The 55,857-nt window shown below is 71.0% G+C and carries 51 protein-coding genes and 5 pseudogenes (2 of these 56 running past the window's edge); 33 read left to right on the top strand and 23 right to left on the bottom strand.

From position 1 onward, the window contains the following. From ACZ7OH_RS15825 to ACZ7OH_RS15795, 7 genes are all read right to left on the bottom strand, one after another. Positions 1-877, bottom strand: partial view of a dipeptide ABC transporter ATP-binding protein gene (locus ACZ7OH_RS15825; protein ID WP_470281428.1) — the 5' portion only. It extends 671 nt beyond the left edge of the window; only the first 877 of its 1,548 coding nucleotides appear in the window; it begins with the start codon at positions 875-877; its stop codon lies off the left edge, out of view. After that, positions 874-1,689: an ABC transporter permease gene (locus ACZ7OH_RS15820; protein WP_470281427.1), complete on the bottom strand. Its 816-nt coding sequence runs from the start codon at positions 1,687-1,689 to the stop codon at positions 874-876. Before ACZ7OH_RS15820 ends, ACZ7OH_RS15825 begins: the two co-directional genes overlap by 4 nt. Beyond that, positions 1,682-2,635, bottom strand: a complete 954-nt coding sequence (locus tag ACZ7OH_RS15815) for an ABC transporter permease (protein WP_470281462.1) — start codon at positions 2,633-2,635, stop codon at positions 1,682-1,684. Before ACZ7OH_RS15815 ends, ACZ7OH_RS15820 begins: the two co-directional genes overlap by 8 nt. Then, positions 2,632-4,239 (bottom strand): ABC transporter substrate-binding protein, encoded by a 1,608-nt coding sequence (locus ACZ7OH_RS15810; RefSeq protein ID WP_470281426.1) that lies wholly within the window; start codon positions 4,237-4,239, stop codon positions 2,632-2,634. The genes ACZ7OH_RS15815 and ACZ7OH_RS15810 overlap by 4 nt, the downstream gene beginning before the upstream one ends. Positions 4,240-4,366: 127 nt before the next feature. Further along, positions 4,367-5,005 carry an HNH endonuclease family protein gene (locus tag ACZ7OH_RS15805; RefSeq protein ID WP_470281425.1) on the bottom strand — a complete coding sequence of 213 codons (639 nt, stop codon included), beginning with the start codon at positions 5,003-5,005 and terminating at the stop codon, positions 4,367-4,369. A 289-nt stretch (positions 5,006-5,294) separates the two neighbouring features. Then, positions 5,295-5,777, bottom strand: coding sequence for a hypothetical protein (locus tag ACZ7OH_RS15800; protein ID WP_470281424.1), 483 nt, complete (start codon positions 5,775-5,777; stop codon positions 5,295-5,297). 274 nt (positions 5,778-6,051) lie between these two features. Further along, complete coding sequence (locus tag ACZ7OH_RS15795; protein WP_470281423.1) at positions 6,052-6,735, bottom strand: hypothetical protein; 684 nt, start codon at positions 6,733-6,735, stop codon at positions 6,052-6,054. A gap of 76 nt (positions 6,736-6,811) precedes the next feature. Between ACZ7OH_RS15795 and ACZ7OH_RS15790 the strand changes: the two genes are divergently transcribed. Continuing rightward, positions 6,812-8,098, top strand: a complete 1,287-nt coding sequence (locus tag ACZ7OH_RS15790; protein ID WP_470281422.1) for an adenylosuccinate synthase — start codon at positions 6,812-6,814, stop codon at positions 8,096-8,098. Between the two features lie 11 nt (positions 8,099-8,109). Here ACZ7OH_RS15790 and ACZ7OH_RS15785 read toward each other — a convergent pair whose 3' ends face one another. Continuing rightward, positions 8,110-8,607 (bottom strand): OsmC family protein, encoded by a 498-nt coding sequence (locus tag ACZ7OH_RS15785; RefSeq protein WP_470281421.1) that lies wholly within the window; start codon positions 8,605-8,607, stop codon positions 8,110-8,112. A gap of 121 nt (positions 8,608-8,728) precedes the next feature. Here ACZ7OH_RS15785 and ACZ7OH_RS15780 point away from each other — a divergent pair, with 121 nt between their 5' ends. Further along, entirely contained in the window at positions 8,729-9,634 is a 906-nt protein-coding gene (locus tag ACZ7OH_RS15780; protein ID WP_470281420.1) for a TIGR03564 family F420-dependent LLM class oxidoreductase, read from the top strand. On the opposite strand, the gene ACZ7OH_RS15775 is transcribed toward ACZ7OH_RS15780, so the two are convergent. Then, a complete protein-coding gene (locus ACZ7OH_RS15775) occupies positions 9,615-11,249 on the bottom strand; it encodes a Na+/H+ antiporter (RefSeq protein ID WP_400896876.1) in 1,635 nt (544 codons plus the stop codon). The genes ACZ7OH_RS15780 and ACZ7OH_RS15775 overlap by 20 nt on opposite strands. A 148-nt stretch (positions 11,250-11,397) precedes the next feature. Between ACZ7OH_RS15775 and ACZ7OH_RS15770 the strand changes: the two are divergent. After that, positions 11,398-12,531, top strand: a pseudogene (locus tag ACZ7OH_RS15770) (MFS transporter); the annotation flags it as partial. Positions 12,532-12,564: 33 nt separating this feature from the next. On the opposite strand, the gene ACZ7OH_RS15765 reads toward ACZ7OH_RS15770, so the two are convergent. From ACZ7OH_RS15765 to ACZ7OH_RS15755, 3 genes are all read right to left on the bottom strand, one after another. Further along, on the bottom strand, positions 12,565-14,109 hold the full coding sequence (locus ACZ7OH_RS15765; protein WP_470281419.1) for an amino acid permease: 1,545 nt from the start codon (positions 14,107-14,109) through the stop codon (positions 12,565-12,567). 70 nt (positions 14,110-14,179) lie between these two features. Beyond that, a complete protein-coding gene (locus tag ACZ7OH_RS15760) occupies positions 14,180-15,118 on the bottom strand; it encodes a serine hydrolase domain-containing protein (RefSeq protein ID WP_470281418.1) in 939 nt (312 codons plus the stop codon). A gap of 42 nt (positions 15,119-15,160) precedes the next feature. Next, positions 15,161-16,297: a glycerophosphodiester phosphodiesterase gene (locus ACZ7OH_RS15755; protein ID WP_470281417.1), complete on the bottom strand. Its 1,137-nt coding sequence runs from the start codon at positions 16,295-16,297 to the stop codon at positions 15,161-15,163. Positions 16,298-16,477: 180 nt separating this feature from the next. Here ACZ7OH_RS15755 and purD point away from each other — a divergent pair, with 180 nt between their 5' ends. From purD to ACZ7OH_RS15730, 5 genes are all read left to right on the top strand, one after another. Further along, positions 16,478-17,752, top strand: a complete 1,275-nt coding sequence (purD, locus tag ACZ7OH_RS15750) for a phosphoribosylamine--glycine ligase (protein WP_400896866.1) — start codon at positions 16,478-16,480, stop codon at positions 17,750-17,752. Positions 17,753-17,876: 124 nt separating this feature from the next. Next, a complete protein-coding gene (locus tag ACZ7OH_RS15745; protein WP_470281416.1) occupies positions 17,877-18,257 on the top strand; it encodes a hypothetical protein in 381 nt (126 codons plus the stop codon). Positions 18,258-18,282: 25 nt separating this feature from the next. Beyond that, on the top strand, positions 18,283-18,849 hold the full coding sequence (locus ACZ7OH_RS15740; protein ID WP_470281461.1) for a DUF3558 domain-containing protein: 567 nt from the start codon (positions 18,283-18,285) through the stop codon (positions 18,847-18,849). A 9-nt stretch (positions 18,850-18,858) separates the two neighbouring features. Then, positions 18,859-20,430, top strand: a complete 1,572-nt coding sequence (locus tag ACZ7OH_RS15735; RefSeq protein ID WP_470281415.1) for a hypothetical protein — start codon at positions 18,859-18,861, stop codon at positions 20,428-20,430. A 2-nt stretch (positions 20,431-20,432) separates the two neighbouring features. Next, positions 20,433-21,191, top strand: a complete 759-nt coding sequence (locus ACZ7OH_RS15730) for an ESX secretion-associated protein EspG (RefSeq protein ID WP_470281414.1) — start codon at positions 20,433-20,435, stop codon at positions 21,189-21,191. An 856-nt stretch (positions 21,192-22,047) separates the two neighbouring features. Here ACZ7OH_RS15730 and ACZ7OH_RS15725 read toward each other — a convergent pair. Continuing rightward, positions 22,048-23,092: pseudogene (locus ACZ7OH_RS15725) on the bottom strand (serine/threonine-protein kinase); the annotation flags it as partial. Positions 23,093-23,270: 178 nt separating this feature from the next. On the opposite strand from ACZ7OH_RS15725, the gene ACZ7OH_RS15720 reads away from it, so the two are divergent. The 5 genes and pseudogenes from ACZ7OH_RS15720 (at position 23,271) to ACZ7OH_RS15700 (ending at position 27,373) form a co-directional block, all read left to right on the top strand. Further along, positions 23,271-23,588 carry a hypothetical protein gene (locus ACZ7OH_RS15720; RefSeq protein ID WP_400896854.1) on the top strand — a complete coding sequence of 106 codons (318 nt, stop codon included), beginning with the start codon at positions 23,271-23,273 and terminating at the stop codon, positions 23,586-23,588. 46 nt (positions 23,589-23,634) lie between these two features. After that, positions 23,635-25,155: pseudogene (locus tag ACZ7OH_RS15715) on the top strand (WXG100 family type VII secretion target); the annotation flags it as partial. A gap of 510 nt (positions 25,156-25,665) precedes the next feature. After that, positions 25,666-25,881: pseudogene (locus tag ACZ7OH_RS15710) on the top strand (transglycosylase SLT domain-containing protein); the annotation flags it as partial. Positions 25,882-25,907: 26 nt separating this feature from the next. Continuing rightward, a complete protein-coding gene (locus tag ACZ7OH_RS15705; protein ID WP_470281413.1) occupies positions 25,908-27,080 on the top strand; it encodes a pyridoxal phosphate-dependent aminotransferase in 1,173 nt (390 codons plus the stop codon). Between the two features lie 101 nt (positions 27,081-27,181). After that, complete coding sequence (locus tag ACZ7OH_RS15700; RefSeq protein WP_329053868.1) at positions 27,182-27,373, top strand: hypothetical protein; 192 nt, start codon at positions 27,182-27,184, stop codon at positions 27,371-27,373. A gap of 3 nt (positions 27,374-27,376) precedes the next feature. On the opposite strand, the gene ACZ7OH_RS15695 is transcribed toward ACZ7OH_RS15700, so the two are convergent. The 3 genes from ACZ7OH_RS15695 to ACZ7OH_RS15685 form a co-directional block, all read right to left on the bottom strand. Further along, the gene (locus ACZ7OH_RS15695) at positions 27,377-28,195 is read right to left on the bottom strand and encodes an SAM-dependent methyltransferase (RefSeq protein WP_470281412.1); all 819 of its coding nucleotides are present in this window, start codon (positions 28,193-28,195) and stop codon (positions 27,377-27,379) included. An 86-nt stretch (positions 28,196-28,281) separates the two neighbouring features. Continuing rightward, positions 28,282-28,860: an HAD family hydrolase gene (locus tag ACZ7OH_RS15690; protein WP_470281411.1), complete on the bottom strand. Its 579-nt coding sequence runs from the start codon at positions 28,858-28,860 to the stop codon at positions 28,282-28,284. Positions 28,861-28,876: 16 nt separating this feature from the next. Next, positions 28,877-29,899 carry a threonine aldolase family protein gene (locus tag ACZ7OH_RS15685; RefSeq protein WP_470281410.1) on the bottom strand — a complete coding sequence of 341 codons (1,023 nt, stop codon included), beginning with the start codon at positions 29,897-29,899 and terminating at the stop codon, positions 28,877-28,879. 225 nt (positions 29,900-30,124) lie between these two features. Here ACZ7OH_RS15685 and ACZ7OH_RS15680 point away from each other — a divergent pair, with 225 nt between their 5' ends. Genes ACZ7OH_RS15680 through ACZ7OH_RS15665 form a run of 4 tightly spaced genes read left to right on the top strand, consistent with a single transcriptional unit; the run spans position 30,125 to position 32,883 of the window. Continuing rightward, positions 30,125-30,634 carry a SigE family RNA polymerase sigma factor gene (locus ACZ7OH_RS15680; RefSeq protein ID WP_086675976.1) on the top strand — a complete coding sequence of 170 codons (510 nt, stop codon included), beginning with the start codon at positions 30,125-30,127 and terminating at the stop codon, positions 30,632-30,634. Further along, positions 30,627-31,343, top strand: coding sequence for a hypothetical protein (locus ACZ7OH_RS15675; RefSeq protein ID WP_470281409.1), 717 nt, complete (start codon positions 30,627-30,629; stop codon positions 31,341-31,343). Before ACZ7OH_RS15680 ends, ACZ7OH_RS15675 begins: the two co-directional genes overlap by 8 nt. A gap of 34 nt (positions 31,344-31,377) precedes the next feature. After that, complete coding sequence (locus ACZ7OH_RS15670; RefSeq protein ID WP_400896840.1) at positions 31,378-31,974, top strand: TetR/AcrR family transcriptional regulator; 597 nt, start codon at positions 31,378-31,380, stop codon at positions 31,972-31,974. An 18-nt stretch (positions 31,975-31,992) separates the two neighbouring features. Beyond that, entirely contained in the window at positions 31,993-32,883 is an 891-nt protein-coding gene (locus tag ACZ7OH_RS15665; protein ID WP_470281408.1) for a LysR family transcriptional regulator, read from the top strand. Between the two features lie 5 nt (positions 32,884-32,888). Here the strand turns inward: ACZ7OH_RS15665 and ACZ7OH_RS15660 are convergent, their stop codons facing one another. Genes ACZ7OH_RS15660 through ACZ7OH_RS15650 form a run of 3 tightly spaced genes read right to left on the bottom strand, consistent with a single transcriptional unit; the run spans position 32,889 to position 35,030 of the window. Next, entirely contained in the window at positions 32,889-33,497 is a 609-nt protein-coding gene (locus ACZ7OH_RS15660; protein ID WP_470281407.1) for an NAD(P)-dependent oxidoreductase, read from the bottom strand. Next, the gene (locus ACZ7OH_RS15655; RefSeq protein WP_470281406.1) at positions 33,494-34,261 is read right to left on the bottom strand and encodes an inositol monophosphatase family protein; all 768 of its coding nucleotides are present in this window, start codon (positions 34,259-34,261) and stop codon (positions 33,494-33,496) included. Before ACZ7OH_RS15655 ends, ACZ7OH_RS15660 begins: the two co-directional genes overlap by 4 nt. 58 nt (positions 34,262-34,319) lie before the next feature. Next, a complete protein-coding gene (locus ACZ7OH_RS15650; protein WP_400896832.1) occupies positions 34,320-35,030 on the bottom strand; it encodes a FadR/GntR family transcriptional regulator in 711 nt (236 codons plus the stop codon). Between the two features lie 157 nt (positions 35,031-35,187). Between ACZ7OH_RS15650 and ACZ7OH_RS15645 the strand changes: the two genes are divergently transcribed. From ACZ7OH_RS15645 to ACZ7OH_RS15630, 4 genes are read left to right on the top strand one after another with little or no spacing between them, the layout of a single operon-like run. Further along, positions 35,188-36,486 carry an ABC transporter substrate-binding protein gene (locus ACZ7OH_RS15645; RefSeq protein ID WP_470281405.1) on the top strand — a complete coding sequence of 433 codons (1,299 nt, stop codon included), beginning with the start codon at positions 35,188-35,190 and terminating at the stop codon, positions 36,484-36,486. 1 nt (position 36,487) lies between these two features. Then, the gene (locus ACZ7OH_RS15640; RefSeq protein WP_470281404.1) at positions 36,488-37,405 is read left to right on the top strand and encodes a carbohydrate ABC transporter permease; all 918 of its coding nucleotides are present in this window, start codon (positions 36,488-36,490) and stop codon (positions 37,403-37,405) included. After that, positions 37,402-38,223, top strand: coding sequence for a carbohydrate ABC transporter permease (locus ACZ7OH_RS15635; RefSeq protein WP_400896826.1), 822 nt, complete (start codon positions 37,402-37,404; stop codon positions 38,221-38,223). Before ACZ7OH_RS15640 ends, ACZ7OH_RS15635 begins: the two co-directional genes overlap by 4 nt. Continuing rightward, a complete protein-coding gene (locus ACZ7OH_RS15630) occupies positions 38,220-40,232 on the top strand; it encodes an alpha-galactosidase (protein WP_470281403.1) in 2,013 nt (670 codons plus the stop codon). The genes ACZ7OH_RS15635 and ACZ7OH_RS15630 overlap by 4 nt, the downstream gene beginning before the upstream one ends. Here ACZ7OH_RS15630 and ACZ7OH_RS15625 read toward each other — a convergent pair. Then, positions 40,215-41,361 (bottom strand): annotated as a pseudogene (locus tag ACZ7OH_RS15625) (glycosyltransferase). The gene ACZ7OH_RS15630 and the pseudogene ACZ7OH_RS15625 overlap by 18 nt on opposite strands. A gap of 105 nt (positions 41,362-41,466) precedes the next feature. Here ACZ7OH_RS15625 and ACZ7OH_RS15620 point away from each other — a divergent pair. Further along, positions 41,467-42,090 (top strand): hypothetical protein, encoded by a 624-nt coding sequence (locus ACZ7OH_RS15620; RefSeq protein ID WP_470281402.1) that lies wholly within the window; start codon positions 41,467-41,469, stop codon positions 42,088-42,090. Here ACZ7OH_RS15620 and ACZ7OH_RS15615 read toward each other — a convergent pair. Next, positions 42,079-43,083, bottom strand: a complete 1,005-nt coding sequence (locus ACZ7OH_RS15615; RefSeq protein ID WP_470281401.1) for a lactonase family protein — start codon at positions 43,081-43,083, stop codon at positions 42,079-42,081. The genes ACZ7OH_RS15620 and ACZ7OH_RS15615 overlap by 12 nt on opposite strands. After that, complete coding sequence (locus ACZ7OH_RS15610; protein WP_470281400.1) at positions 43,076-43,693, bottom strand: bifunctional 4-hydroxy-2-oxoglutarate aldolase/2-dehydro-3-deoxy-phosphogluconate aldolase; 618 nt, start codon at positions 43,691-43,693, stop codon at positions 43,076-43,078. The genes ACZ7OH_RS15615 and ACZ7OH_RS15610 overlap by 8 nt, the downstream gene beginning before the upstream one ends. Positions 43,694-43,806: 113 nt before the next feature. Here ACZ7OH_RS15610 and ACZ7OH_RS15605 point away from each other — a divergent pair, with 113 nt between their 5' ends. The 10 genes from ACZ7OH_RS15605 to ACZ7OH_RS15560 all read left to right on the top strand — a co-directional run bounded on the left by ACZ7OH_RS15605 (position 43,807) and on the right by ACZ7OH_RS15560 (position 54,683). Beyond that, a complete protein-coding gene (locus ACZ7OH_RS15605) occupies positions 43,807-45,846 on the top strand; it encodes a DUF8189 domain-containing protein (protein WP_470281399.1) in 2,040 nt (679 codons plus the stop codon). Between the two features lie 14 nt (positions 45,847-45,860). Then, positions 45,861-46,544 carry an SDR family NAD(P)-dependent oxidoreductase gene (locus ACZ7OH_RS15600; RefSeq protein WP_470281398.1) on the top strand — a complete coding sequence of 228 codons (684 nt, stop codon included), beginning with the start codon at positions 45,861-45,863 and terminating at the stop codon, positions 46,542-46,544. A gap of 13 nt (positions 46,545-46,557) precedes the next feature. Further along, positions 46,558-47,703, top strand: coding sequence for a galactonate dehydratase (gene dgoD, locus ACZ7OH_RS15595; RefSeq protein WP_470281397.1), 1,146 nt, complete (start codon positions 46,558-46,560; stop codon positions 47,701-47,703). After that, on the top strand, positions 47,697-48,548 hold the full coding sequence (locus ACZ7OH_RS15590) for a DUF4380 domain-containing protein (RefSeq protein ID WP_470281396.1): 852 nt from the start codon (positions 47,697-47,699) through the stop codon (positions 48,546-48,548). The genes dgoD and ACZ7OH_RS15590 overlap by 7 nt, the downstream gene beginning before the upstream one ends. Further along, entirely contained in the window at positions 48,545-49,876 is a 1,332-nt protein-coding gene (locus ACZ7OH_RS15585; RefSeq protein ID WP_470281395.1) for an N-acetylmuramoyl-L-alanine amidase, read from the top strand. The genes ACZ7OH_RS15590 and ACZ7OH_RS15585 overlap by 4 nt, the downstream gene beginning before the upstream one ends. A gap of 22 nt (positions 49,877-49,898) precedes the next feature. Beyond that, on the top strand, positions 49,899-51,326 hold the full coding sequence (gene purB, locus ACZ7OH_RS15580; RefSeq protein ID WP_470281394.1) for an adenylosuccinate lyase: 1,428 nt from the start codon (positions 49,899-49,901) through the stop codon (positions 51,324-51,326). 120 nt (positions 51,327-51,446) lie between these two features. Beyond that, the gene (locus ACZ7OH_RS15575) at positions 51,447-52,268 is read left to right on the top strand and encodes a substrate-binding periplasmic protein (protein ID WP_470281393.1); all 822 of its coding nucleotides are present in this window, start codon (positions 51,447-51,449) and stop codon (positions 52,266-52,268) included. Next, positions 52,269-53,021, top strand: coding sequence for an amino acid ABC transporter permease (locus tag ACZ7OH_RS15570; RefSeq protein WP_470281392.1), 753 nt, complete (start codon positions 52,269-52,271; stop codon positions 53,019-53,021). After that, entirely contained in the window at positions 53,018-53,758 is a 741-nt protein-coding gene (locus tag ACZ7OH_RS15565) for an amino acid ABC transporter ATP-binding protein (RefSeq protein WP_470281391.1), read from the top strand. Before ACZ7OH_RS15570 ends, ACZ7OH_RS15565 begins: the two co-directional genes overlap by 4 nt. Before the next feature lie 43 nt (positions 53,759-53,801). Continuing rightward, the gene (locus tag ACZ7OH_RS15560) at positions 53,802-54,683 is read left to right on the top strand and encodes an MOSC domain-containing protein (RefSeq protein ID WP_470281390.1); all 882 of its coding nucleotides are present in this window, start codon (positions 53,802-53,804) and stop codon (positions 54,681-54,683) included. Here the strand turns inward: ACZ7OH_RS15560 and ACZ7OH_RS15555 are convergent. Next, the gene (locus tag ACZ7OH_RS15555) at positions 54,566-55,372 is read right to left on the bottom strand and encodes an SAM hydrolase/SAM-dependent halogenase family protein (protein WP_470281460.1); all 807 of its coding nucleotides are present in this window, start codon (positions 55,370-55,372) and stop codon (positions 54,566-54,568) included. The genes ACZ7OH_RS15560 and ACZ7OH_RS15555 overlap by 118 nt on opposite strands. A gap of 47 nt (positions 55,373-55,419) precedes the next feature. On the opposite strand from ACZ7OH_RS15555, the gene ACZ7OH_RS15550 reads away from it, so the two are divergent. After that, positions 55,420-55,857, top strand: partial view of a phosphoribosylaminoimidazolesuccinocarboxamide synthase gene (locus tag ACZ7OH_RS15550; RefSeq protein ID WP_470281389.1) — the 5' end (the start) only. 567 nt of this gene lie beyond the right edge of the window; 438 of the gene's 1,005 nt are visible here — the first part of the coding sequence; its start codon is at positions 55,420-55,422; its stop codon lies off the right edge, out of view.

The following is a 55,857-nucleotide window of genomic DNA, read 5'->3' as shown; positions in this document are numbered from 1 at the left end:
GCGGGATGTCGAACGAAACGCCGTCCACGGCGCGGATACCGTCGAACGACTTCGCGAGGTCCCGCACCGAGACCAGCGGCTCAGCCAAAGGTGCGGGCGGACGCAGCGCGCTCGACAGGCTCGGCGCCGCCGCGATCAGCTGCCGCGTGTACGGGTGCGTCGGCGCGCTGACCACCGATGGACCCTCCTCGACGACCGATCCCTGCGACAGCACCACGATCCGCGACGCGCGATCAGCCGCGACACCGAGGTCGTGCGTGATCAGCAGGATCGCGGTGCCCGTTTCAAGAGCCAGTGAAGTCAGGTGGTCGAGGATGCGCCGCTGGACCGTGACGTCCAGCGCCGACGTCGGCTCGTCCGCGATGATCAGCTTCGGCCGCCCGGCCAGCGCCGATGCGATCAGCACCCGCTGCCGCAGGCCGCCCGACAACTGGTGCGGGTACTGCCGGGCGCGCAAAGACGGCTGGGGCACGCCCGCGCGCTCCAGCAACGAGATCGCCTCCAGCGACGCCGAGCGGCGGTCCGCGAGGCCGTGGATCTTCAGCACCTCCGCGACCTGGTCGCCGATCCGGTGCACCGGGTTCAGCGACACCGCCGGGTCCTGCGGCACCAGCGCGATCTCGCGCCCGCGTACCGAACGCCACTGCCGGGACGACAGCGAAAGCAGGTCGCGGCCGTCGAAGGTGATCGAGCCGCCGTCGACCCGGCCGCCGCGCGGGAGCAGGCCGATCGCCGCGTGCGCCGTCGTCGACTTGCCCGAACCCGATTCGCCGACGACGGCGACCACTTCTCCCGCGCCGACGTCGAACCCGACGTCACGCACGGCCGGCACCCCCTGGTACGACACGGCCAGGTCCGAAATCCGCAGCAGGGTCATCGGTCTCCTCCGTCCAGCGCGCGGGACAGCCGGTTCGCGGCGAGGACCACCGCCGCGACCGTCAGCCCCGGGAACGTCGTCATCCACCACGCCGTGGCCAGGAAGCTGCGGCCGCCCGCGACGAGCGAGCCCCACTCCGGCGTCGGCGGCGTCGCGCCGAAGCCCAGGAAGCTCAGTGCCGACACCTCGAGCACGGCCGTGCCGAGCGTGAGCGTCGCCAGCGCGAGCACCGGACCCGCCGCGTTCGGCAGGACGTGCCGCAGCAGCACGCCCGACCAGCGCACTCCGCTGGCGCGCGCCGCTTCGACGAACACGCCGTTGCGCACGCGAAGCACCTCCGCGCGCATGACTCGCGCGAACGACGCCAGGTTCGCGATGCCGACGGCGATCGCGACGTTCGTCGTGCCGAAGCCCAGCGCCGTGACCAGGGCCAGCGACAGCAGGATCGGCGGGATGGCCAGGAAGACGTCGACGACCCGCATGATCGCCGTGTCCACCCAGCCGCCGCGGAACCCGGCGAGCAGGCCGAGCGCCGAGCCCGCGACGAGCGCCACCAGCACGGCGATCGCGGTCGCCCGCAGCGAGAGCGACGCGCCGTGGATCACGCGCGCGTAGACGTCCCGGCCCGTTTCGTCGGTACCGAACAGGTGCCGTAGCGACGGCCCCTGCAGCCGTTCGACCGGGACGCCGGTGATCGGGTCGTACCCGGTCAGCAGCCCCGGCACGAACGCCGCGAGCAGCACGAACGCCAGCACGGCGATCGCGACCACGAGGCCCGGGCGGCGGACGACGGGGGTGGCGAGGTCAACCACGGGCCACCTCCGGTGTCCGGGCGATACGCGGGTCGAGCAGCGGGTAAAGCAGGTCGACGACCAGGTTGAGCACCACGAACACCAGCGCGGCCAGCACGATCACCGCCTGCACCACCGGGACGTCCTGCGCGGTGACGGCGGCCGCGGTGATCCGGCCGACGCCGTCGCGCGAGAACACCGTCTCGGTGATCACCGACCCGGCGACCAGGTTGCCCGCGACGACGCCGGCGATGGTCAGCGTCGGCACGGCGGCGTTGCACAGCAAGTGTCCGAAGTGGACACGCCAGCGGCTCGCGCCCTTGGCCGACGCGATCTCCGCGTACGGCTGCTCCTGCTGGGTGGCGAGGCTCTTCGCCAGCACCTGCCCGATGATCGCGCCGGTGGGCAGCGCCAGCGTGATCGCGGGCAGGATGACCGCGGCGAAGCCCTGCGTGCCCAGCGCCGGCAGCAGCCGCAGGCGGAACGAGAAGAACTGGATCAGCAGCAGCCCGACCCAGAACGGCGGCAGCGAGATCGCCAACGACGGCAGGGACAACAGCGCCTGCCGCAGCCAGCGGAACCGCGTGAATGTGCCGAGGAGCGCCGACCCGCCGCCGAACAGCACCGCGAACACCAGCGCCAGGCTCGTCACGGCGAGCGTCGGCGGCAGCGCCGTGACGACCATGTGCGTCGCGTCGTCGCCGGTCGCAACGCTGCGCCCGAAGTCGCCGTGCAACGCCGAGACCAGCCGTTTCAGGTACTGCACCGGCAGCGGTGAGTCGAGGCCGTACTCCGCGCGGGCGGCGGCGAGCTGCTCGGGCGTCGCCGCCGAACCCGCCTCCCCGCTGGCGAGCTTCGCCGAAACGGCGTCCCCCGGCAGCAGGTAGAGGATCAGGAACGACAGCGTGAACGCCGCCCACAGCACGAACACCGCCTGCCCGGCGCGGCGGAGGAGGTAGCGCCTCACGACAGCCACGCGTCGAACAGCTGCAGTCGTGACGACGCCTCGAAGTCGACGGCGTGCGCCTGGGAGCCGAGCGCGACGACCTGGGTCAGCTCGAACACCGGGACCGCGTACGCGTGGTCGATGATGAGCTTCTGGACCTCGTCGGCGGACGGCTTGCGCTTGGCGGTGTCCACAGTGGACGACTGGGCGTCCAGCGCGACGTCCAGCGGGTTGCCCGGCGTGAGCTTGCTGCGGTTGCCGGCCTTGGTGGAGAACTGGCTGCGCAGGATGTCCGGGTCGGCGCGGGTGACGTTGTACCAGAGGAAGTCGTAGCCGCCGGACAGCTGGATCTGCGTGGTCTCGGCCGTCGTGTGCTGCTCGATCCGCAGGTCGAAGCCGATCTTGCGGAGCTGCTGCTGGATGAGTTCCAGCACGCTGCGGTTCTGGTTGAACACCGGGGAGAACACGACGGACGCGCTCAGCCGCTGCCCGTTCTTGACGCGGATCCCGTCGGGACCGGGCACCCAGCCGGCGCCGTCCAGCAGCGCCGCCGCGCCCTTCTGGTCGTACGCGAGCTGCTGCGAAAGGTCGCTGACCAGCGGCGTCGCCGAGCCGAGGATGCTCGTGGCGGCCTTGTAGCTCGGCGTCAGCACGGTGTTCACGACCTCGGCGCGGTCGATGCCCTTGAGCACGGCCTGGCGCACCTTTTCGTCGGTGAGCACGCCGCGGGTGGTGTTGGCGTGCAGGTTGAACACGACGCCGGGGTTGGGCCGGATGTTCTCGCTGAAGCCGTTGCCCTTGAACTGCGGCTCGTCGACCGGCTGGATGTCGGTGGCCGCGTCGAGCTGGCCGGAGGCGAGGCTGCCGGTGCGGACGCCGGGCTCGGGCACGATCTTGTAGTCGATCTTGTCGAGGTAGGCCTCACCCTGGTGCTTGAACAGCGACGAGCCCCAGGTGTAGCCCTTGCGCTTGGCGAGGACGATTTCCTGGTTCTGCTTCAGGCTTTCGAAGACGAACGGCCCGGAGCCGATCAGGCTGTTGCCCTGGCAGCGCTGCTCAGGCGTCTTCTGGAACGCCGCGGGCGCGAGGAGGCCGAGCGACATCGTCGAGCTGGCCTGCAGGAACTGCGCGCTGGGCGCGGAGAAGTCGAGGCGGACGGTCCGCGGGTCGACGACCGTCGACGCCTTGTACGCGGCCAGGTAGCCGTAGCCGAGCTGGGCTTTCGTGCCGAGGGCCTTGATGGCGTCGAAGCTGGTCTTCACGGCGGCGGCGTCGACCGGGCTGCCGTCGGAGAAGGTCGCGCCGGCGCGCAGGTGGAAGGTGAACGCCGTCGAATCGGCGTTGATCTCCCACTTTTCGGCCAGCCACGGCTTGATCTCGCCGGTCTTCGGGTCCTGGTCGGTGAGCGAGTCGACGAGCTGGCGCCCGACGTTGATGGACGCGTTCGTGGCGGCCTGCTGCGGGTCGATGCAGTCCGGCGCGGACGAGATGCCCAGGCGCAGCGTGCCACCGGGTTTCGGCGGACCGGACGCGGCTTGTTCGGTGCCCGCGGCGGCGCAGGCGGTGAGCAGAACGGGCAGGACGAGCAGGGCCGCGGCGTTGCGGGCACGGGGAAGCAGGGACACCGGACGGCCTCCAGCGGGGAGCGGTTGCGTCTTCAACCAGCGACGCTAACCACGCGCTGAAGGCCGTCTCAGCAGGCGAACCGCGATCTCAATCCCTGACACCGCAAAGATTCGTCCTTGACAGCTCTCAGCAGCGGCCGAGCATGTCCGTCAGAGCCGACTTCTCCGCGGTGTTGATCGTCAGCTTGAACTTGTACTTCACCGCGACCCACATCTTCGCGTAGGTGCACCAGTAGCTCGTGAGCGGCGGCTTCCACTGGTCGGGCGACTTGTCGCCCTTGTCCTGGTTGACGTTGTCCGTCACGGCGATCAGCTGCGGGTCGGTGAGGTCGTTCGCGTACGCCTGGCGCTGCGCGGTCGTCCACGACGACGCGCCGGTGCGCCACGCGTCGGCCAGCGGCACGACGTGGTCGATGTCCACATCGGACGCGGCGGTCCAGGTCGCGCCGTCGTACGGGCTCTTCCAGCTGCCGGCGGTCGCCGCGCAGCTGGAGTCGGTGACCACGTTCGTGCCGTCGCGCTTGAGCACCACTTCACGGGTGTTGCAGCTGTTGCCCTGGTCGATCCAGTGCGGGAACTTGTCCCGGCTGTAGCCGGTCTGCGAACCGTCGGCCTTGACGGTCAGGAACGCGAGCTCGCTCTTCGCCGTGGTCGCCGACGGGACGCCCGGCGGGGTGGCCTCGGCGACGCTGACCAGCGTCCCGGAGAGCACGGCGGTGGCCACGAGAATGGTGAGCGAACGACGAACAGCACGCCTGGTTGGCATTTTGCTGCCTCCGGTTCAGGTGTGGGGACAGCTAACCCTGATACACCGGAGTGGCGTGTGCAACACGTATAGGTGACATGATGCCGCGACTGGGTTAACTCCTAGTGACTTCGTTGTCGCGACTGGTCGCAGGAATACCCAAGTTTTCGGGCGTGAGCTGGGAATTCGGAGCTGAACCCCGCCCGTTTCGCGGCGACGACCACTGAAGGTCTTTCACGTTGAAGTAGGTGTTTCCCTCGAACCGCGGGCCGGGCGGGTCGCTCACCCGCCCGGCCCGCGTCTGCCCAGGTCAGCCGATCCCCAGCACCGACTTGGCCGTCGTCCAGTCGGTGAGCATGGCGTGCTGCGCGGCCGCCAGGGTGGCCCGGTTCGTGCACACGGCCTTCTTCACCGCGTTTTCCACGCTGTCCTTCGAATAGGAGTTCTCGCTCCCCGAGTGTGGTTCCGGCCAAAGGTTCTTCGGGTCCTTCGGCGCGCCCCCCAGTTCGAGCGGAAGGAAATGGTCTTCTTCGTAGTCGGAAAGGCTCGTGTCCGAATACCCGTAGTCCGCGATTCCTTGGGTCTTCAATTTGTTGGTGTAGGAGGTCGACGGCCGGATGGTCGCGGTCCAGCCCGACACGCAAATGGTCGAGCCGATCGTCGACTGCGTGACGTCCGGGTTCAGCGCGCCGGGCGTGCAGGCCGGGTCCGGCAGCGGCAAGTCGGCCTGTGAGCAGGTCGCTTCCGTCGTCGCGGGGCTCGCGTCGGCAACGCCGGCGAGGCCGCCGGACAAGACCGCGACAAGGGTAAAAGAACAATAAAGAGCACGAATTGTGGGCATTCGACCGCCTCCGTGTCATTGATGGGGACCGAATAACCATCAAGCACGGAAGTGGCACTAAGCAACACTTGTGGGTGACGCTCGGTTAACGCCGAGTGACACCCGCGCGGCAACGCGCTGCTACCATTGCGAAAAACAGCATGAAAAAGGGCAATTCGCCGTCGAATTGCCCTGCGGTGCGGTGTATGGGGCTTATCGGCCGGACCTCAGCTCGGCCGGCGAACTTTCATCCGAAAGTTCCGCGGACCAGGCGGAGGTCCTCGGTGTGCCGGTACCAAGTCCACTTGTTGACGGCGCGCTCGTGGACGACGTCGTCGCTGACGGGCCGCGTCGGGATGCAGCCGATCTGGAACGCGCGTGCGTAGAACGTCGTCGGCCGCTTGAAGAGGGTCCCCTTGACCACGCGGATCGACAGGCCGGGGCCGCCCGGGTCCGGCGTCACCTCGACCGAGGAGGCGGGGCCGCGCAGCGCCACCTGCTCGTCGGCGTAGGCCACCCCGCGGACCAGCCGCAGCTCGCCGCGTCCGACGAGCACGCCGCCGACGTCGTCGCGGATCAGCGGCACCGGGTCGACCTCGCCGCGCAGCGCGAGCGCGACGGCCTGCAGCGGCGTCTTCGGCAGCCCCCAGAGCGCGGCGACCGATGAGTCCGGCGACGACGGCACGTACCCGACCGACACGCCGGAGAGCGCGTCCTTCCGCAGCAGGCGGACTACGACCGCGGCGAGGTCCGCGTCCGTGCCCGACACGACCAGGTGATCGTGTTCGCCCAGCAAGGGGTCGATTTCCGCCTTGCCGGGACGGCTGGGCACGCGGATGGATTCGACGTCGTCGACTTCTTCGAAGCCGGCCGCGCCGTCGCCACAGGCCACCACGATTCCGCGCACCCGCAGGTCCTCCGTTACAGTCATGCACCGGCATTTCGTCAGCGCCACCGGTGTCCGTCCGGGACACTAAACCTCAGTCGTCGAACACCTGGAGTGTCACATGCCGGCCATCGTGCTCATCGGTGCCCAATGGGGAGACGAAGGCAAGGGCAAGGCCACCGACCTGATGGGTGACCGCGTCCAGTGGGTCGTCCGCTACCAGGGCGGCAACAACGCCGGTCACACGGTCGTCCTGCCGAACGGCGAGAACTTCGCCCTGCACCTCATCCCTTCGGGCATCCTCACGCCGGGCGTGACGAACGTCATCGGCAACGGCGTGGTGGTCGATCCGGGCGTGCTGCTGGAAGAGCTGTCCGGACTGGAAGCGCGGGACGTCGACACGTCCAAGCTGCTGATCTCCGCCGACGCTCACTTGATCATGCCGTACCACGTGGCCATCGACAAAGTCACCGAGCGGTACCTCGGCAGCCGCAAGATCGGCACCACCGGCCGCGGCATCGGGCCGTGCTACCAGGACAAGATCGCCCGCGTCGGCGTCCGCGTGCAGGACCTGCTCGACGAGAAGATCTTCCGCCAGAAGGTCGAAGCCGCGCTGGAGTTCAAGAACCAGGTGCTGGTGAAGGTCTACAACCGCAAGGCGCTCGACGCGAACGAGGTCGCCGACGAGGTGCTGGCCGCGGGCGAGAAGTTCGCGCACCGCATCGCCGACACGCGCCTGCAGCTCAACCAGGCCCTCGAGCGCGGCGAAACCGTGCTGCTGGAGGGATCGCAGGGCACGCTGCTCGACGTCGACCACGGCACGTACCCGTTCGTGACGTCGTCGAACCCGACGTCCGGCGGCGCGAGCGCGGGCTCGGGCATCGGCCCGGGCCGGATCGGCACGGTCCTCGGCATCCTCAAGGCGTACACGACCCGCGTCGGCTCGGGCCCGTTCCCGACCGAGCTGCACGACGAGTCCGGCGAGTACCTGCGCAAGCAGGGCGGCGAGTTCGGCGTCACGACGGGCCGTTCGCGGCGCACGGGCTGGTTCGACGCGGTGATCGCGCGCTACGCGGTGCGCGTCAACGGCATCACCGACTACTTCCTCACCAAGCTGGACGTGCTGTCCGGGCTGGAGAAGGTGCCGGTGTGCGTCGGCTACGAGGTCGACGGCTTCCGCACGCCGGACATGCCGATGACCCAGACCGACGTGCACCACGCGATCCCGATCTACGAAGAGCACCCGGGCTGGTTCGAGGACATCTCGGCGTGCCGCACGTTCGAGGAGCTCCCGGCGAACGCGCGCGCGTACGTCGAGCGCCTGGAAGAGCTGTCGGGCGCCCGCATTTCGGCGATCGGCGTGGGCCCGGGCCGCGACCAGACGATCGTCCGGCACACGTTTGTATGAGGCGCAGTCGTCTAGGTCAGCTTGGTGCTGACCGGCGTCTCGTTGCGGAAGAGGTCGAGCACCGGGCAGTGCTCGTCGACCTCGCGCTTGAGGTCTTCGTAGCGCTCCCGGCTGGCCGGCCCTTCGAGCTCGACGGACACGCGCACGTCCCCGAAGCCGGGGCGCGTGTTGAAGGAGAAGCCGAAGAAGCCGTGCAGGTCGAGATCGCCGTCGACGGTGACCTTGACGGAGTCGAGCGGAATGCCGCGCTTCGCCGCCCAGAACTGGTAGGTGATGACCTGGCAGGAGCCGAGGGCGGCGAGCGCGAGCTCGACGGGGTTGGCGGCCTGGTCGGTCCCACCGAGCGCGGGCGGCTCGTCGACGGTGAAGCTGTGGTCCCGGACCTTCACGTGCACCTCGGTCTTGGTCCCGGGCTTGAGGGCGTTGGCGACGGAGAAGGAAACGGCGGCGTTGTGCGGGTCGGCGTCGACGGCCTTGCGGGTGCCTTCGATGACGTCGGTCAGCGACATGGGCTCTCCTGAAGATCGTGAGCGGGATGCAGGACAGGGTGGGCGAATCCGGCGAGTCGTGCTCGGGTTCTCAACTCCTGGGAAGCCGGAAACCGGTGGCGGGCCTCGCTAGCGTGGAGTCATGACCATCGGAGTCACGCTCCCCTCCGGCGACACCGACGCGGCCCCCAACCTCGTCGATGAGCTGCTCGCCCAAACCCGGCAAGCCGCCGAGGCCGGGCTCGAGTCCGTCTGGTTCTCGCAGCTGCCCCTCAGCCAGGACGCCATCACCGTCGCCGCGCTGGCCGGGCGGGAGAACCCCGGACTCGAAGTCGGCACCTCCGTCGTGCCGATCTATCCGCGGCACCCCCTGCTCGTCGCCAGTGCCGCGCAGACCGCGCAAGCCGCCGCGCACGGGAACTTCACCCTCGGCATCGGCCTCGGCTCGAAGGGCTTCCTCGGTTCCGTCTACGGCGTCGAGTACCCGCCGCCCATCCGGCACCTGCGCGAATACCTCACCGTCCTCAAGCGGGTCTTCGCCGGGGAAGCCGTCGACTTCGAGGGCGAGACCGTCCAGGCGAAACCACTCGGACCGTCCACTGTGGCCGGCGGCACGGACATCCCGATCATCGTCGCCGCGATGGGGCCGCAAGCGCTCAAAGTCACCGCCGAGCTCGCCGACGGCACCCTGCCCTTCCTCGCCGGTCCGAGAGCGCTTTCCGAACAGATCGTGCCGGCCATGGCCGGCAAGCGGGTCATCGCCGCCGTCCCCGCCATCGTCACCGACGAACCGGACGAAGTCCGCGCGAAAGCCGTCGAACAGATGGGTTTCTACGGCCAGATCCCCTCCTACCGGCGGATCCTCGACGTCGAAGGCGTCGACCACGCGGCGGACCTCGCCATCATCGGCGACGAGAAGACCGTTGTCGAAGGCCTGCGGCGCTACTACGACGCCGGCGCCACCGATGTCGTCGTCTCCCAGACCGGGATGCGGTCGAGCGCGGAACGCCGGCGGACCTGGGAGGTCATCAGCTCATTCGGTTCGTGAGGGTCGCCGTCACCGACATCTCCTCGAGGTCCAGTTCGCGCAGCACCTTCTGCAGGACGTCGTCGTCGAGGCGGCCCGCCCGGTTCTCGTCGATCATCGCCTTGCGCTGGGTGATCAGCAGCTCTTTGCGCGCCTTCGCGAACTGGGCCTGCGGGGTGCCGGGGCGGTCCTCGCCGGACAGCTTGATCGTGGCTTCGGCGAACCGGTAGCGCGTGTCGACGAGCCGTTTCAACCGCTCCTTCAGCTGTTCGACCTTCTCGGGCGGCAGGTCCAGCGACGCCAGCCGCTCGCGGCTGATCTCGCGCAGCCGTTCGTGCGCCGCCTTCTTGGCGACCTCCCGCGCGGCCAGCTCCTCGGCCTCGTCGCGCGACGCCTCCGACGGGTCCTGCACCTTCAAGACCCGGATCAGCGGCGGCAGCGTCAGACCCTGGATCAGCACCGTCCCGATCGCCACGGTGAACGCGAACAGCTGGATCTCCTCACGCCCCGGCGTGCCGGCCGGGACACCGGCCGCCGCGGCCAGCGTCACGACGCCGCGCATGCCCGTCCACGACAGCACCGCCAGCGACCGCCACGACGGGGCCGCGCGCCCGCGGCCGAACAGCCGCATCGCCCGCGGCAGGTACGCGAAGACGAACACCGCCGGGATCCGCACGGCCATCGTCACCAGCAGCACGACCACCGCCACCAGCACGAGCGTCCCGTTGTCGCGGGCCGCGTGCTGGGCGCCGTCGAGCACGAACGGCAGCTGCAGCCCCATCAGCGCGAACACCAGCGCCTCCAGCAGGAGGTCGATCGACGCCCACACCGATCTGTCCTGCATGCGCGTCGCGGGGGACGCGTACAGCGAGCGCGCCCCCAGGTAGAGGCCGGCCGCGACGACCGCCAGGACGCCGGAGCCGCTGAACTCCGGGCCGAACGGGTGCAGGTGCTCCGCGGTGACGTACGCGCCGAAGGGCACGATGATCCCGAACGCCGACTCCACCAGTGGGTCGTCGAGCTGCCGCCGGATCAGCGCGACGGCGGCCCCGATCGCCAGCCCGACGGCGATGCCGAGCACGGTCGCCACGCCGAACACCGCGAACCCGTGCCCGGCCGAGCCGGCCGTGCCCGCGACCGCGGCGAGCGCGACCTTGTACAGCGTCAGCGCGGCGGCGTCGTTGACCAGGCTTTCCCCGGTCAGCACGGTCATCAGCCGCCGCGGCAGGCCGAGCTTGCGCCCGATCGCCACCGCCGTCACCGCGTCCGGCGGCGCCACCACCGCGCCGAGCACCAGCGCCGACGCGAACGGCACGTCCGGCAGCAGCAGGTGCACGACGAAGGCGACGACCACCGCGGTCACCGCGACCAGCACCACGCCGAGCGCGACGATCGGCCGCAGGCTGTTCTTGAAGTGCGTCAGCGAGCTTTCCAGCGACGTCGAATAGAGCAGCGGCGGCAGCACGACGGTGAGCACCAGCTCGGGTTCGAGCTCGAACCGCGGGACGCCGGGGATCAGCGCGACCCCGAGCGCGACGACCACCACGAGCAGCGGCGCCGACAGGTTGTACCGCCGGGCGAGCGCGGTCAGGGCCAGCGAGCCCGCGAGCACGCCCATCAGCGTCAGGATCTCCACGCGCGTGATCTTCCCGCAGGTAGAGACCCTGCGCTCGGCTTCCGCTCAGTGGAAGTGACCTGGTTTGTGTCGTACCCCCTGTGCATACTCGTGCGCAATCCGCACACCTGTGCGGATCACGTGCACCGACGCACATCCGGAGGTTCTCATGTCCCCTGGCACTCGCTCCTGGGTCGTGCCCCTGGCCTGGACCGCCGTCCTGCTCGACGGGTTCGACCTGGTCGTGCTCGGCACCGTGCTGCCCGTGCTGCTGCGCGACCACGTCTGGGGCCTGACGCCCGGCACGGCGTCGGTCGTCTCGACGGTCGGGCTGGCCGGGATGATGCTGGGCGGGCTGGCGATCGGCACGATCACCGACGTCATCGGCCGCCGGAAGTCGCTGATCACCTCCGTGGCGCTGTTCTCGCTGTGCACGCTGCTGTGCGCGTTCGCGCCCTCGACGTTCGTCTTCGCGCTGCTGCGGTTCGTCGCCGGCCTGGGCCTCGGCGGCTGCCTGCCGACGGCGATCACGCTCGTCACCGAGTACGCGCGCCAAGGCAAGTCCGGCAGCGCGACGACCACGGTGATGACCGGCTACCACGTCGGCGCGGTGCTGACGGCGTTGCTGGGCATCGTCCTGATCTCGCCGCTGGGCTGGCGCGCGATGTTCGTCGCCGGGGCGATTCCGGCCGTCGCGCTGATCCCGCTGATGCTGAAGTTCCTGCCGGAGTCCGAGTCGTTCCAGCGGGTCCGCGAGACCGAGCGCTCGGCCGGGCACGCCGTCGCCGGGCTGTTCCGCGGCGGCCTGCTGCGCGCGACGATCGCGTTCTGGGTGACGTCGTTCATGGGGCTGCTGCTGGTGTACGGGCTGAACACCTGGCTGCCGGAGATCATGCGCCAGGCCGGCTACCCGCTCGGCGCGGCGCTGAGCCTGCTGCTGACGCTGAACGTCGGCGGCATCGCCGGGCTGCTCGTCGCCGGGCGCGTGGCCGACCGCGTCGGCATCCGCCCGTCGGCGGTGGTGTGGTTCTGCGCGGGCGCGGTGTTCCTGGCCCTGCTGAGCGTGAAGCTGCCCGCCGTCGGGCTGTACGCCGCGGTGTTCCTGACCGGCTGCTTCGTGTTCAGTGCGCAGGTTCTGGTGTACGCGTACATCGGCCGCATCTACCCGGACGCGATCCGCGCGACCGGCCTCGGCTGGTCCGCCGGCATCGGCCGCATCGGCGCGATCTCCGGCCCGCTCCTCGGCGGCGCGCTGCTGACGGCCGGGATCGCGTACCCGTGGGGCTTCTACGCGTTCGCCGGCGCCGCTCCCCGGTGGCGGAAAGCGCGCCGGACGTCAGCCGAGTTCCTTGAGCTCCTGTTCCACCGCGGCGAGCTCGGCGGCCGAGCCCTGGACCTTCGGGCCCGTGAACCACTTGCGTGCCGAAAGGACCCACCACAGGGCCGCGCCGCCGAGCACGACCAGGAACGCGATCGGCGTGTAGTTGAACGAGTCCACCGTCACCGGCGACACCTGCGGCAGCATGAACAGGAAGAAGATCAGCACCACCCAGATCGTCGCGATGATGCCGACCGGCTTGCCCCACTTGCCGAGCGTCCACGGTCCCGGCTCGAACGCGTCGCCGCGGCGGACGCGCAGGAACACCGGGATCACGTACGCCACGTACAGCCCCACGACCGCGATCGACGTCACCGCCGCGTAGGCCGTAGCGCTCCACAGGTACGGCAGCGCCAGGATCAGCGCACCGCCGGCCGCGAGCCACACGGCGTTGGTCGGCGTCTGCGTGCGCTTGTTGATCTTGTGCCAGAACTTCGACCCCGGGATCGCGCCGTCGCGGGCAAACGCGTAGATCATCCGCGAGTTCGCCGTCACCGACGCCATGCCGCAGAACAGCTGCGCGCCGATGCAGATCAGCAGCAGGAACTTGCCGGTGACCGCGCCGGTCGCGTCGATGAAGATCTGCGCGGGCGGGACGCCGGTCGCCGAGTTGACCGCGCCGTCGTAGTCCTGGATCGCGAACGTCAGGCCGATCAGCAGGATCCAGCCGGCGACCAGCGAGACGACGATCGACATGACGATGCCGCGCGGCCCGGCCGTCGCCGCGCTCTTGGTCTCCTCGGTCATGTGCGCCGAAGCGTCGTAGCCGGTCAACGTGTACTGCGCGACCAGCAAGCCGAGCGCGAAGACGTAGAACGTCGAGCCCCAGCCCGTCTGGTTGACGAAGCTGCCGAAGACGAACGACGCGTCCTGGTGCTTGGCCGGCACGAAGATCAGCACGCCGACGATCACCAGCACGCCGATGAGGTGCCACCACACGCTGACGTTGTTGAGGATCGCGACGATCCGGACGCCGAAGGTGTTCAGCAGGCCGTGCACCACGAGGATGATCGCGAGCAGCAGGATCGTGTGCCCCGGCGTCGCGGTGAAGCCCCACTGCAGGTCGAGGAACGCGTTGAGGAACAGCGCCGCACCGAAGTCGATGCCCGCCGTGACCGCGATCTGCCCGATGAGGTTGAACCAGCCGGTGAACCACGACCACACCGGCCCGGACTTGTTGGGCGCCAGCTTCGCCGCCCAGTAGTAGAGGCCGCCCGCGGTCGGGTAGCTGGAGCAGACCTCGGCCATGCCCAGGCCGACCAGGATCACGAACACCCCGACCAGTGGCCAGCCCCAGATCATCGCGGCCGGCCCGCCGGTCTTCATGCCGAAGCCGTAGAGCGTCAGGCAGCCGGAGAGGATCGAGATGATCGTGAACGAGACGGCGAAGTTGGAGAACGCGGACATCGTCCGTTTGAGCTCTTGCGCGTACCCCAGCTGGTGCAGGCGCGCGCTGTCTTCGTCGGCGTGGTCGGGGGTGGTCTGCTGGTCGGAAACGTCCATCGGGCACCTCTTGAAAGGTATGCGGCCAGACCATTGAATTCGCCGAAGGTAGCCCCGGTCCCGGAGGGTGTCAAGCCTTCGTCAAATACTCGTCCAGCTGCTTGAGCAGGGGCCCGCCACCTCGGTGGTTGTTCGAGATCAAGGTGGCCGTGAGCCCGGCCGCCGGCTCGTGCGAACTCCAGAACGTGACGCCGTGGTCGCCGCCGTCCAGGTGCGCCACACCCGGGCGCGGCAGCCAGAAGCCGAGCCCGTAGCCGTCCGCGTGCGGGGCGAGCATCCGGTCGACCCACGCGCGCGGCACGATCCGGCCGTCGAACAGGGCGGGCCAGAACTTCCGGAAGTCCGGCGCGGTCGAGTAGATCCCGCCGTCGCCGAAGCCCACCACCGGCAGGCTGAACACGTTGGTGCGGCCGTCTTCCAGGTAGCCGGTGGCCGTCCGGTCGGGCAGCGCGTCCGAACGGAGGAACGCCGTGTCGGCCATCCCGGCGGCCGCGGTGACGCGCGTACGGACGAGGTCGGCGAAAGGTATGCCCGCGATCCGTTCGGCGACCAAGGCGAGGACGGCGAAGGCGCCGTTGTTGTAGTGGAACCGTTCGCCGGGCGGGAATCGCTGCGGGTATCCCCCGAGCGCGGCGAGGTAGTCGGCCGACGTGGCGAGCAGCGGCGTGGGCGGCGGGTCTTCGTCTTCGTCGCAGTAGTCGCCGATGCCGGAGGTGTGCGTCAGCAGGTGCTCGACGGTCACGCGGTCGTCGATCAGCGGCAGGTCGTCGCCGAGGACGTCACGCGCTCTCGTCGCCAGTTCGAGGCGCCCCTCGGCGATGAGCCCGACGACGACCAGCGCCGTGAACCCCTTGGTGCCGCTGGCGATCGCGAACCGCGTGTCGACGGTGTTCTCGACGCCGTAGCCGATGTGCGCGTGCCCGTGGGCCTGCGCGACGAGGGTCTCTTCGCCGCGGGTCACCAGGATCACGCCGGAAAAGCCGTCGAACGCCGTGAAGGGCACCCTCATGGACACAGCGTCCAGGAGGGTGCCCTTCACGGCAAAGCGGTTTTACCGGCCCAGGAACGCGTGCAGCGACTCGAGGGCGGTGTCCGGCTGGTCGGCGAAGAAGCCGTCGACGCCGGCCTTGAGGAACGTGGCCTCCTCGGTGAAGACGTCCCCGTAGGCGTCCGGCTGGGCCGACGAGCGCAGGTTCGCCGGCAGGAACGGGTTTTCGTTCCGGAACGTGTACGGCTGGACCTCGAGGCCCGCCTTGTGCGCGTCGGCGACGAGCGGGGTCGGCGTGCCCAGGTTGTCGTTCTTGTCCCGGGGGATGACTTGCGCCTTGTCCGGCCCGAGGTACTTCGCGTACTTCGCGACTTCGCGCAGCCCCTGCGGTGTGACGAGGTCCGCGTACGTCCGCTTGTCGCCCTTCGCGACGAAGTCCGCCGGGGCGCCGGTCGCCGACGTCAGCTGCAGCAGCGGCGTCCGGACCTGCTTGTGCAGGTCGATCAGGTTCGTGACCTCGAACGACTGGATGATCGCCGGCGCGTCCGCCCGGTCGAGGCCGTTGCGCTTGAGGAGCGCGACCAGCTTCGGTTCGGTCGGGTTGCCGATCGAGGAGAAGAACGTCGAGTGCTTGACCTCGGGGTAGGTGCCGAGCGTCCGGTGCAGCTCCCTGCCGAGCCGCTTGGTCAGGTCGAGCACCTCCTGGAAGGTGGCGATCTGGTAGCGGCCGTTGTACAGCGTGTTGTGCGGGCGGTTCGCCGGGATCCGCTCGACCGCGCGCAGGGTCTTCAGCTCGGCGAGCGTGAAGTCCTGGGTGAACCAGCCGGTGGTCGAGACGCCGTCGATGACGAGCGTCTTCTTGCGGTTCGCGAACTCGGGGTGCTTCGCGACGTCGGTGGTGCCGCCGATCTCCGGCTCGTGCCGGGCGACCAGCTGGCCGTCCTTGGTGGGCACGAGGTCGACGTCCACGTAGCCGACGCCCATCCGGAAGGCGAGCTCGTAGGAAGCGAGGGTGTGCTCCGGCCGGTAGCCGGGGGCACCGCGGTGTCCGACGATCACGGGGTCATCGTGGCCCCGCCCGTGCGCGGCCGCATCGGCGGACCCGCCTTCGGACGCACTGGCCGACCCGACGGCCAGTCCCGTGACGCTCAGCAACGCCAGTCCGGCGAGTGCCAGTACGCCGACACGCTTGCGCTTCATCTGGTGACCTCTTTTCACACAGGGTTGACCCTGATTACCCGCTTCACCCTCGATGTCGCAAGCGTCCGAAATGCGTATCCGGGCAAACGCGGCGGTGAACGGCGCGTGGACTCCTGTTCACACCGGGTGTCGACCGACGGCGAAATGTCCGGGCGAACCCGGCCGGATACGCTGTGCTGCGTGCGCGTACTGGTAATCGGCTCCGGCGCTCGTGAGCATGCCCTCGTCCTCGCGGCCTCTGGTGACCCCGCGGTCACCGCCCTGGCCTGCGCGCCCGGCAACGCCGGGACCGCCGCCGTGGCCGAGCAGCTCGGCGTCGAAGCGGCCGATCCCGAGGCGGTCGCCGCGCTCGCGAAGAGCTGGCAGGCCGACCTCGTCGTCGTCGGGCCGGAGGTGCCGCTCGTCGCCGGGGTCGCCGACGCCGTCCGCAAGGCGGGCATCGCCTGCTTCGGGCCCTCGGCCGCCGCCGCCCGAATCGAAGGCTCGAAGGCGTTCGCGAAGGACGTCATGGCCGCCGCGAACGTGCCGACCGCGCGCAGCGAGGTGGTCGACAACCCGGCCCGCCTCGACGCCGCGCTCGCCCGCTTCGGCCCGACCTGGGTGGTCAAGGACGACGGCCTCGCCGCCGGCAAGGGCGTCGTCGTCACGACCGACTACGACGTCGCGCGCAAGCACGCCATCATGCTGCTCGACGGCGGCCACCCGGTCCTCCTGGAGTCCTTTTTGGACGGTCCGGAGGCCTCGCTGTTCTGCTTCGTCGACGGCAACACCGTCGTCCCGCTGCTGCCGGCGCAGGACTTCAAGCGCGTCGGCGACGACGACGCCGGCCCGAACACCGGCGGCATGGGCGCCTACGCGCCGCTGCCCTGGGCCCCCGAAAACCTGGTCGACGAGCTGGTCGAGCGGGTCGTCCAGCCGGTCGCCGACGAGCTCGTCGAGCGCGGGGCGCCGTTCTCCGGCCTGCTCTACGCCGGGCTCGCGCTGACGTCGGAGGGCCCGCAGGTCATCGAGTTCAACTGCCGCTTCGGCGACCCCGAGACGCAGGTCGTGCTGGCCCTGCTGCGGTCCCCGATCGCCGGGCTGATGCACGCCACCGCCACCGGCAAGCTCGCCGAGCACCCGCCGCTGGAGTGGGCGAACGGCGCCGCGGTCACCGTCGTGATCGCCGCCGACGGCTACCCGGGCAAGCCCCGCACCGGCGACGTCATCGGCGGCGCCGAGCTGGAGGGCGTGCTGCACGCCGGCACCCGCCGTCGCGACGACGGCGCCGTCGTCTCCTCCGGCGGCCGCGTGCTCTCGGTCGTCGGCACCGGCAAGACGCTCAAGTCGGCGCGCAAGCACGCGTACGAGACCGTCGAGAAGATCCACCTCGCGGGCTCGCACCACCGCACGGACATCGCCCTCAAGGCGGCGAACGGCGAGGTCGGCGCCCCGACGGCGAAGCAGCGCGCCTGATTTCCCGGACCGGGGGAACCGGCGGGGCTTGATCTTCGTCCGACTTCAGGCTGCTGCTACACCTCGGTTGGTAGCCTCGACGGGGAGTCGGCCGGTCACTGTCCGCATGACGTCAGGGGAGAGCATGTCAGGACCCTCGTACGACCTCAGCCCGGCCGTCCCCGTGGCCCCGGCCGCCGCGGACGTCCTGGTCCACCCGGACAAGCTGCTCGACGTCGCCCGGATCGTCGAAGAGCAGGCCAACGCCCTCGAAGACCAGCTGCTGACCAAGCTCGGCCTGCTGCGGATCGACGCGCCCTCGGCCGACGTGATCAGCACCCAGTCCATCGAGGCCTGGAACTCCCTCATCGCCGACGGCGACCGTTCCTACGCGGGCCAGGTCCGCGAGTACGTCGCCGGCCTGAAGCGCCTGGTCTCGCAGCTGCGTGACGCCGCGAAGGACTACAAGATCAGCGACGAGGAGAAGGCGGCGGTGTTCGGTGACCGCGCGAAGCACGGTGCGTAGCCGGACGCTGAAGATCACCGGGGGCGTGCTCGCGACGGCGGCGCTCGCCGGCTGCTCGGCGGGCACCGAAGGCACCCCGTACCCGGTCGAGACGGCCGCGACCGCGGCGTCGCAGAGCGCCAAGGCGGCCCAGCTGCCGCAGCGCCCGGCCGACCTGCCGCTGCAGGGCGTCAACCTGTGCGAAGTCTTCCCGCAGGTACAGCTCGACGAGCTGAAGATCACCAGCACTCCCCGCGAAGGCCCGTCGGCGGACGGGCCGACGTGCGTGTTCGACGCCGACGGCGCCGAGCCGGTGCACGCCTACCACGTCCGGGCCGTGACGGCGGACCTCGGCGAGTGGATCACCGGGGCCCGCAAGAAGAACAGCATGACCACCGAGCCGAAGACGATCGCCGGCTACCCGGCGCTCACGAACTACCGCGCGGCGGGCGACCCCGCCGACTGCGAGGCGCTCGTCGGCGTCGCACGCGGCCAGACGTTGGCCGTCCAGACCTTCGCCATCACCCGCGGCAAGCTCACGCAGCCGCAACTGTGCGAGATGTCGGTGCACGCCGCCGACATCGCGGTGCAGACCTTGAAAGCACGCAACTAGGGAGAGCGCGTGGAATTCTCCGAGCTCGCGGCCGGCATCCAGAACCACCGGTTCGACGGCTGGACCAACACCGCGATCGCCGACCAGATCACGCGGATGGTCAACGGCGACGGCACCGGCAGCATCGGCACGGCCGTCGACGCGCTGAAGGCTGTCGCGACCGCGCTCGCCCACACCGACCAGACGCTGCGCGCGCAGCTGCTGAAGCTCGGCGTCGAGTGGCAGAGCCAGGCGGGCGGCGCGGCGAGCCAGGTGCTCACCGAGCAGGCCGGGTTCTCCCAGGACGCCACGACGAAGGTCGCGCATGCCGCCGAAATGGTGTTCGAGCAGGGCGAGTCCTTCAACCGCACCAAGTACAAGCTGCCGGACGCCGAAACCGTCCGGAAGGGCGCGGGCGGCTACACGCTCACCGACGGCGTACTGCTGTCCCTGATCGGCTTCGAGACCGACCACGCGCGTCAGGTCGAGGCCGCGAACAACGCCAAGGAGCAGGCGAAGCAGGCGCTCAACGAGTACGCGCAGGAAAGCGGCACGAACCTGCTTTCGACGCAGTCGCTGTCCGACCCCGAGTCGCTGAAGCTGACCGCCCCCGGGATCGCGCCGGGCGTGCTGGACGTCGCGGGCGCCGCCGTCGCGGTGACGCCGGACGGCGGCGTGAAGCCCGCTTCGGACAAGGTCCGCTCGGTGCACGTCGACCCGCCGGTGGTGCAGCCGGTGTCGCACACGGTCCACGCCGACCCGCCGACCCCGGTCTACGGCGTCGCGGCGCAGCAGCCGTCCCGGCCCGCCCCGCAGCCGCCGCGCCAGACCGGGTCGGTGACCGTGCCGGCCGCCCAGCACACGACACCCTCGTCGGCGACGACCCCGGCGGGCGTCAAGCCGCCGACGTCGACCCCCTCGCCCGGCTGGGTCAACGCCCCGGGCCGCGGCCCGGCGTCCGGCGACGCCACCCACTTCTCACCCGGCCTCTCGGTCGGAGCCGGCGGCGAGCAGTTCGTCCCGCCGGGCGCGCCCGGCGCGCTGCCGCCCGGTTCGTCGCCGGCGACGGCGCCCATCAAGTCGCTCGGCGGCGGGGGCGCGTCCGGCGGCGGAGGCGGTCTCGACAGCTCGGCGGGCCGCGGCCCGGACGGGCTGCTGGCCAAGGGCCGGACGGTGGGTTCGATGCCGCAGGCGCCGTTGCAGCCCGGCCAGTTCACCGCCGAACGCGGGTTCGTGGTCAAGCCCGGCGCGACCCCCGGCGAGATCGGCGCGGGCGCGGCGGCGATCGGCGCGGGTGCCGCGGGCGGCGCGCTGAGCGGCGACAAGGAGCGCCAGCGGCGGGAGAAGGGCCCGGCGAAGGGTCCGGTGCGGCCGCTGCCGGTCGGCGAGCTGCCCGAGGAGGAGGCCGCCGCGCTGCGGAAGTCGGAGCAGATCAGCCCGAAGCAGAAGCCCGGCGAGGCGAAGTTCCTCGCCGAGGCGGCCCCGCACGAGGACGATGCCGAGCACGTCCGCCGCTACGGCGTCGACGACCAGGACCTGTTCGCCGACCAGCGGATGGTCTCGCCCGACGTGCTCGGCGACCACGGCGAGGACGGGCGCTGACCGTGTCGCTGGTGCTGTCCGCGCACGAGTTCGACGTGCTGTGGGAGTCGCTCGGACTGCCTCGCCGCCACGTCGCGCTGGACGTGCCGAGCGAGGGAACCACCCACGCCGAACGACGGGAGCTGGTGGACGCGGCGTGGGCGTCGCTGAGCGAGCGGCGCCTGGCCCGCAACCGCCGGGTGACCGGCGAGGTGGCCGACCAGCTGCACCTGCTGGCCCGCCCGCAGTACGGCATCGACGTCTGGGTGTGGGCCGAGCGCGAGATCCGCGGCCGCGCGGTGAGCGCCCGCGGCCAGGCTGTCCTCGCGGTGGTTGACCACGGCGAAGTCTGGCTGATCCCGGCGACCGAAGACGGCCTCGCGGAGACGGCGGTCTCGGTGGCGGGCGACCTCGGCCCGGGCGTCGGCCAGACGGTGAGCATCCCGTACGACGTCCTCCGGACGGCTGACTCGGCAGCGAAGGGTGACGCGAAAGCGCTGGTCACGGCGTTGGAGGACCGGGGGGTGGAGCTGTTCCACGCCCAGGAGCTGTCGGGGATGCTGCTGGGCCAGGAGGCCCGCGGCCAGTTCGGCGCGGAACGGGTAGGCCGCGACGGCGTGGTCCACCGCGCGGGCCGCGTGGTGGCGTTCTTCGACACGGACGCGGGCCGCTACTTGTTCCAGGTGGTGTCCGACCGAGAAGGCCGCGAGTGGGCGACCGTCACCCCGGCCGACAACGCCCTGCTGGCGACCCGGATCCGCGAGCTGGTGGCGGAGACCTGAGCTAGTTGCCGGCCGGCAACTTGGCGAGGACCTGCTCCGCGTACCGCTCGGCGTTGGCGCACAGTTCTTGGTCGCTCAGCTTCTTGTCGAAGTTGTCGTAGGTGATTTGCACGTTTTCGGTGTTCGACTCGTCGATCCGGCGGTGCGTCCAGGTGATCCGGCAGGACGGTGGGTAGTACTGACTGGGCACGACTTCCTCGGAAACGGTCGTCCCGTTCAGTTCGCGTTCTTCGGCTTTCCCCGGGTCGCTCGGCGCGGACAGGAGGTCGACGGAATACACGCCGAGATCCTTCTGACCGGACCACAAGCACCGGTGCAGGCCTTCGAGGGAGAAGCTGAATTCGTTCGGAGTGCCCCGCGGGACCGGGGGCGATTCGGTCGCCGCGCACAGGTCCAGGGACAGGGCGGAGCCCGGGGTCACCGGGTACCGCGCGTCGGTGCCGTACCGGATCTGGCTGATGATCACCCCCATGGCCTCGGTGGGGGTCGCGCACGGGTCCCCGGCCGCGCGGCCCGACGCGGCCGTTATCGCGAAGCCCTGGCTGTAGGGGCTCTCGATGGCCACCACGCACTGGGTGCCGTCGACCTTCTTGAAGCCGCTGAGGCCGCCGATGGTGATCGGGGTGTTCGTCCGCGCCCAGGCCTTGTCGTACAGGTTGATGAGCAGGTTCGTGCTGGCCGTCTCGTCCGGACCGCCTGAGGTGTCCAGGTCGCACCGCTCGAAGTAGACGCGTTTCCCGCCCGTCGGCTTGACCGGTCCGGTAGCGGGGAGCGAGTCGCGGGCGAGGAGCTTGCAGGGGTCGATCTCGCGGAGGTCCTCCGCGGTGAACGGGGCCGGCCGCTGATGACTGACACCGGGCGCCGGCGTCGCGACCGCTCCGCTGCCCCCGCCGTTGAGCTGCGTAACCACGATCGTCGCCGCGACGACCGCGACCACGGCCGCGAGTGCCGCGGCGATCCAGGCCGTTCGCCGGCGCTTCGCAGGCGGGGACGGCGTCGCGGTCGAAGGCTCGGGCCAGCGACAGGGCCTGGCTGACCTGCGCCTTCTGGGCACCGATCAGAGCGTGCACCGCCGGCGGCCACGGCGTCACCCCCGGCGGGACCGGCCCGAGGAAGTCGAGGATCCGCGCCGGCGTCGGCCGCGCCGCCGGGTCCTTCGCCAGGCACGGTTCCACCAGGCGACGCAGTTCCGGCGACAGCGGTCCGAGGTCCGGCCGGCCGTGGACGACGTTGTAGAGCACCTGCGGGGTCGACCCGCCACCGAACGGAGCCCGTCCCGTGGCGGCGATGACGAGGAGCGCGCCCAGCGAAAAGACGTCGCTCGCCGGGGTGACGGCTCGCCCGTCGGCCTGCTCGGGGGACATGAAGCCGGGCGATCCGATGATCGAACCGGTGTGGGTCAGGTCCGAGCCGCCCTCGGCCGCGCGGGCGATGCCGAAGTCGATCACCCGGGCCCCGTCGTCGGTGAGCAGGACGTTGCTCGGCTTGAGGTCCCGGTGGATCAGCCCGGCCCGGTGGATGTCGGTGAGCGCCGACGCCAACCCGGCCGCGAGGATCCGCACGGACGCCGGCGGCAGCGGGCCCGCCGCATCGACGGCTTCCTTCAGCGACGGGCCCGCGACGAACACCGAGGCCAGCCACGGCGTCGCCGCGTCCGGGTCGGCGTCCATCACGGCCGCGGTGTAGGCGCCGGAGACCATCCGCGAGATCTGCACCTCCCGGCGGAACCGGGACCGGAACCCGTCGTCGTGCGCGAAGCCCGGGTGCACCCGCTTGACCGCCACGAGGCGGCCGTCCGGTGACACTCCGAGCAGGACCCGGCCCATTCCGCCTTCGCCGAGTGCCGCCACCAGGCGATAGCGCCCGACATGTCGCGGTTCGTCCGGGTTCAGTGGTTTCATGATCGATTTTCCTCCCCGCCGGCCATGCTACAAAGCGGGTCCGGCGCCCGCTGGGGTGGAAGTTGGCGGAGATCCGCACGCGCCGCCGGGGCGAAGTCATAAAGTAAGCGCGGGAACCGTCCGGGTCATGGCGACGTCAGATCGGGCGGAGACAAGTTTCCGAAGGGGATGACGAACCGTGCCTGTCTACGACCCGGACTCGATGGCCATCGCGGCCCGTCACGTCGAGAAGCTCAAAGACGAGTTCGAGAAGTCGAAGAAGCACTTGACCGGGGTCGACGACGAGAAGGAAAGCCCGTTCGGGACGATGGGCGGCTCCCAGGACGTCCACGGCGCGGTCGGTCATTTCAAGCAGGGCGTGCACTCCGAATTCGACGCGGCCGGGAAGCTGATGGAGGCGACCAGTTTCGTGTTGAAGAAGGCCGCCGGGCTGATCGCGGAAACCGACCAGGTCGGGGCGAGCGACCTCAAGCTGCACGAGCACGGGAACCAGTGAGCGCACGGACGGCCCCGGCGGGCCGGGATGACAAGGGGGCGGCAACGTGGGTGGACTGATCGACTTTCCGCCGGACTGGCCGGACATCGAGGCCAAGAAGAAGCAGGTCGAAGGCATCAAGCCGGAGTCGATCGACAAGGCGGCCCAGCAGTTCAAGACCGCCGCCACGCAGGCCGGTGACCACGGCGCGGCGCTCAAGTCGGCCACGGACTCGCTGTCCGCCGGTGTCTGGAAGGGCCCGGCCGCGGACGCGTTCGTCGGCTACGTCAAGCAGATCACCACCGCGGGCGACAAGGTGCAGACCCACCTCACCGACGTCGGGAACGACCTCAGCGCTCTCTCGACGCAGCTGAGTGACATCAAGGGCAAGGTCAACGACGCCTACGAAACCGCGAAGACGGCGATCCAGAACCGCATCAACTCGGAAACCCCGAAAGCCCAGGCGGCGATGAACGCCGAGGCGGAACACGCCCGGGACGAGAACAAGCCCGCCCCGAGCCCGTCGTCGAAGGAAATCATCGACAACGCCAACAAAGCGAACCAGAACGACGCCACCACCGCGGCCGGGAAGATCGATCCGCTGCTCGCCACCGCGGACGATCTGGTCAAGAAGTCCCAGGCGCTGATGAAGACCCAGATCGAGGGCGGCTACTCGCAGGTCCCGTTGCCCACCAGCGACGGCACGGTCCCGCAGAGCACCGGTGGCATCCACAGCAACGGCTCCTCCCACCACCACGGCGGCGGCGGTGGCGGAGGCGGCGGCGGTGGTGGTGGAGGTGGTGGTGGCGGAGGCGGCGGCCTCGGCCCTAGCGGCGGCCCGCCGTCGTCCCCGCCGCCGGGGAACGTCCAGCAGTGGATCCAGGAAGCGATCAAGGCGCTGCAGGCCGCCGGCGTGCCGGTCACCGACGCCGACATCCCCAACATCTGGGCGATCATCCAGCACGAGTCGGGCGGGAACCCCAACGCCATCAACAACTGGGACTGCGTGCCGCTGGACACGCAGATCCTGACCCGGCGCGGGTTCCTGAAGCACGACGCGGTCGAGGTCGGCGACGAGACGATCGGCTTCAACCCGGCCACCGGGTGCAGCGAGTGGACGCGGATCACCCGGGTCGTCCACCACGAAGACGCCGAGCTGGTCCGGATGGGCAATTCGCGCTGGGAGGCGACCACGACGCCGAACCACCGCTGGCTCAACCTGCCGCGGGTGCACGTCCGGCGCACCGGCCTGCCGGTCGTCTGCCCGGAGTGCGGCTGGGAGCCGCGCGCGGAGCACCAGCCCGAGAACGGCGTCGCGGTCCATCGGCGCAAGACGCACAACATCGCTTCGACGAAGCAGGAGAACCGGTACGAGACCGAGCCCGGCTTCGTCACGACCGGCGAAGTCCGCTCGCGCGACCGCATCCTCCTGTCGGCGCCCGCCGCGACCGAGTCGACGCTGGACGTCAGCGTGCCGGAAGCGGCGATCCTCGGGTGGATCGCCGGCGACGGTCACGTCGAGACCCGGCGGCACCGCCCGACCATGTCCATCGCGCAGTCGAAGCCCGAAATGGTGGAGAAGATCCGCCGACTCCTCGCCGGCGTGCCGCACGCGGTGTACGTCGACGACCGCGGCGGGTGCGGGCCGCGGCACCAGTTCCGGCTGGACCACGACTACGCCCAGGACCTGCTGTCGCGAGCGGGGAACCCCAAGGCCGACGCGGTCACCCAGGTGCTGGCGATGTCCGGCAGCCAGCGCGCGGCGTGGCTCGAAGCGATCATCGACGCCGAGGGCACCCGGTACCCGCGGCCCGGCCACGCCGAGCCTCAGGTGGTCGTCTACCAGGCGCCCGGTGCCGTCCTCGAGGCGATCACGCTGGCCGGCTACCTGTCCGGGGCGCGGCCGCGCGTGCTCCGGGTGGAGCGGGCGAACCAGCCGGAAACCTGGCAGGCCGAGTGCGCCGTGCACCTGAACAACCCGATCGTCACCGGAGGTTTCCTGCGCAAGGAAGCCGCCGGGCGGGCAGACGTGTGGTGCGTGACGACGGAACTGGGTACGTGGACGGCCCAGGAAGGTGATCACCTCTTCCTGACCGGGAATTCGAACGCCGCCGCGGGGCACCCGTCCAAGGGGCTCATGCAGTGCATCGACTCGACGTTCAACGCCCACAAGCTGCCCGGCCACGACAACATCTACAACCCGGTCGACAACATCATCGCCGGCGTCCGGTACTCCTTCGACCGCTACGGCGGCCTCGGGAACGTGCCCGGCATCAAGGCCATGGCCCACGGCGGTGCCTACCAGGGGTACTGAAACCCGGCGCCAACTAGCCTGGCCCCATGGCCGACCTCGAGGCGGGGCCCGCGCTGCGGGCCGGCGTGCCGCCCTTCCACGTCATGGACGTCCTCTCCGCGGCGGGGGCCCGGCAGCGCAGTCACGGCGATCTCGTGTCGCTCGCCGCCGGGCAGCCCTCCGCTCCCGCGCCCGAGCCCGTGCTCGAAGCCGCCCGCGACGCGCTGGGTAAAAGCACCCTCGGCTACACCGAACAGCTCGGCATCCCCGAGCTGCGCGAGGCTGTCGCCGGGCACTACCAGCGGAAATACCGGCTGGACGTCGCCGCGCAGGCCGTCGTCATGACCACCGGGTCGTCCGGGGGCTTCCTGCTCGCCTTCCTCAGCGCCTTCGACCCCGGTGCCAAGGTCGCGATGGCCCGCCCCGGCTACCCCGCCTACCGGAACCTGCTGTCGGTCCTCGGCTGCGAGGTCGTCGAGTTCGCGACCACCGCCGAGACGAACTTCCAGCCGACCGTCGCCCTGCTCGACGAGCTCGGCCCGATCGACGGGCTGATCGTCGCCAGCCCGAGCAACCCCACCGGCACCGTGCTGCCGCCCGGCGAGCTGGCCGCCATCACCGGCTGGTGCTCGTCGCACGGCGTCCAGCTGATCAGCGACGAGATCTACCACGGCATCTCCTACGGCGTCGAGCTCGACTGCGCGTGGCAGTACGGGCGCGAGCCGCTCGTGCTCGGCAGCTTCTCGAAGTACTTCGCGATGACCGGCTGGCGGCTCGGCTGGATGCTCGTGCCGCAGCGGCTGCACCGCGCCGTCGACGTCCTGACCGGGAACTTCACCATCTGCCCACCTGCGGTGTCGCAGTACGCGGCCCTCGCTGCCTTCACGCCGGAGGCGTACGCGGAGGCCGACGCGCACGTCGAGCACTACCGCGCCAACCGCGACCGGCTCTTCGCGGGCCTGCAGGGCATCGGCCTCGACAAGCTCGCCCCCGCCGACGGCGCCTTCTACGCGTACGCCGACGTCAGCGCGTACACCGAGGACAGCCTGAGCTGGTGTCAGCGGCTGCTCGCCGACACGGGCCTCGCCATCACGCCCGGCGTCGACTTCGACCCGGTCGACGGCGGCAAGTACGTGCGGTTCTCCTTCGCCGGCAGCGCCGAGGACATCGACGAGGGCGTCCGGCGGCTCGGGGGGTGGCTGCGCCAGGGGGAACCCTGATTCATCCCTGAACGTTGGCTCGACGAGGGGAGTTTCTCCGGCCGAGGTGCCACAGTGGAGGCATCGGGCCGGAGGGGCCACGGGAGCAATCGGAGGAAGCCATGTTCTGGAAGATCGTCGGCGGCCTGATCGTCGCCTGGGTGGCGTTCATGGTGCTGGGCGCCGTGATCGGCTTCGTGTTCAAGGCCGTCCTGTGGATCGCCATCATCGGCGGCATCGCGTTCCTCGGCGCGGCCGGCTACCGCGCGATCACCGGCGGCAAGAAGGACCCGCGTCGGATCAACCGCTACTGAGTTCTACGGGATCCGCGCCACGCCGCCCAATGACGTCCAGTTGACCGGCGTCAGCGGGGCCAGGCGCGGGCCGTCCGGCCACCAGAGGTGCGGCGCGGTCAACCCGGGCTCGAGCAGGTCGAGGCCGTCGAAGAACGACGCGATCTCGGCCCGCGTGCGGTAGCGCGTGTCGAGCTCGGTGCCGCTGAAGTGATTTTGCAGTCGTTCCGCCACGCCGGCGGCTTCGGAGCCGTCGTCCGGGTTGTGCTGGTGCAGCAGGACCAGGTACGACCCCGGCGCCACCGCGCCGACGTAGGACTTGACCACCTGCCGCGCCTGCTCCAGATCCGCGATGTGGTGGATGACCGCGCACAGCACCAGCCCGACCGGGCGGTCGAAGTCGAGGAACTGCTTGACCGTGGGGTCGGCGAGCGTCTCGGCGGGGTGCAGCAGGTCGTTGCCCGAGATGTGCGTGAAGTCGTTGTCGACGAGCAAGGCCCGGCCGTGCGCCTGCACGACCGGGTCGTTGTCGACGTAGACGACGTGCGCCTCCGGGTTGTACTTTTGCGCCACCTGGTGGGTGTTCTCCACGGTCGGGAAGCCGGAGCCGAGGTCGAGGAACTGGTCGACGCCGAGCCGTTCGGTCAGGTACCGCACGGCGCGCACGAGCCACTGCCGCACTTCCTGCGCCATCGCCGGGGATTCCGGCGCGATCGCCAGCATCTCCCGCAGCACCGCCCGATCGGCTTCGTAGTTGTCCTTGCCGCCCATCAGCGCGTCGAAGACGCGGGCGATGCTCGGCCGGTCGAAGTTGACACGGGCCGACGGTCGTTCGCTCGTCATGGCGGCCTACCGGGGAAGTCGGGGTCGCGTGCAGCCTAGGCCACGAACGATCACCACCGGTAGGCGGACGTGCGGTGCGGGTGAGGTCAGTCCAGCCAGGCTCGGGCCGCGTCGGCGCCGTTCCACACCTCGGCCTTCAGGCCCACCGCCCGTGCTCCGTCCACATTGGATGGACGGTCGTCGAAGAACAGGCAGTCGGCCGGCTCCGCGCCCAGCTCGTCGAGCAGGAGGCGGAAGATCTTCGCGTCCGGCTTCACGCAGCGGACGTCGCCCGAGAAGAGCGTGACGCGGAAGTGGCGGACCCAGTCCTGCGCGCGGACCCACTCGCCGAACACCACCGGGGCGTTCGACAGCAGCGCCAGCGACGCGCCGGCCTCGGAAAGCACTTCGAGCAGCGCCTGCGACGACGGTTCCAGGTGGCCCCAGCCCTCGACGTCGACGCGGGTCAGCTCGGCCGACAGCTCTTCGTCGACGGACACGCCCACCGCGTCGCCGACCGCCTGCCAGTACTCGAGCGGTGTGCTCCCGGCGTCGTAGGGAATCCGGTAGTCCCAGTACGCCTTCTCGAACTCCGGCAGCGGCACGCCCATCGCCTCGGCCATCGCCGGGCGGGCCAGGCTCGGCTTGCTCAGCACGTCGCCGTAGTCGAACACGATCCAGTTCACGATTCCCCCAGGTAGTTCACGCGCCGGTCTTGATCCGGCGCAAGGCTTCTTCGACGTCGGCCGCGCTCAGGTCCCGGTGCGTCACGAACCGGACCCGGCCCGCCATCGGCACCGCGCGGACGCCGAGCGAGTCGAGCCAGGCGAGCGCGGTCGGGATGTCCGGGACGTCGGCGAGGACGATGTTGGTGTCCGGCTCGTTCGTCGGCCAGCCGTGCTCGCGCAGGCCCTCGGCGAGCCGGCTCGCGTTCTCGTGCGACTCGGCCAGCTCGGGGATCCGGTCCAGCGCGACCAGGCACGCCGCGGCCAGGACGCCGCCCTGCCGGACGCCGCCGCCGAGCATCTGCCGCATCCGGCGCGCCCGCTCGACGAACGCGACGCTGCCCGCGACGACCGAGCCGACCGGCGCGCCGAGGCCCTTGCTGAAGCAGGCCGACACCGTGTCGACGCCGACGGTCAGCGCGGCGGGCGGCACCTCCAGCGCGACCGCGGCCTGCCACAGCCGGGCGCCGTCGAGGTGCACGGTCAGGCCGGCTTCCTTCGCGACGGACAGCAGCTGGGCGTGCTCGTCGGGCGGGGTCACCGCGCCGCCGGCCGCGTTGTGCGTGTTCTCAAGGCAGAGCAGCGACGTCCGTAATGTGAAGTACGGCCCGGGTTGTCCGATCGCGGCCGCGAGGGCGTCGGGCGATGGGCGGCCCGGGCCGCCGTCGTGCTCGAGAATGTCCGGCATCCCCCCGGCCAGCCACGCGGCCGAGCCGAGCTCGTTGGACAGCACGTGGGCACCGCGCGTGGCGAGGAACCGGTCCCCGCGCTGCAGGTGGAGGCTCAGCGCGACGAGGTTCGCCATGGTCCCGCTCGGCACCCAGAGCGCGGCCGGCATGCCCAGGACGTGCGCGGCGCGTTCTTCCAGCGCCTGGACCGTCGGGTCGCGTTCGAGGACGTTGTCCCCGACCTCCGCGGACGCCATCGCCGCGCGCATCGTGTCATCCGGACGGGTGACGGTGTCGGAGCGGAAGTCCAGCGGCGGCAGCGTGAAGGTCACGGAGCGATCACATCACACCCACCTCATGGGGATCAATGAGCCCCGGAGTGAGCCTTATTCTGGTTAGGTCGGCGCTATGGACCGTGGGGTGACCGCTTGCGGTGACCCTTGCGCCGGCCGACGGCTGAATAAGGCTCACTGGTGGGACCTGCTCGGTCCGTGCAACCGTGGACGCCCCTGATTCCGTCTACCCACCGACGACAACAGAGCGGAGCACGACTGCGCGTGGACCAGCGCGACGAGGAGGAGTTCGCGGAGTACTTCGCCGCCAGGCGGGACGCCGTGCGCCGGACCGCGTACATGCTCTGCGGCGACTGGCACCGGGCGGACGACCTCGCGCAGACGGCGTTCGTCGCGCTGCACCGGAGGTGGAAGAAGATCAGGGATCCCGCGGCGACCGACGCGTACGTCCGCAAGACGCTCGTCCGGGCGTCGATCGACGAATCGCGGCGCCCGTGGCGGCGTGAGTGGCAGACCGAGACGCTGCCCGAGCCGGCCGACGACACGCCGGGCCTCGACGAGCTCGTCGCGACCAGGGAAGACCTGCTCGCGGCGTTGAAGGAAGTGCCGCCCAAGCAGCGGGCGGTGCTGGTCATGCGGTTCTTCGAAGGGCTTGACGTGACCGGCGCGGCGAAAGCGCTGGGCTGCAGCGAAGGCAACGTGAAGAGCCAGACCGCGCGCGGGCTGGCGAACCTCAGGCAGGTCCTGGAACGGGAGGTGGAGACCAATGGATGAGCAGGAGCTGCGCTCGTTGTTCTCCGCCGCGCCGCCGGACGCCCCCGAACCGACGTTCAGCCAGGACGACGTCGTCCGCGAGTCCCACCGCCAGACCGTGCGGCGCCGCAACCGGATCACCGCCGGGGTGAGCGCCGCGGCGCTGGTGGTCGTCGGCTTCGGCGCATACGGGCTCCTGTCCGGGGGTACCCCCGAGTCGATGACGGCCGCGGGCGACGGCGCCATGTCGTCGCAGTCCGCGCCGGGCTCGGGGCAACCCGGTCTCAGCCCGGCACGTCCTGAGATCGGTGGGGAGTCACCGAACTTCTCGTCCGAACCACCTCGGCAGGGAGGTGACCAGGGCGGGAAGACCGGCCAGCTGGCCGAAGGCGCCTCCGGGTGCGAACAGGTGGACGGGGAGCTCGCCACAGCCCTCGCTGGCGAGCTCCCCGGCCACGTCGCCGGTACCCCGGCCGTGCCGGGCGGCGCCTGTTCGACGGTGGCGCGCTCCGCGGGGTTCCCAGTCGCGGGCGGCGAGGTGTCCGCCGCCGTGTACCCGAAGGGCATCCCCGTCGTCTTCAAGTCCCAGCCCGCCGGCGCGGTCCAGGCCGAGGTGGCGACGGCGTCCGGGGGAAAGCTGGTGCTGGTCAGCGTGCCGTCTCCGGGCGGGACGGCGCCGTACGCGGGGCAGGTGGACGCGTTCGCGCACGCTCTCGCGCCCCGCTTCTGAGCCCGGGTCCGCCCGGTTGGCAGAATGACCGGTCATGACCGCTGCGACCACCCCGAAGGGGGAACGACGGCGCGCCGCGCTCGTCGAGGCCGCCGCGAAACTGCTCGTCGAGGGCGGGTTCGACGCCGTCCGGCACCGGGCGGTCGCCGAGCGCGCGGGGCTGCCGCTCGCCTCGACGACGTACTACTTCGACTCGCTGGAAGACCTGGTCACGGCGGCCGTCGAGCACCACGCGTACGGCGAGCTCGAGACCGGCCGCCGCCGGCTGGAGGAGCTGGCGACGCGCAACCGCGGCGTCCAGGCGACCGTCGACCTGGTGCTGGAGATGCTGCTGGGCCCGGAGACCGACGACCCGGAAGCGGACGCGGAGGCGGTGCTGCTGCGGTACGAACGGCTGGTCGCGACCGGCCGCCGTCCGTACCTGCGGCCGTTGATGCGGACGCTGTCGGCGCAGCTCAACGAGCTGCTGACGGAGATCTTCGCCCGCTCCGGCACGCCGGTTTCCGCCGATGAGCTCGAACGGCTGGTCGCCCTGGTCGACGGCGCGGTCGTCAACGCCCTGATCGCGATCGACCCGGCCCCGCGCGCGGCGGCGTCGCGCATGCTCCAGAACGCACTCGACGGCACCTGATTCGTTACTGTCGTGCAGGTGGACTTGAACCTGCTGACGGCGTTGGACGCGTTGCTGGAGGAGAACTCCGTGCAGGCGGCGGCCGACCGGCTGCACCTGACGCCCCCGGCGATGAGCCGCACGCTGGCCCGGATCCGGGCGACGACCGGCGACGACATCCTGGTGCGCACCGGCCGCACGATGACCCCGACCCCGCGCGCGCTGGCGATGCGCGACGAGGTCCGGACGCTGGTGGCCCGCGCGAACCGGGTGCTCGCGCCGGCCCGCACGGTGGACCCGGCCACGCTGCGGCGCACGTTCACCATCCAGGGCCACGACGCCCTGCTGGCGGCGCTGTTCCCGGCGTTGCTGCGCACGGCTTCGGCCGAGGCGCCGGGGATCGGGCTGCGGCTGCTGGCGGAGGCCCCGGTGGACACGCCGGACCTGGCCCGCGGGCACGTCGACCTGGAGGTCGGCGCGGCGGTGCCGACGTCGCCGGAGATCAGCCACGAGGTGGTCGGCGAGGACCGGCTGGCGGTGGTCTCGCGCGCCGGTGTGCGGCTGGACGTCGAGGAGTTCGCGGCGGCGGAGCACGTGATCGTGTCGCGGCGAGGGCGGTTGCGCGACGGCGTGGACAAGGCGCTGGCCGAGCTGGGTTTGCGCCGCCGGGTGGTGGCGGCGCTCCCGACGGCGGCGCTGGCGCTGCAGGCGATCGCGCACAGCGACGTCGTCGGGGTGCTGGCGGTCCGGGCGACGGCGTTGGCGCGGGCGGACGCGGGGTTGACCGCGACGGAGCCCCCGATCGAGTTGACGGGGGCACCGGTGGTCGTGAGCTGGCACAGCCGCTACGACACGGACCCGGCGCACGAGTGGTTGCGCGGTCATTGCCGCACAGCGCTCGCGGAAGTCTTCGACGCGCCCGGCGACTGACAAGCTCACTTGGGCAGGGCCACCAGGACCTCCCCGCGCGGGCCGTTCTCAGCCGCGTCGAGCATCACCGCCGCTACCGTCGCGTGCGTGACCGAGGCCGGGAACAGCTTCCGCGGCACGTCCGCGAGCCCCACCGCGCGTCGCGTCGGGCTCACCGGGCCGGCTTTCATCGGGCCCACCTGCACCACCGTTCCGCCCATGCCGAGGATCGCCGCGTCCGCCGTGACCTTGTCCGGCAGCTCCTCCTTCATGAACCGCTCCAGCAACGTCCGGGTCAGCCAGCCCGCCGCCGAAGCCGACGGCCCGGTCCCGAACGCCCCCACCGACACCGTCCGCGACGGCCCCGCGGCCACGACCGCACGAGCTCCCGCCGTCAGCACCCCCGGGGGATCACCCTTTCTCAGACCCAAAGCGTCGAGCACGATCTCGTTGCCCCGCAACGCCTCCGCGATCCCGGCGGCGTCGAAGACGTCAGCCGCGACCGACGTCAGCCGCTCGCCGGAAGCCGACGCGCGACGGCTGATGGCCACCACCTCGTGCCCGCGCGTCAGCGCCTGCTTCACCAGTTCACTGCCCACCGCGCCCGACGCGCCGAGCACCGCCACCCGGCTCACGCGAGCACCTCCAGCGCCGCGGCGTGCAAACCCGGTGCCGCGACGAGGATGTCGGCCGAGTTGACGTCCCAGGCACCACCCGTCAGGTCCGAAACGACCGCGCCCGCCTCGAGAGCCACCAGCGAACCGGAGGCGGCGCCCGGAAGATCCGGCTGGTACTGCCAGAAGACGTCGTACTGCCCGGCGGCCAGCCCCAGCAACGGGAACACCGTCGGAATCGTGTTGCGCACCAGCAACGCCTTCGACGCCATCGCCGCGAAAGCGCCCGCGAACCGCTCGTAGACGTCCGGGGAGCTGCCCGCCTGGCTCGCCGTCACCGCGGCGGCCGACAAGTCCGTTTTGGCCGACACGTGCAACGGCGAACCGTTGAGGTACGCGCCCTGGCCCCGCGAAGCCGTGTACGTCAGGTCGCCGATCGGCTGGCGGACGACCGTCAGCTCCGGCTGCCCGTCCGTGACGAGCGTGATCGTCACGCCCCACTCCGGCAGGCCGTGCACGTGGTTGACCGCGCCCTCGGCGCCGTCGACCACCCACCACCGTCCCGGCGGCACCTCCCGGCCGCTTTCGTCCTCGTCCCACCAGCCCACGCCGTCGACGCCGTCGAGAGCTGCCCGCACCACCGAAGTCGAGGTCGCCTCGAGCTTCGTGCCGAGCGCATACATCGCCTCCCGGTCCGGCGGACGGCTCTCCGGGTCGTACAGAGCCAGCAAAGCCTGTGCGGCTTCCGAAGCCGCCTGCACCATCGTGTTCAGAACATCGGTCATGAACCCATTACGGCACGACCGGTGGCCTGATTCAAATGCAACTTTGGCACTCGACGAATTACCCTCGTGCAGGTTTGCGCTGAGCCTTCGCCAGGTCGTCGCGGGACTTCGTGACGAGCGCGAGCATCGCCTGCTCGGCCGCCGTCGGGTCGCCCGCGACGATCGCGTCGAACACCTTGCGGTGGCTCGGCACCGGGTCCTCCGCCGCCGATGCCCCGTGCACGAGCTTGTCGCGCTCGGCCAGCCCGATCGCGATGACCCGTTCCATCCGCATCAGGAAGTTGTTGTGCGTGGCCGTCATCAGCCGCCGGTGGAAGGCCAGGTCGGCCTGGACGCTCGCCTCGGCGTCGTCGCCCGCAGCGGCCATGTCGGCCAGCGCCTCCCGCAGCGACTCGAGGTCTTCCTCCGACGCGCGTTCGGCGGCGATCCGCGCCGCCGCGGGCTCGACGACCGTGCGGACCTCGGTCAGCTCGTCGAGCAGGCCGGGGTCGTCGGCGGCCGCGGTCTGCCAGCGCATGACGTCGGCGTCGAGCATGTTCCACTTCTCGCGCGGCTGGACGAACGTGCCGCGCTTCTGCCGCGCGTCGATCATCCCCTTCGCGGCCAGCACCTTCAGCGCCTCGCGCAGCGCGGTCAGGCTGATGTCGAGCTCTTCGCGCAGCGCCGGCAGGTCCAGGACGGTGCCCTCGCCCCACTCGTCGGAGAGGATCCGGCTGGCCAGTGCCTCCACGGTCTGGCCGTGCAGCCCGCGTGGCCGGTGTTCGGTCAATGGAGGGCCCTCTCGACTGGTGGTTCGTGGTCGGGCGATCCTACGCTGCGACCGAAGTCGTCATAAATTATGAATACATCTTGACACCGGCGGCGCCCGGTTGCACTCTTTGGCAGCAGTCACGCCCGAGCGGGCACCAAGACAAAGGGGTCACGACATGACGAGTGCAGGCCTGTCCCGCCGTCGTTTCCTGCGCAACGCCGGCCTGGCCGGCCTGGGCGCGATCGGGTCGTCCAGCTTCCTCGCCGCCTGCGCCACCTCCGCGAACTCCGGCCCGGTCAAGCAGGCCGCCGGCGCAGTCACCGTCCAGTCGAACCTGTCCTCGCCCGAGGCGAAGAAGGCGATCGAAGCGCTGGCTCAGGCGTTCGGCGCGAAGGGCGGCGCGACGGCGACCGTCAACACCGTCGCGTCGGAGACCTTCCGCACCCAGCTGCCCAGCTACCTGACCGCGGCCACCCCGCCCGACACCTACACGTGGTACCCGGGTTCGCTGTTGTCCGGCTACGCGCGCAAGGGCCTGCTCCTCGACGTCGGCGACGTCTGGCAGACCATGGGCGACTACAGCCCCGCGTTCCGCGCGCTCTCCGGCGACGGCGCCGGCCACCAGGTCTTCGTCCCGACGTCCTACTACTGGTGGGGCTTCTTCTACCGGAAGTCCAACTTCGCGAAGTGGGGCGTGCAGCCGCCGACGAACTGGACCGAGTTCCTCGCGCTCTGCGAAACGTTGAAGGGCAAGGGAATCGCCCCGATCGGGCTCGGCGCGGGCGGCAACACGCCGTGGACCGCGTCGGCCTGGTTCGACTACCTGAACATCCGGATCAACGGCGCGCCCTTCCACCGCGAGCTGCTGGCCGGCAAGCAGCGCTTCGACGACCCGCGCGTCAAGAAGATCTTCGACCCGTGGCGCCAGGCCCTGCCGTACTTCGACCCGAACGGCACCGCGATCGCGTTCCAGGACGCGACCACCGTGCTGCTGCAGGGCCGCACCGGCATGGTCCTGACCGGCACGTTCTTCGCCGACGCCGCCCCGAAGGACGCGCTCGACGACCTCGACTTCTTCCAGTTCCCGATCCTGGACCCGGCCGTGCCGGTCGCCGAGGAGGGTCCGACCGACGGCTTCTTCGCCAGCGCGCGCACCCCACACGTCGCCGAGGTCAAGGAGTGGTTCAAGTACGTCGCGACGGCCGAGGCGCAGGAGCTCTACATCAAGAACTCCTCCGGCACGGTCCTGCCGGCCAACCCGAAGGCGAAGGACAACGGCACGCCGCTGGTCCAAAAAGGACGCAAGATGCTCGCGGACGCCAAGGAGATCACGCAGTTCTTCAACCGCGACTCCTCCGACGCGCTGCAGCCGACCGCCGACGCCGCGTTGATCCGGTTCATCCAGAAGCCGAACGAGCTCGACTCGATCCTGAGCGACTGGCAGACCGCCGCGCAGAAGGTCTGGCAGTCCTGACATGGCGGTGCTGACCGCCGAACGGCCGAAGACCGCGGCGCGGGCCCCCAAGCGCCGTCGCCGGATCTCGCCGGTGCTGCTGGCGTTCGTCCTGGTACCCCTCGTCGTCGAGGGGTTCTGGGTGTTCTGGCCGGCGTTGCAGGGCTTCTACCTGGCGCTGACGAACTGGGACGGCGTCTCCGCGCCCACGTTCGTGGGTTTGCGGAACTTCGCCGAGATGTTCTCCGACGACATCTTCAAGACCGCCGCGCTCGACACGGTGATCTGGCTCGTGCTCTTCGGCGGCCTCTCGGCCGTCGGCGGGCTCGCGCTGGCGACGTTGCTGCAACGCGAAAGAAAAGGCGTCGGGTTCTACCGGGCCGCGCTGTTCACGCCGGTGGTGTTCTCGCTGGTCGCGACGTCGCTGATCTGGCAGGTGATCTACCAGCCGGACGGCGTCTTCAACAAGGTGCTCGGCGCGATCGGGCTCGGCAGCTGGCAGCACGCCTGGCTGGCCGACCCGAAGACGGCGCTGTACGCGGTGCTCGTCCCCGCGTTGTGGCGCCAGCTCGGCTACGTGATGGTGCTGTACCTGGCCGGGCTCAAGGGGATCGACCCGGTGCTGTACGAAGCGGCCAAATTGGACGGTGCCACGGCGTGGCAGCAGTTCCGCAACGTGACGTGGCCGCAGCTGCGCAGCGTCAACTCCGTCGTCCTCTCGGTGATCATCATCGACTCGCTGCGGTCGTTCGACGTCGTGTGGTCGATGACGAAGGGCGGGCCGTACCACTCGTCCGAGCTGCTCAGCACGTACATGTACGCGACGGCGTTCCAGTCGCTGCGGCTCGGCTACGCGTCCGCGCTGGCCGTGGTGATCTTCGTGCTGGCGTTCGGCGTGATCGTGACCTACCTCGTGCGCGCGTTCCGGGAGGACTCGTGAGGAGTACGCGGACCTTCGGGTTCCACCTGCTCGCGGGCGGGTTGTCCGTGCTATGGCTGCTGCCGATCCTGCTGGTGCTGACGACGAGCGTCCGGTCCTTTTCGGACATCGCGTCGAACGGCCTCGGCGCGCTGCCCGCGTCGTTCAGCCTCGACGGCTTCGGGCAGGCGTGGGGCGAGGGCGGCGGCGGGCACGCGATGCTCAACAGCCTGCTCGTGACGATCCCGACCGTGCTGCTCGCGCTGCTGCTCAGCTCGGCGGCGGCGTTCGCGCTGAGCCGGTACGAGCTCCCGTTCCGCCGCACGATCATCCTGGTGATGCTGGCCGGGAACCTGCTGCCGCCGCAGATCCTGCTCGTGCCGGTGGCGAAGCTGGCCGAGCTGCTGGGCATCTACGACACGCTGACCGCGCTGATCGTCGTGCAGGTCGGGTTCGGGCTCGGCTTCTACACGTTCGTGCTGCAGGGGTTCATGCGGTCGATCCCGGGTGAGATCCAGCAGGCGGCGCTGATCGACGGCGCCGGCGTCGCGCAGATCTTCTGGCGGATCATCCTGCCGATGACCCGCCCGGCGCTGGCGGCGCTCGGCGCGCTGGCGTTCACCTGGACGTTCAACGACCTGCTGTGGTCGATCACCGTGCTGCGCACCGGGACGGTGATGCCGGTGACGCCGGCACTGCTCGGCCTCCAGGGGCAGTACGTGTCCAACTGGAACGTGATCGCGGCGGGGTCGGTCATCGCGGCCGTGCCGACCGTGGCCGTGTTCCTGCGGTTCCAGAAGCACTTCATCTCGGGCTTGGCGATCGGGGCGATCAAGTGACGTGGACCGTGTCCCTGAAGTCCACTTCGTACACCGTGGCCCTGGACCCCACCGAGCGCTGGCTCGAGCTGGTGGCCTGGGGTCCACACGGGATCGAAGACGGACCGTCGGTGTTCGCGAACGCGGGTGCGGTGCACTTCATCACCGACGCCGACGCGGCCCCGGTCGAGTACGCCCCGCTGGGCCTGCGCCCGTTCTCCGGTGCGGACGTCTCGGTGCGCGGTGGTTCGTGGTGGCGGTTCGACTCGGCGTCGCCGGGCGATGACCTGCGAGTGACCTTTGTGGACGAAGTCGCCGGGCTGCGCGCGGTGGTGTGCTACCGGCCGGTGCCCGACACGGATGTCCTGACCCGGTGGGTCGAGTTCGAGAACACGGGCTCGGCGACGTTGGAGTTCGACCGGCTGGGCTCGGCGGCCGTGTGCGTGCCGACGGTTTCGGGCGCCCGACTGACGTATCTGACCGGCCAGTGGTCGCAGGAGTTCACGCGGCGCACGCTGGACCTGCCCGCGGGCGGGTTCCGGATGGAGAGCCGGTTCGGCGTCCCGGGGCACGCGCACGTGCCGTGGCTGGCGGTGCAGGACTCCTCCGGTGGGCCGGCCTGGGGCGTTTCGCTGGAATGGCCGGGTTCGTGGTCGATCGAGGCGGACGTCGAGCCTTCCGGGCTGACGCGCGTGCGGGCCGGGCGGCTGCCGTCGCCGGGTCCGGTGCTGCTGGAACCGGGTGCTTCGCTGGTTACTCCGGCGGTCGCTCTGGCGTCCAGTGTGGACGGACTCGCCGGACTGGCGTCCGTGTGGCACGACTACGACCGCGTGCTGGCGGGTCCGCGGTGGCGGCGCCCGCGTCCGGTGCTCTACAACTCGTGGGAAGCAACCGGCTTCGACGTCCGGAGCGAGCACCAGCTGGAGCTGGCGAAGCGCGCGGCCGACCTCGGCGTCGAGCTGTTCGTGGTCGACGACGGCTGGTTCACCGGCCGCGACGACGACACCGGCGGCCTCGGTGACTGGACGGCGGCGGATCCGAGATTCGGCGACTTCGTCGATTCGGTGCGGGAACTGGGCCTGGAGTTCGGGCTCTGGGTCGAGCCGGAAGCCGTCAGCCCGAAGTCGCGGCTGTACGCCGAGCACCCGGACTGGGTGTACCGGATCGACGGCCGCCCGTCGACGCTGATCCGCAACCAGCTCCTGCTGGACCTGGGCCTCCCCGAAGTCGTCTCGTTCGTGAAGTCCACTTTGGACTCACTGCTGACGGCCTACCCGATCTCGTACCTCAAGTGGGACATGAACCGGCCGCCCACCGAACGCGGCCGCCCGGGTTCGCCGGACGCGGACCTGGACGCCGAGCACGTCGCCGGGTACCTGTCGGTGCTGGACCACCTGCGCGCCGCCCACCCGCACGTGACGATTGAGGCGTGCGCGGGCGGCGGCGGCCGGACCGACCTGGCGACGGTCGCGCGCACCGACGTCGTCTGGCCGAGCGACAACACGGGACCGCTGGACCGGCTCGCGATCCAGGACGGGTTCCTCCTGATGCACGCCCCGCACCTGATGAGTTCGTGGGTGACGGACTCCCCGGGCGTCTTCGACCCGCGGCCGCGCTCGCTGCGGTTCCGGTTCGTCACGGCGATGGCCGGGGTGCTGGGGATCGGCGCGGACCTTGCGAAGTGGACGCCCGAGCAGCACGCGGAGGCGGCTTCGCTGGTGGCCGTGTACAAGTCGATCCGGGACGTCGTCCACCACGGTGTCGCCCGGGTCCTGGCGGGCGCGACCCAGTACACCTCGGAAGACGGCGACACCGTGGTGGTGCTGGCGTGGAACACCGGCGAGCTGACGGGCGCGCCGCTCGTGCCGGGACGCTCGTCGCGCGTGCGGCTCGACGTCCGCCCGGATTCGTCCTATGTGGACGAAAGCGGAACCCGGTATTCAGGGGCCCACCTGAAGTACGCGGGTCTCCCCTTCGACTGGACCGCGACCCACGACGCGGACGTCGTCGTCCTACGCCGGATCGAGTAGCAGCTTCGCGGCCGCCACGGTGCCATCGGTGCTGACGAGCGCCGCCACTTCGGCGGCGCGGTCCTTCACGGCCAGCGCCGCCCCGAGGGCCGCCGTCAGGGAGTCCACCGTCGGCGCCGGACCGTCGTGGGCCACGCCGGCGCCCAGTGCCGCGACCCGGGCCGGAGCGCACGGCCGTCGTCGTGGTCCCGGCGCCGCCGTGGTGCACGACCGCCGCCGTCCTCGGGAACAGCGCCTGGTGGTTGACCTCGTCGACGAGGAAGACGTCGTCGCCGTCGACGGTCAGGCCCGCCCAGCCGCGCTTGAGCACCAGGCGGCGGCCGTGCGCCCGCACCGCCGCGACGGCCACCTCGGCCACGTCCGCCGCCGCGTGCATCGGCATGCTCCCGAACCCGACGTAGACCGGCGGTTCGGCGTCGGCCAGGAACGCCGCCAGGTCGTCCGGCAGCGGCCGCTCGTCCGGCACGATCCACGCGCCGGTCTGGACGACGTCGAGGCCGTCGCTCGGTTCCCACGGGTCGAGGACCGGGTCGGTCGCCAGCCACGGCCGCTTGCCGACGACCAGCTCGCGGACGTCGTCGACGGCGGGCAGGCCGTGCGCGGCCCGGCTCGCGTTCAGGCCCGGCCCGAACAGCGCGTTCATGCTTTCGCGGTCGAGCTCCCAGAGCGCCCGGTTGCCGGTGACGCCCGCCGGGTGCGGCCGGCCCGGGTGGGCGAGCGGCGCGTGGTGCGGCGACGGCAGCGACAGCTTCTGCATCGCCACGTAGTGCGACGGGATCCCGGCCAGCTCGGCGACCGACCGCGCCCCGGCCGCGGTCGGCATCACCCCGGTGGCCACCAGCACGTCGCAGTCCGCGGCGGCCGCCGGCATGACGTCGAACTGGGCCGCGATCAGCTCCGCGGCCCGCGCCGGCAGGCCTTTCGGGGTCGGCGCGGCCTTCGTCAGCTCGCGCGCCGACGGCCCGATCGGCACCAGCGGCACATCGACAGCGGCCAGCCGCCGCACGAAGTCCTCATCCGGCGGCGCGCACACCTTCACCTCGGCGCCCAGCTCCCGCAGCCGCACCGCGAACGCCGCCAGCGGCTCGACGTCGCCGCGGGAGCCGTAGGTGGACAGCAGAACACGCATCGCGCAAACCCCCAGATCGTTGACCAGTGCGCCGATTCTGCGCGACGCACGGGGTCTTGCCGCAAGCCCGGGGTTGCGCTATACGTTGAGTACGAGGGAGGCCGGGTGTCCGCAGTGGACTGGCACGCCGTTCCCGGGCCGGCGGGCTGGTACGAGCCGGACGGCGTCGGACGCGCGTTGCGTGAGCTGGCCGCGGCCACCTCGGTGCTCGAAGCTTCGGCCCCCAGTTCGGTGCTGCACAACACGGGACTCCTCCACGAGCACAGCGGCACGGTCTACCCCGCGGCGGCCTTCGCGGCGCCCACCCTGCTGGACATCGTCGAACGCGGGCACCCGATCGTCCGGGTGATCGCCGCGGACCTGCTGACCAGCGCCATGGAGCTCGCGCCGGCCGCCGGCTACCGGCGCGTGGCCGCGGTTCCCGTCTGCTGCGCGGTCGCAGGCCACGTCCACGCCCGCCGGGCCGCGCTCACCGCGTGGCCCGCACTCAGGCGGGAGGCGGACCGGCACTGGCGGTTCGACGTCCGGGAAGTCCTGGCCGACGGCGTCGACACGGTCGCGTTCGGCACCCTGCGGGGCGAGCTCCCACCCGGCGATCGGCGTGCCGAACTGCACGGCGCCGCCGAACCGGTCACCATCCGCTTGGAGGACGGCGACGTCCGCGTGCTCGGTGCGGTCGTGGAAGCCGGTGACTTCCTGCTTCCCGCCGAGTGCGGCTCAGGGCAGTGACACCGGCAGCACGAAGGTCGGCGAGCCCGTCGGGTAGTACTTCAGCTCCGCCTCTCCGGACGCCGTCAGCGTGAACGCCGTGATGGCGTCCTCCGACTGCGCCGCGACGTAGCACGTGCCGTCCACCAGTGCGAAGTGCCGCGGGTTCGCCCCGCACGGCTGGTCGGCCACCGCGGCCGCCTCGTCGAGGGCGAACTCCGTCACGCAGTCCGGGCCGCGGTTCGACACGTACATGCGCGTGCCGGTCAGCTCCAGGTGCGCCACCAGGTTCGGCGTCACCGAAGACAGCGTCGACGGCGTGGAAGCGACCACCTCGAACGCGCCCGGCGAGGTCTCCCGGACCGTCACGACGGTTCCGGCCAGCTCGCCGACCACGTACGCGAGGTCCGTGCCCGGCCGGCGGACCAGCTGCCGCGGGCCCGTACCCGGTGGGAGCGCCGAGACGGCCAGCAGTTCGACAGAACCGGCGGAAGACAGTGTGTAGCTGCGGATCTCGTCCGTGCCGAGGTCGACGGCGCTCACCACGGTCCCGTCGGCCGAAGGGACGGCCATGTGCACGTGCGCCGCTTCCTGGCGGTCGGTGCGGGGGCCGCTGCCTTCGTGCTGGACCAACGCGGTCCGAGCCTCGATGGAGCCCGACGGCGACAGCGAGAACACGGCCAGGCTGCCGCCGGTGTAGTTGGCGCACAGGAGGAACCGGCCGTCCGGCGTCACCGCGAGGTGGCACGGGTGCGCGCCGCCCGTCTCGGCCGTGCCCAGCACCGACAACTTGCCCGAGCCGTCGATGGAGAGCGCCGTGACCTCGCCGGTGGCGGTCTCGTTCACCGCGTACAGCACCGGCAGCGACGGGTGCCGCGTCAGCCACGACGGCGACTCCAGCGCCAGCGACGCCACTTCCGTCAACGAGCCGGTCGCGGAGCGGGAGAACGTCGTGATCCCCGTGCCGTTCCCCGCTTCCCCGGTGTAGCACCCGACGAAGACCAGCTCAGCCATGCGCGCTCCTCAACAGCGTCTCGACCCGGGCGGAGATGTCCGCGGTGGTGCCGCGGGTCAGCGCCGAGCCGACCCCGCACGCCACCGCGCCCGCTGCCAGCCAGCCTGGCACGTCCGCGGGCCCGATGCCGCCGGTGGGCACGAGCGGTGCCTGCGGGAGCGCGGCCCGGACGTCCTTGACCCACGAGGGGCTGAGCGCGGAGGCGGGGAAAACCTTGACGGCGTCGGCACCTTCCTCGAGCGCGCGCACGATTTCGGTGACGGAGCCGGCCCCGGGCAGGGCGGCAGCTCCGTACCGGTGAGCGGTGCGGATGACGGCGGCGTCCACCGACGGCGAGACGAGGAACCGCGCGCCGGCGCGGAGGGCGAGTACGGCGGAGGCCTCGTCGAGCACGGTGCCGGCGCCGATGGTCGCGTCCGGGTAGGCGGCGGCCAAGCCGGAGATGGCGTCGAGCGCGCCGGGGTTGGTGAGCGGCAGTTCGACCGACCGCAGCCCGGCTTCGAGGGCGGCGCGGGCGGCGGAGACCGCCGACTCGGCGTCGTGGGTGCGCACGATGCCGATGACGCCTTGGCGCAGGACGTTCGCTGTGATCTCCCACCGGTAGCTCATCGGCCGAGCATACCCCGTGAAATCTTAATTTAGGATTTATTCTTGACGGGTGCCGACGCTCCCCGGCATGCTGCTCCCCGGCTCGCAGTTCACCGGAGAAAGGCGTCCGGCACATGCTCCTCAAGAGATCACTCGCGGTGGTCGCCACAGCCGTGGCGGCGCTCGCGACCACGGCGATCCCCGCCCAGGCGGCCGTGGACCAAGGCGCTCCCGACTACTACGGCAGCGGGGTCGCGAAGACCCCCTACATGGGCTGGAACACCTACTACGGCCTCGGCGCCCCGAGCGAGGCGTCGGTCAAGTCCGTCGCGGACTTCCTCGTCTCCAGCGGCCTGCGCGACGCCGGCTACCGCTACGTCTGGATCGACGGCGGCTGGACCGCGCCCGATCCGCGGGACGCGCAGGGAAACCTCCACGAGGACAGCGCGAAGTTCCCGAGTGGACTGTCCACTTTGGTCAGCTACCTGCACGGCAAGGGCCTCGAGGCCGGCATCTACACCGACGCGGGCGCTTCCGATGGCAAGAACTGCGCGGCCGGCTCCGGCGGCTACTACGAGCAGGACACCAAGCGGTTCGCGAGCTGGAAGTTCGACGCCGTCAAGGTCGACTTCCTCTGCGGCATCGCCCAGAACCTCAAGCCCGCCGAGGCGTTCACGCAGTTCAGCCAGGCCCTCGCCAAGGCGGGCCGCCCGATGGTGCTCAACATCTGCAACCCGGTCACCGACGAGTGGGGCGTCCCGCACGGTCCGGACCAGGTCGCCGGTATCGCCTACACCTACGGCCCGCTCGTCGCCGACTCCTGGCGCACCAGCACCGACATCGCGTTCGGCACGCCGTACGAGGGCATCTGGAAAGACGTCCTGCGCAACATGGACGCCAACGCCGCCCATCCCGAGGCCAACGGGCCGGGGCACTACAACGACCCCGACTACCTCATCCCGATGCGCAAGACCGAGCAGGGCACCTACGAGCTGAACGAGGAGGAGTCGACCACCCAGTTCGTCATGTGGGCGGAGATGGCCTCCCCGCTCATCCTCGGCTCCGACCCGCGCACGCTCCCCGCGTCGATGCTCAGCACGCTGAAGAACCCCGAGATCGTCGGCGTCAACCAGGACCGCCTCGGCACCCAGGGCGTCCGCGTCGCGACGAACGGCAGCACCGACACCTACAGCAAGGTCCTCTCCCAGCGGGGCGACCGGGCCGTCGTGCTGCTCAACCGCGGTGAAACGCCGACCCAGATGACGGTGAAGTTCGCCGACGCCGGACTCACCGGCCGGGTGTCCATTCGCGACCTCCGCGCGCGTGCCGACCGCGGCAGCGCCGTCGGCGAGTACACGGTCACCGTGCCCGCGCACGGCACCGCGTTCCTGCGCCTGCACGGCACCGACCTCGTCCCCGGCGACGACGTCGGCGGTCCCGCGTCCGCCAGCCCGGCGGTCGTCCGCACCGGCGGCAAGACCGTGACGTTCTTCCGCGACCCCGCCGGGAACCTCCAGCAGAACGGCCTCGACGGGGCCCGTCAGGTCGGCGGCAAGTTCCTCGGCCAGCCCGCCGCGGTCGCTTCCGAGGGCAAGATCGACGTGTACGTCCGCGGCCTCGACAACGTCCTCTACCAGCGCACTTACTCGACGCAGTGGGGCGACTGGAAGCGGCTCGGCGGCACGCTCACCGACTCGCCGTCCGTGACCACCGACGGAACGGTCTTCGTCCGGGGTGGCGACGGCCAGGTCTGGCAGCGGACCAGCGCTGGTCAGTGGTCCGGTCTCGGCGCACCCGGCGGCCGGCCGATCTACGGCCGTCCCGGCGCGGCGACGTCGACCAGTGGCACGGTCGTCGCGGTCCGCACCGCCGACGACAGCGTCCGGGTCCGTACCAAGACCGGTGACGCGTGGTCGGACTGGACGTCCATCGGCGGCACGGTCAGCAGCAGCCCGACGCTGGTCGCGGTCGGGACGAAGGTCGCGCTCACCGCGTCCGCGAGCGACTACACGCTGTGGGCCAACGACTGGTCGGGCACCTGGGCGGGCTGGTTCAAACGGCCGGAGTACCCGAGCGGGAGCATCGTGGGAACCCTCGGCGCCGCGTCCGACGGCGCGTCGCTGTGGTTCGCCGCCCGCGGGCCGGACGACCATGTCCACGTAGCGAAGTTCTAGAAACGGAGAAGGCGATGTCCACGCGCACGGCGGTGGTGACCGGAGCGGCGTCCGGGATCGGGCTGGCGACGGCCCGGAAGCTGCTCGACGACGGCTACCGCGTGCTGGGCGTGGACATCGCTGAACTCCCCCACGGCGTCGTCCCGATCCGCGGCAGCGTCAGCGACGAGACCACCTGGACGGACATCGGCGAGGTCGACGCCCTGGTCAGCAACGCCTATGTGCCGAGCACCGGGCCCCTGCACAAGATCGACCGCGCCGAGTGGCAGCGCCAGCTCGACGTCAACCTGACCGGCACGTACCTCGCCCTGAAGGCCTGCCTGCCGTCGCTGCGGGAGCGGCGCGGCGCGGTCGTGCTGGTCTCCTCGGTGCACGCGCACTTCGGGCTGCCGGGTCACCCCGCGTACGCCGCCAGCAAGGGGGCGCTGGTCGCGCTGGCCCGGCAGCTGGCCGTCGAATACGCCCCGGACGTGCGGGTCAACTCCGTCCTGCCGGGACCGGTGCTCACCGAAGCCTGGAACCGCATCTCGCCGGAAGACCGCGAACGCAGCGCTCGCGCGACGCCGGCGGGCCGCCTCGGCGACCCCGCGGAGGTGGCGAACGTGATCGCCTTCCTGCTCTCGGACGCGGCCTCGTTCGTCACCGGGGCCGAGCTGACCGTCGACGGCGGCTGGTCCGCCGCCAAGGATTCCGCGTAGATGGGGGACACGGGTGAAGATCACCGGGGTTGAAACGTTTCTGGTCGCGCCGCGCTGGCTGTTCCTCAAGGTCAGCACGGACGAGGGCGTCTGCGGCTGGGGCGAGCCCGTGGTCGAAGGCCGCGCGGAGACCGTGCGCGCGGCCGTGCACGAGCTGTCCGAGCTGCTGATCGGCCAGGACCCGCTGCGCATCGAGGACCACTGGCAGGTGCTGCGCCGCGGCGGCTTCTACCGCGGCGGCCCGGTGCTCTCCAGCGCGCTCGCCGGCTACGACCACGCGCTGTGGGACATCGCCGGCAAGGTCCGCGACGCGCCGGTGCACGAGCTGCTCGGCGGCCCCGTGCGCGACCGCGTCCGCGTCTACAGCTGGGTCGGCGGCGACCGGCCGGCCGGGATCCGCGAAGCCGTGTCCGCGCAGGTCGAGGCCGGGTTCACGGCGGTGAAGATGAACGTCGCCGGCCCGCTGGCCGCGATCGCGTCCCCCGCCGAGGCCGAAGCCGCGGTGGCGCGCGCGTGGGAAGCGCGGGAGGTCCTCGGCCCGCACCGCGACCTCGCGATCGACTTCCACGGCCGCGTCTCGCCCGCGATGGCGCGGCGGCTGGTCCGGTTGCTGGAGGACGTCCAGCCGATGTTCGTCGAGGAGCCGATCCTGCCGGAGACCCAAGGCGACGCGCTGCGGTCGATCGTCGAGGCGTCGACCGTGCCGATCGCGCTCGGCGAACGGCTCTACTCGCGCTGGGAGTTCAAGCCGGTGCTCGACGCGGGCGTCGCGGTCGTCCAGCCCGACCCGTCGCACGCCGGCGGCATCTCCGAACTGCGGCGGATCGGCGCGCTCGCCGAGATCTACGGCGCTTCGCTCGCCCCCCACTGCCCGCTCGGCCCGATCTCGCTCGCCGCGTCGCTGCAGGTCGCGTTCGCGACGCCGAACTTCCTGATCCAGGAACAAAGCGTCGGCATGCACTACCACGAGGGCCACGAGCACGCGTACCTCGCGGACCCGTCGATCTTCGCGTTCCGGGACGGCTACGCGGCCCGCCCGCTGGGCCCCGGGCTCGGCATCGAGGTCGACGAAGAGGCCGTCCGGCGCGCGGACGAGGTCGGGCACACCTGGCGCTCGCCGGTCTGGCGGCACGACGACGGCGGCCTCGCCGAATGGTGACCTGGCTCGACCGCGGCGACCTGCGGCTCGGGCTCGTGCCGGAGCTCGGCGGCCGGCTGCTGTCGGTGCGGTACCGCGGCGCGGAACTGTTGTGGCGCAACGCCGAACTGCTCGACGACGACCTGCGCGGCGAGTACGCGCCCAACGCCGGGCGGATGGGCGACTGGGTCAACTACGGCGGCGACAAGACGTGGCCCGCGCCGCAGGGCTGGGCCGGACCGGACCAGTGGCCCGGCCCGCCCGACCCGGTCCTCGACTCGGGGCCGTACACCGCGGTCGTCGACGGCGACACGGTCACCATGACCAGCGCGCCGGACCAGCGCACCGGCCTGCGGTTCACGCGCGCGATCACGATCCTCGACGACGGATACGAACTGCGGCTGACCGCGGAGAACACCTCTGCACGGCCGGTGCGGTGGGCCCTGTGGAACGTGACGCAGTTCCCCGGCGGCGGCTCGATCACGGCGGGGCTGCGGCGGCCGGACGTCGTCGCACTGGTCTCGGGCACCGGCACGCCCGAGTACACAGTGGACGGTGACCGGCTGGTCGTGCCGGCGCAGGACGTCGTCGGCAAGCTGGGCGTGCCGGGCACGGCGGGCTGGGTGACGTACGGCCCGTTGACGCTGAGCTTCGACGTCGACCCGGCCGGCGAGTACCCCGACGAAGGCTCGCCGCTGGAAATCTGGCTGGAGCACCCGCTTCCCGAGCCCCTGGCGGCGCTCGGGGACCTGGACCCGCCCGCGCGGATCGTCGAGCTGGAGGTCCTCGGGCCACTGACGACTCTCGAACCCGGCGCGAAGACCCGGTTGTTGATTCGTGCCGCGGTCCGGGAAGATGGTGTGTGACCTTCACCGTCCGAAGCCTGACCGCCGCGGTGTTCGCGCTGGCCGTCACCGCCGCCGTCCCCGTCACCGCCCACGCGCAGGAAGCGCCGGAGTGCCCGGCGAACCTCGACTGCCGGTTCGTGCCGGCCGCCTACGACTGGTCGAGCACCGACCACGGCGACCCGAACAACTACGGGAACTACGACCCGGCGAACCGGCCGGCCGACGGCCAGCGGATCGAGTACATCGTCATCCACGACACCGAAAGCCTGCCGAGCAGCACGGCCAGCCCGTACGACCAGGCCATCGCCACCTTCCAGAAGCCGTCGAGCGGGTCGAGCGCGCACTACGTGATCCGCTCCTCCGACGGCCAGGTGACGCAGATGGCGCCGACGCGGGACGTCGCCTGGCACGCCGGCAACTGGACGATGAACGAGCACTCGATCGGCATCGAGCACGAGGGCATCGCCAAGCAGGGCGGCACCTGGTACACCGAGCAGATGTACCAGGCCTCGGCGAACCTGGTGAAGTACCTGGCGGCGAAGTACCACATCCCGCTGGACCGGCAGCACATCCTCGGCCACGAGGACATCTCCCGCGAGCGCACGGCGAACTTCGCCGCCGCGCACTGGGACCCGGGCCCGTACTGGGACTGGAACCACTACATGGACCTGCTCGGTGCGCCGACCAAGCCGACCGGTCCCGCGGACAGCCCGGTCGTCACGATCCACCCGGACTTCGCGACCAACCAGCCGGAGCTGACCGACTGCGCGAGCACTCCCTGCACGACGCTGCCGCCGCACGGCGCGAACTTCGTCTACCTGCACACCGCGCCGGACGCGGCGTCCCCGCTGAGCACCGACCCCGTCGTGCACCCGGACGGCTCGGCGGGCACGACGGCGATCGACGACTGGAGCGACAAGGCGGTCGCGGGCCGGTCGTACGCGCTCGCCGGTGAGCAAGGCGACTGGACGGCGATCTGGTACGGCGGGCAGAAGGCGTGGTTCGAGAACCCCGGCCACCGCGCGACCGTGCCAGCTCGCGCCAAGCGCGTGACCGCGGCCACGTCGGTGCCGCTGTACGGGCGCGCGTTCCCCGAGCAGTCCGAGTACCCGGCCGAGATCCCGTTCGACCCGATCTGGACGGTCGGCCCCATCCCGTGGACGCTGCCCGCGGGCCAGAGCTACGTCGTGACCGGCGAGTTCCGGGCGGAGAACTACTACGCGCGCTTCGACCCGGCGGACGTGCCGGCCAACCACACGCTGGTCACCGGCGCGACGAAGTACCTCCAGCTCTCCTACAACCACCGGCTGGTCTACGTGAAGGCGTCCGACGTGCAACCCTGCTGACCTGCGCAGGTATCGTGAGGGCGTGACGGACAAGCCCCGCATTCCGAACGTGCTCGCCGCCCGCTACGCCTCGGCGGAGCTGGTCTCGCTCTGGTCGCCGGAGCGGAAGGTCGTCCTCGAGCGGCAGCTCTGGATCGCCGTCCTCCAGGCGCAGAAGGACCTCGGCGTCGACGTCCCCGACGGCGTCGTCGAGGACTACCAGCGCGTCCTGGAGGACGTGCGGCTGGAGTCGATCGCCGCTCGCGAGCGCGTCACCCGCCACGACGTCAAGGCGCGGATCGAGGAGTTCAGCGACCTCGCCGGCCAGGAGCACGTCCACAAGGGCATGACCTCGCGCGACCTCACCGAGAACGTCGAGCAGCTGCAGCTGCTCCGCTCGCTGGAGCTGATGCGCACCCGCGTCGCCGCCGTGCTCGCGCGGCTGGCCGCCCTCGCCGTCGAGCACGCCGACACCGTCATGGCCGGCCGCTCGCACAACGTCGCCGCGCAGGCCACCACCCTCGGCAAGCGGTTCGCCACCGCGGCCGACGAGCTGCTCGTCGCCTTCGAGCGGCTCGACAACCTGATCGAGCGCTACCCGCTGCGCGGCATCAAGGGCCCGGTCGGCACCGCGCAGGACATGCTCGACCTGCTCGGCGACGAGTCCACTTTGGACCAGCTCGAAGACCGCGTGATGCAGCACCTGGGCTTCAACCGGCGGTTCGTCAGCGTCGGCCAGGTGTACCCGCGCTCGCTCGACTTCGACGTGCTGTCCACTGTGGTCCAGCTCGCGGCGGCGCCGTCGAGCCTGGCCAAGACGATCCGGCTGATGGCGGGCCACGAGCTGGTCACCGAGGGCTTCAAGCCCGGCCAGGTCGGCTCGTCCGCCATGCCGCACAAGATGAACACCCGCTCGTGCGAACGCGTGAACGGCCTCGCCGTCGTGCTGCGCGGCTACCTGTCGATGATCGGCGAGCTGGCCGGCGACCAGTGGAACGAGGGCGACGTCTCGGACTCCGTCGTCCGCCGGGTCGCGCTGCCGGACGCGTTCTTCGCGCTCGACGGCCTGCTGGAGACGTTCCTCACGGTCCTTTCGGAATTCGGCGCCTTCCCGGCGGTGATCGAGCGTGAGCTGGATCGCTATCTGCCGTTCCTCACCACGACGAAGGTGCTGATGGCCTCGGTCCGCGCCGGCGTCGGGCGTGAGACGGCCCACGAAGCCATCAAGGAGAACGCCGTCGCCGTCGCGCTCGAAATGCGCGAAGGCCGCGCCGAGAACGACCTCCTCGACCGCTTCGCCGCCGACGAGCGCATTCCGCTCGACCGCGGTGAGCTGGACAAACTCCTCGCCGACCGGATTTCCTTCACCGGCACGGCGGGCCGTCAGGTCGAGCAGGTGGCCGAGCGCGTGGCGCGGGTGCTGGAACGGTTCCCGGAAGCCGCGGGCTACGCGCCGCAGCCGATCCTGTGAGCTGACGCACCCGTCCACGGATTGGAACGAATCCCCACGAACGGGCCAAATCCCTAATCTCCATCGCTGACCCCGTGTTCTTCGCGCGCTACCCGCGCGCGCTCACCCATGGAAGAAGCGATGAGATCCACGCTGTCGAAGATCGCCGCGTTCGTCACCTCGGGCGCGCTGGCGCTGACCCTCGCCGCGTGCGGCTCGGACAGTGGTTCGACCACCACCTTGCGCGTCGGGACCCTGAGCGACGCCCCGCCGTCGATCTACCTGGAGAACGGCCGGTTCACCGGCTACGACAACGAGTTGCTGCGCGACATCGCCAAGCGTGAGGGCTTCGAGGTCGAGTTCGTCGGTACGGAGTTCGCCGGCCTGCTGGCGGGCGTGGCGAACGGCAAGTTCGACATCGGCAGCTCGACGATCTCGAGCACCGAGGCGCGCAAGAAGACGGTCGCGTTCTCCAACGGCTACAACACCGGCTTCACCACGATCGTGACCGCCAAGGGCGCGAACCTGAAGGACCCGGCGGCGTTCGCGGGCAAGCGGCTCGGCGTCGTCCAGGGTTCGGTGCAGGACGAGTTCGCGGGCAAGACCGCCGGCGCGCAGGTCGTCCGGTTCCCGGACTACAACGCGGGTTTCGCGCAGCTGAAGAACGGCACGCTCGACGGCTGGGTCGTCCCGCAGGACATCGGGCAGAAGTACCTGGACCAGAACCCCGCGGTTCCGCTGGAGCTCGGCTACACCGTCGAGGACAAGGACACCCCGTCGGCGTTCGCGGTGGCGAAGAAGAACGCGGACCTGCTGAACAAGCTGAACGACGGGCTCGCGAAGGCCGTCGCCGACGGCACGGTCGCCCGCATCTACGCGCAGTTCTACCGGACGACGCCGCTGTCCAAGGAATTGCAGCAGGGTGGCCCGGGCCTGCCCGTCAAGAACCTGCCGGCGCAGTAGATGGACCAGTTCCTCGACACCTTCCTCAACTGGGAGTACATCTGGCAGGTCTTCCCCGACCTACTGAAGACGGGCCTGCTCAACACGCTCATCCTGGCGCTCACGTCCGGGCTGATCGGCATCGTGTTCGGCATGGTGCTGGCGGTCATGGGCCTGTCCACCAAGGTCTGGCTGCGCTGGCCGGCGCGGATCTACACGGACATCTTCCGCGGCCTGCCGGCGATCCTGACGATCCTCGTGATCGGCCAGGGCCTCGGCACGCTCGCGCGGGACGTCGTCGGCACCAACCCGTACCCGCTCGGCATCCTGGCGCTCAGCCTGATCGCGGCCGCCTACATCGGCGAGATCTTCCGGTCCGGCATCCAGAGTGTCGACAACGGACAGCCGGAGGCGAGCCGCGCGCTCGGGATGAGCTACGGCAAGGCCATGCTGCTGGTGGTCATCCCGCAGGGCGTCCGGCGCGTGCTGCCCGCGCTGGTGAACCAGTTCATCGCGCTGGTCAAGGACTCCAGCCTGGTGTACTTCCTCGGCCTGCTGTCCGAGCAGCGCGAGCTGTTCCGCATCGGGCAGGACCTCGCGGCCACCACCGGCAACCTGTCGCCGCTGGTCGCCGCCGGGTTCGTCTACCTGGTGATCACCGTGCCGCTGACGCACCTGGTGAACCACATCGACAAGACGCTCCGGACCGGCCGCGAGGTGCGCGCGGCCGAACCGGAGCCGGATCTCGTCTCCAGCGGAAAGGCCGGCTCGTGACGACGGCGGTGCGATCGTCCAGTGTGGAACTGCGGGACGTCCACGTCCGGTTCGGGACGCTGGAAGTCCTGCGCGGCGTGGACTTGCGCGTCGAACGCGGCCAGACGACGTGCGTGATCGGGCCGTCCGGGTCCGGCAAGTCGACGCTGCTGCGGTGCGTGAACCGGCTGCAGGAGCCCGATTCCGGCGACCTGCTGCTCGACGGCGAGTCCGTGGTCCGCGCCGACCCGGACGCGCTGCGCCAGCGCGTCGGCATGGTGTTCCAGCACTTCAACCTCTTCGGCCACCGGAGCGTGCTGGACAACATCGTGCTGCCGCTGCGCAGCGTCAAGAAGCTGGGCAAGGAGGAGGCGGCGGAGATCGCGCGGGCCCGGCTCGCCGACGTCGGCCTCGCGGACAAGGCGCCGTACCGCCCGAGCGCGTTGTCCGGCGGTCAGCAGCAGCGCGTCGCGATCGCGCGGGCGCTGGCGATGGACCCCGAGGTGATGCTCTTCGACGAGGCCACCAGCGCCCTCGACCCCGAGCTGGTCAAGGGCGTGCTGGACCTCATGGCCGGGCTCGCGTCGCGGGGTCTCACGCTGATCGTGGTCACGCACGAGATGGGCTTCGCGCGGAGCGTGGCCGACGAGGTCGCGTTCATGGACGCGGGCCGCATCGTCGAGCAGGGCCCGCCGGCGCAGGTCTTCGACGACCCGCAGAGCCCCCGCCTGCGGCGATTCCTGTCACAGGTCCTCTGAAAACCGGAGGCTTCGACGCCGAGGCCCCGGGTAGCCTGCGGGCATGGCGAGGATCGCGCGGTTGACGTACTACCCGGTCAAGGGGTGTGCCGGCACTTCGGTGCCGGTCGCCGAGGTCGGGCCGGCCGGGCTGGCGCACGACCGCGTCTTCCAGGTCGTCGCGCCCGACGGCGACTTCCGCAGCCAGCGCCCCTACCCGGCGCTCGCCGCGGTCCGGCCGCGGGTCATGGGTGACCGGCTCGCGCTGTCCGCACCCGGCCGCGACGACCTCGAGATCGACATCCGGCGCGACGGCCCGCGTCACCCGGGTTCGACGTTCTCCTGGCACGGCGAAGGTATCCACCAGGGCGACGAAGCCGCCAAGTGGTTCTCGGACCTGCTCGGGCTGCCGTCGGTGCTGATCGGCGTCGCGCCGGACCACGAGCGCGTGACGGGCGGAGAGACGCCCGGCACCGCCGCGTTCGCCGACGGGCACGCGCTGCTCGTCGCCAGTGAGTCCTCTTTGGACGGTCTGAACGCCCGCATCCTCGAACGCGGCGGCGAGCCGGTGCCGATGGACCGCTTCCGCCCCAACGTGGTCATCTCCGGCTGGCTCGAGCCGCACACCGAAGACGAGGTCCGGGCGATGACCGCGGGCACCGCGGAGTTCGGGTACGCCAAGCAGTGCGTGCGCTGCACGGTCCCGATGGTCGACCAGGAGACGGGCGAGAAGGCCGGTCCGGAGCCGATCCGGACGCTCGCCGGCTACCGCCGCCACCCCGACGGTGGCGTGACGTTCGGGATGAAGGCCGCGGTACTGAGGCCGGGTCAGCTCGCGGTCGGCGACGAGGTGATCGTGCACTCCTGGGCCGGTCCGAGCCCGAGCACCGCCGCGGCCGAACCCCCGTTGACGGCGACGGCGAGCCGGCCCGCCGAGTCGGTGTAGAGCACGCTCGCGCCGGCGGGCACGTCGGCGAAGGTCCGCCCGATCTCGGTGGTCACCGCGACCCGCTCGCTGTGCACGGAGACCGCGCCCGACAGCCCCGACAGCTCCAGGTCGGCCGGCGTCGCCGCGAGCTGGACGTTGCCGAAGTGGTCGACCGTCAGCACCTCCGACACCAGCTTCCCGGGGAACGCGGCGACGAACGGCTCGGGCAGCTCGACCAGGTCGTCGACGCGGGCGCCGAACTCGATCGGCGAGACCCCCAGCGCCAGGTGGGCGGCCGCGGGCGCGAAGACGTCCCGGCCGTGGAAGGTCGCCGACGTGACCGGCAGCCGCAGCGACGGCTCGGTCAGCTCGTAGGCTTCCCGGACCCCGCCCAGCGCGTGCGCGGCCGGCAGCAGCAGGCCGTTGTCCGGCCCGACCAGCAGCCCGCCCCCGGCGACGACGACCACGCCGAGCCGGGCCGTGCCGACGCCCGGGTCGACGACGGCGACGTGCACCGCTTCCGGGAGGAACGGCACGGTCTGGGCCAGCGCCATCGCGCCGTGCCGGATGTCCTGGGGCGGCACCTCGTGCGTCACGTCGATCACCCGCACGGCGGGCGCGAGCCGCGCGATCACGCCGTGGCAGGCCGCCACGAAGCCGTCGCGCAGGCCGTAGTCGGTCGTCACCGAGATCCAGTCGTACGCCATGTGAGCATCATCCATGGTGGCGGAGGGTGCCCGTTAGGGTTCAGCGCGTGACACCCCTCCCCACCCCCGAGCGGCTCGCGTCCGGCAAGGTCCGCGACCTCTACGCCGCGGGCGACGACCACCTGCTGGTCGTCGCCTCCGACCGCATCTCGGCCTTCGAGCGCGTGTTCCCGACCCCCGTCCCGGACAAGGGCCGGGTGCTCACCGCGATGAGCGTGTTCTGGTTCGGCGAGCTGGCCGACGTCGTCCCGAACCACCTGGTCGCCTGCGACGGCCCCCGGGTCCCGAAGGCCTTCCGCGGCCGGGCGCTGCTGGTCGAGCGCCTGAAGATGCTGCCGGTGGAGGCCGTCGTCCGGGGCCACCTGGCCGGGCGCGGGTACGCGGAGTACCGCAAGTCCGGTTCGGTGTGCGGGGTCGCGCTGCCGCCGGGGCTGGCCGAGTCCGAGCGGCTGCCGGAGCCGATCTTCACCCCGTCCACGAAGGCC

The sequence above is a fragment of the Amycolatopsis sp. NPDC114478 genome (assembly GCF_055633805.1).
This window is presented reverse-complemented; position numbering and strand designations above follow the sequence as displayed.

What these genes read in the sequence shown, in the direction of transcription:
- ACZ7OH_RS15805 (WP_470281425.1), bottom strand. Translation starts at nt 5,005, where the DNA reads ATGCCAACCAGGCGTGCTGTTCGTCGTTCGCTCACCATTCTCGTGGCC.
- ACZ7OH_RS15795 (WP_470281423.1), bottom strand. Translation starts at nt 6,735, where the DNA reads ATGACTGTAACGGAGGACCTGCGGGTGCGCGGAATCGTGGTGGCCTGT.
- ACZ7OH_RS15790 (WP_470281422.1), top strand. Translation starts at nt 6,812, where the DNA reads ATGCCGGCCATCGTGCTCATCGGTGCCCAATGGGGAGACGAAGGCAAG.
- ACZ7OH_RS15785 (WP_470281421.1), bottom strand. Translation starts at nt 8,607, where the DNA reads ATGTCGCTGACCGACGTCATCGAAGGCACCCGCAAGGCCGTCGACGCC.
- ACZ7OH_RS15780 (WP_470281420.1), top strand. Translation starts at nt 8,729, where the DNA reads ATGACCATCGGAGTCACGCTCCCCTCCGGCGACACCGACGCGGCCCCC.
- ACZ7OH_RS15765 (WP_470281419.1), bottom strand. Translation starts at nt 14,109, where the DNA reads ATGGACGTTTCCGACCAGCAGACCACCCCCGACCACGCCGACGAAGAC.
- ACZ7OH_RS15760 (WP_470281418.1), bottom strand. Translation starts at nt 15,118, where the DNA reads ATGAGGGTGCCCTTCACGGCGTTCGACGGCTTTTCCGGCGTGATCCTG.
- ACZ7OH_RS15755 (WP_470281417.1), bottom strand. Translation starts at nt 16,297, where the DNA reads ATGAAGCGCAAGCGTGTCGGCGTACTGGCACTCGCCGGACTGGCGTTG.
- ACZ7OH_RS15745 (WP_470281416.1), top strand. Translation starts at nt 17,877, where the DNA reads ATGTCAGGACCCTCGTACGACCTCAGCCCGGCCGTCCCCGTGGCCCCG.
- ACZ7OH_RS15705 (WP_470281413.1), top strand. Translation starts at nt 25,908, where the DNA reads ATGGCCGACCTCGAGGCGGGGCCCGCGCTGCGGGCCGGCGTGCCGCCC.
- ACZ7OH_RS15700 (WP_329053868.1), top strand. Translation starts at nt 27,182, where the DNA reads ATGTTCTGGAAGATCGTCGGCGGCCTGATCGTCGCCTGGGTGGCGTTC.
- ACZ7OH_RS15695 (WP_470281412.1), bottom strand. Translation starts at nt 28,195, where the DNA reads ATGACGAGCGAACGACCGTCGGCCCGTGTCAACTTCGACCGGCCGAGC.
- ACZ7OH_RS15675 (WP_470281409.1), top strand. Translation starts at nt 30,627, where the DNA reads ATGGATGAGCAGGAGCTGCGCTCGTTGTTCTCCGCCGCGCCGCCGGAC.
- ACZ7OH_RS15670 (WP_400896840.1), top strand. Translation starts at nt 31,378, where the DNA reads ATGACCGCTGCGACCACCCCGAAGGGGGAACGACGGCGCGCCGCGCTC.
- ACZ7OH_RS15655 (WP_470281406.1), bottom strand. Translation starts at nt 34,261, where the DNA reads ATGACCGATGTTCTGAACACGATGGTGCAGGCGGCTTCGGAAGCCGCA.
- ACZ7OH_RS15645 (WP_470281405.1), top strand. Translation starts at nt 35,188, where the DNA reads ATGACGAGTGCAGGCCTGTCCCGCCGTCGTTTCCTGCGCAACGCCGGC.
- ACZ7OH_RS15640 (WP_470281404.1), top strand. Translation starts at nt 36,488, where the DNA reads ATGGCGGTGCTGACCGCCGAACGGCCGAAGACCGCGGCGCGGGCCCCC.
- ACZ7OH_RS15615 (WP_470281401.1), bottom strand. Translation starts at nt 43,083, where the DNA reads ATGGCTGAGCTGGTCTTCGTCGGGTGCTACACCGGGGAAGCGGGGAAC.
- ACZ7OH_RS15610 (WP_470281400.1), bottom strand. Translation starts at nt 43,693, where the DNA reads ATGAGCTACCGGTGGGAGATCACAGCGAACGTCCTGCGCCAAGGCGTC.
- ACZ7OH_RS15605 (WP_470281399.1), top strand. Translation starts at nt 43,807, where the DNA reads ATGCTCCTCAAGAGATCACTCGCGGTGGTCGCCACAGCCGTGGCGGCG.
- ACZ7OH_RS15600 (WP_470281398.1), top strand. Translation starts at nt 45,861, where the DNA reads ATGTCCACGCGCACGGCGGTGGTGACCGGAGCGGCGTCCGGGATCGGG.
- ACZ7OH_RS15590 (WP_470281396.1), top strand. Translation starts at nt 47,697, where the DNA reads ATGGTGACCTGGCTCGACCGCGGCGACCTGCGGCTCGGGCTCGTGCCG.
- ACZ7OH_RS15575 (WP_470281393.1), top strand. Translation starts at nt 51,447, where the DNA reads ATGAGATCCACGCTGTCGAAGATCGCCGCGTTCGTCACCTCGGGCGCG.
- ACZ7OH_RS15570 (WP_470281392.1), top strand. Translation starts at nt 52,269, where the DNA reads ATGGACCAGTTCCTCGACACCTTCCTCAACTGGGAGTACATCTGGCAG.
- ACZ7OH_RS15560 (WP_470281390.1), top strand. Translation starts at nt 53,802, where the DNA reads ATGGCGAGGATCGCGCGGTTGACGTACTACCCGGTCAAGGGGTGTGCC.
- ACZ7OH_RS15555 (WP_470281460.1), bottom strand. Translation starts at nt 55,372, where the DNA reads ATGGCGTACGACTGGATCTCGGTGACGACCGACTACGGCCTGCGCGAC.